The organism is Bradyrhizobium sp. T-1 (genome assembly GCF_053592855.1).
Genome location: NZ_CM132115.1, coordinates 7,872,767 through 7,928,595, shown reverse-complemented (window position 1 = coordinate 7,928,595; position 55,829 = coordinate 7,872,767). Strand labels below are relative to the sequence as shown.

Annotated in this window: 54 protein-coding genes (2 of these 54 running past the window's edge); 33 read left to right on the top strand and 21 right to left on the bottom strand. The window is 64.8% G+C overall.

The features are described 5' to 3' along the window. A protein-coding gene (locus ACWAT4_RS37880; RefSeq protein ID WP_212426000.1) for a ligase-associated DNA damage response exonuclease crosses the window boundary here: on the bottom strand, nt 1–120 show its start. 918 nt of this gene lie to the left of the window's left edge; 120 of the gene's 1,038 nt are visible here — the first part of the coding sequence; the start codon lies at nt 118–120; its stop codon lies beyond the left edge, outside the window. Between the two features lie 64 nt (nt 121–184). On the opposite strand from ACWAT4_RS37880, the gene ACWAT4_RS37875 reads away from it, so the two are divergent. The 4 genes from ACWAT4_RS37875 (at nt 185) to pdeM (ending at nt 5,838) form a co-directional block, all read left to right on the top strand. Beyond that, nucleotides 185–1,111, top strand: a complete 927-nt coding sequence (locus tag ACWAT4_RS37875) for a class I SAM-dependent DNA methyltransferase (protein ID WP_449729450.1) — start codon at nt 185–187, stop codon at nt 1,109–1,111. A gap of 117 nt (nt 1,112–1,228) precedes the next feature. After that, nucleotides 1,229–2,458 (top strand): ABC transporter substrate-binding protein, encoded by a 1,230-nt coding sequence (locus tag ACWAT4_RS37870; RefSeq protein WP_449729449.1) that lies wholly within the window; start codon nt 1,229–1,231, stop codon nt 2,456–2,458. A gap of 90 nt (nt 2,459–2,548) precedes the next feature. Further along, nucleotides 2,549–5,113: a ligase-associated DNA damage response DEXH box helicase gene (locus ACWAT4_RS37865; RefSeq protein ID WP_449729448.1), complete on the top strand. Its 2,565-nt coding sequence runs from the start codon at nt 2,549–2,551 to the stop codon at nt 5,111–5,113. 53 nt (nt 5,114–5,166) lie between these two features. Beyond that, entirely contained in the window at nt 5,167–5,838 is a 672-nt protein-coding gene (pdeM, locus tag ACWAT4_RS37860) for a ligase-associated DNA damage response endonuclease PdeM (protein WP_212302780.1), read from the top strand. Between the two features lie 69 nt (nt 5,839–5,907). Here pdeM and ACWAT4_RS37855 read toward each other — a convergent pair whose 3' ends face one another. Continuing rightward, on the bottom strand, nt 5,908–6,768 hold the full coding sequence (locus ACWAT4_RS37855; RefSeq protein ID WP_212302779.1) for a LysR family transcriptional regulator: 861 nt from the start codon (nt 6,766–6,768) through the stop codon (nt 5,908–5,910). A gap of 98 nt (nt 6,769–6,866) precedes the next feature. On the opposite strand from ACWAT4_RS37855, the gene ACWAT4_RS37850 reads away from it, so the two are divergent. Both ACWAT4_RS37850 and ACWAT4_RS37845 read left to right on the top strand, forming a co-directional pair. After that, complete coding sequence (locus tag ACWAT4_RS37850) at nt 6,867–7,775, top strand: DMT family transporter (RefSeq protein ID WP_449729447.1); 909 nt, start codon at nt 6,867–6,869, stop codon at nt 7,773–7,775. Nucleotides 7,776–7,789: 14 nt separating this feature from the next. Beyond that, complete coding sequence (locus ACWAT4_RS37845) at nt 7,790–8,563, top strand: MBL fold metallo-hydrolase (protein ID WP_449729446.1); 774 nt, start codon at nt 7,790–7,792, stop codon at nt 8,561–8,563. 139 nt (nt 8,564–8,702) lie between these two features. Here ACWAT4_RS37845 and ACWAT4_RS37840 read toward each other — a convergent pair whose 3' ends face one another. The 4 genes from ACWAT4_RS37840 to ACWAT4_RS37825 form a co-directional block, all read right to left on the bottom strand. After that, the gene (locus tag ACWAT4_RS37840) at nt 8,703–9,473 is read right to left on the bottom strand and encodes a TIGR02186 family protein (RefSeq protein WP_212302773.1); all 771 of its coding nucleotides are present in this window, start codon (nt 9,471–9,473) and stop codon (nt 8,703–8,705) included. Then, on the bottom strand, nt 9,470–10,387 hold the full coding sequence (locus ACWAT4_RS37835) for a sulfite exporter TauE/SafE family protein (RefSeq protein WP_212302772.1): 918 nt from the start codon (nt 10,385–10,387) through the stop codon (nt 9,470–9,472). Before ACWAT4_RS37835 ends, ACWAT4_RS37840 begins: the two co-directional genes overlap by 4 nt. Before the next feature lie 340 nt (nt 10,388–10,727). Next, nucleotides 10,728–14,243: a tetratricopeptide repeat protein gene (locus ACWAT4_RS37830; protein WP_449729445.1), complete on the bottom strand. Its 3,516-nt coding sequence runs from the start codon at nt 14,241–14,243 to the stop codon at nt 10,728–10,730. Between the two features lie 360 nt (nt 14,244–14,603). After that, a complete protein-coding gene (locus ACWAT4_RS37825; protein WP_212302769.1) occupies nt 14,604–15,191 on the bottom strand; it encodes a PadR family transcriptional regulator in 588 nt (195 codons plus the stop codon). A 200-nt stretch (nt 15,192–15,391) separates the two neighbouring features. On the opposite strand from ACWAT4_RS37825, the gene ACWAT4_RS37820 reads away from it, so the two are divergent. From ACWAT4_RS37820 to ACWAT4_RS37805, 4 genes are read left to right on the top strand one after another with little or no spacing between them, the layout of a single operon-like run. Further along, nucleotides 15,392–15,787 carry a nuclear transport factor 2 family protein gene (locus ACWAT4_RS37820; protein ID WP_212302768.1) on the top strand — a complete coding sequence of 132 codons (396 nt, stop codon included), beginning with the start codon at nt 15,392–15,394 and terminating at the stop codon, nt 15,785–15,787. Between the two features lie 39 nt (nt 15,788–15,826). Continuing rightward, a complete protein-coding gene (locus ACWAT4_RS37815) occupies nt 15,827–17,617 on the top strand; it encodes an acyl-CoA dehydrogenase C-terminal domain-containing protein (RefSeq protein ID WP_449729444.1) in 1,791 nt (596 codons plus the stop codon). A gap of 48 nt (nt 17,618–17,665) precedes the next feature. Beyond that, a complete protein-coding gene (locus tag ACWAT4_RS37810) occupies nt 17,666–18,874 on the top strand; it encodes an acetyl-CoA C-acetyltransferase (RefSeq protein ID WP_449729443.1) in 1,209 nt (402 codons plus the stop codon). Between the two features lie 19 nt (nt 18,875–18,893). Then, a complete protein-coding gene (locus ACWAT4_RS37805; RefSeq protein WP_449729442.1) occupies nt 18,894–21,104 on the top strand; it encodes an FAD-dependent oxidoreductase in 2,211 nt (736 codons plus the stop codon). 106 nt (nt 21,105–21,210) lie between these two features. On the opposite strand, the gene gstA is transcribed toward ACWAT4_RS37805, so the two are convergent. Next, on the bottom strand, nt 21,211–21,825 hold the full coding sequence (gene gstA, locus ACWAT4_RS37800; protein WP_212426012.1) for a glutathione transferase GstA: 615 nt from the start codon (nt 21,823–21,825) through the stop codon (nt 21,211–21,213). Between the two features lie 126 nt (nt 21,826–21,951). Here gstA and ACWAT4_RS37795 point away from each other — a divergent pair, with 126 nt between their 5' ends. From ACWAT4_RS37795 to ACWAT4_RS37785, 3 genes are all read left to right on the top strand, one after another. Then, nucleotides 21,952–22,449 carry a MarR family winged helix-turn-helix transcriptional regulator gene (locus tag ACWAT4_RS37795; protein ID WP_212302761.1) on the top strand — a complete coding sequence of 166 codons (498 nt, stop codon included), beginning with the start codon at nt 21,952–21,954 and terminating at the stop codon, nt 22,447–22,449. Between the two features lie 99 nt (nt 22,450–22,548). Beyond that, entirely contained in the window at nt 22,549–23,919 is a 1,371-nt protein-coding gene (locus ACWAT4_RS37790; RefSeq protein WP_212426013.1) for a glutamate--cysteine ligase, read from the top strand. A 149-nt stretch (nt 23,920–24,068) separates the two neighbouring features. Next, complete coding sequence (locus tag ACWAT4_RS37785) at nt 24,069–24,671, top strand: PAN domain-containing protein (protein WP_212302758.1); 603 nt, start codon at nt 24,069–24,071, stop codon at nt 24,669–24,671. 135 nt (nt 24,672–24,806) lie between these two features. On the opposite strand, the gene ACWAT4_RS37780 is transcribed toward ACWAT4_RS37785, so the two are convergent. The 5 genes from ACWAT4_RS37780 to ACWAT4_RS37760 form a co-directional block, all read right to left on the bottom strand. Beyond that, complete coding sequence (locus tag ACWAT4_RS37780; protein ID WP_449729441.1) at nt 24,807–25,373, bottom strand: nucleotidyltransferase family protein; 567 nt, start codon at nt 25,371–25,373, stop codon at nt 24,807–24,809. Nucleotides 25,374–25,381: 8 nt separating this feature from the next. Further along, complete coding sequence (locus tag ACWAT4_RS37775) at nt 25,382–25,729, bottom strand: MmcQ/YjbR family DNA-binding protein (protein ID WP_212302755.1); 348 nt, start codon at nt 25,727–25,729, stop codon at nt 25,382–25,384. Between the two features lie 23 nt (nt 25,730–25,752). After that, nucleotides 25,753–26,529: a signal peptidase I gene (lepB, locus tag ACWAT4_RS37770; protein WP_212302754.1), complete on the bottom strand. Its 777-nt coding sequence runs from the start codon at nt 26,527–26,529 to the stop codon at nt 25,753–25,755. Next, the gene (gene tldD / locus ACWAT4_RS37765; protein WP_449729440.1) at nt 26,526–27,953 is read right to left on the bottom strand and encodes a metalloprotease TldD; all 1,428 of its coding nucleotides are present in this window, start codon (nt 27,951–27,953) and stop codon (nt 26,526–26,528) included. Before tldD ends, lepB begins: the two co-directional genes overlap by 4 nt. Nucleotides 27,954–28,049: 96 nt before the next feature. Further along, complete coding sequence (locus tag ACWAT4_RS37760; RefSeq protein ID WP_212426016.1) at nt 28,050–28,595, bottom strand: invasion associated locus B family protein; 546 nt, start codon at nt 28,593–28,595, stop codon at nt 28,050–28,052. Between the two features lie 447 nt (nt 28,596–29,042). Between ACWAT4_RS37760 and coxB the strand changes: the two genes are divergently transcribed. From coxB to ACWAT4_RS37715, 9 genes are all read left to right on the top strand, one after another. Further along, complete coding sequence (coxB, locus tag ACWAT4_RS37755) at nt 29,043–29,897, top strand: cytochrome c oxidase subunit II (RefSeq protein ID WP_212302750.1); 855 nt, start codon at nt 29,043–29,045, stop codon at nt 29,895–29,897. A gap of 88 nt (nt 29,898–29,985) precedes the next feature. Then, the gene (gene ctaD / locus ACWAT4_RS37750; protein WP_212302749.1) at nt 29,986–31,614 is read left to right on the top strand and encodes a cytochrome c oxidase subunit I; all 1,629 of its coding nucleotides are present in this window, start codon (nt 29,986–29,988) and stop codon (nt 31,612–31,614) included. Between the two features lie 60 nt (nt 31,615–31,674). Beyond that, nucleotides 31,675–32,619 (top strand): heme o synthase, encoded by a 945-nt coding sequence (locus ACWAT4_RS37745; RefSeq protein WP_212302748.1) that lies wholly within the window; start codon nt 31,675–31,677, stop codon nt 32,617–32,619. A gap of 7 nt (nt 32,620–32,626) precedes the next feature. After that, on the top strand, nt 32,627–32,791 hold the full coding sequence (locus tag ACWAT4_RS37740; protein ID WP_212302747.1) for a CoxF protein: 165 nt from the start codon (nt 32,627–32,629) through the stop codon (nt 32,789–32,791). Nucleotides 32,792–32,796: 5 nt separating this feature from the next. Beyond that, nucleotides 32,797–33,453, top strand: coding sequence for a cytochrome c oxidase assembly protein (locus ACWAT4_RS37735; protein WP_212302746.1), 657 nt, complete (start codon nt 32,797–32,799; stop codon nt 33,451–33,453). A gap of 64 nt (nt 33,454–33,517) precedes the next feature. Beyond that, nucleotides 33,518–34,414 (top strand): cytochrome c oxidase subunit 3, encoded by an 897-nt coding sequence (locus tag ACWAT4_RS37730; protein ID WP_212302745.1) that lies wholly within the window; start codon nt 33,518–33,520, stop codon nt 34,412–34,414. A 108-nt stretch (nt 34,415–34,522) separates the two neighbouring features. Then, nucleotides 34,523–34,924: a DUF983 domain-containing protein gene (locus tag ACWAT4_RS37725; RefSeq protein ID WP_212426017.1), complete on the top strand. Its 402-nt coding sequence runs from the start codon at nt 34,523–34,525 to the stop codon at nt 34,922–34,924. Next, nucleotides 34,921–35,685, top strand: a complete 765-nt coding sequence (locus tag ACWAT4_RS37720) for an SURF1 family protein (protein WP_212447033.1) — start codon at nt 34,921–34,923, stop codon at nt 35,683–35,685. The genes ACWAT4_RS37725 and ACWAT4_RS37720 overlap by 4 nt, the downstream gene beginning before the upstream one ends. A gap of 108 nt (nt 35,686–35,793) precedes the next feature. Beyond that, nucleotides 35,794–36,159, top strand: a complete 366-nt coding sequence (locus ACWAT4_RS37715; RefSeq protein ID WP_212302742.1) for a nuclear transport factor 2 family protein — start codon at nt 35,794–35,796, stop codon at nt 36,157–36,159. Between the two features lie 85 nt (nt 36,160–36,244). Here the strand turns inward: ACWAT4_RS37715 and ACWAT4_RS37710 are convergent, their stop codons facing one another. Further along, entirely contained in the window at nt 36,245–37,582 is a 1,338-nt protein-coding gene (locus ACWAT4_RS37710; protein ID WP_449731314.1) for a histidine kinase, read from the bottom strand. An 85-nt stretch (nt 37,583–37,667) separates the two neighbouring features. On the opposite strand from ACWAT4_RS37710, the gene ACWAT4_RS37705 reads away from it, so the two are divergent. The 6 genes from ACWAT4_RS37705 (at nt 37,668) to ACWAT4_RS37680 (ending at nt 43,109) form a co-directional block, all read left to right on the top strand. Beyond that, nucleotides 37,668–38,312, top strand: a complete 645-nt coding sequence (locus ACWAT4_RS37705) for a response regulator transcription factor (RefSeq protein ID WP_212302740.1) — start codon at nt 37,668–37,670, stop codon at nt 38,310–38,312. Between the two features lie 525 nt (nt 38,313–38,837). Further along, the gene (gene thrC / locus ACWAT4_RS37700) at nt 38,838–40,256 is read left to right on the top strand and encodes a threonine synthase (RefSeq protein WP_212302739.1); all 1,419 of its coding nucleotides are present in this window, start codon (nt 38,838–38,840) and stop codon (nt 40,254–40,256) included. Next, entirely contained in the window at nt 40,253–41,542 is a 1,290-nt protein-coding gene (locus tag ACWAT4_RS37695; RefSeq protein WP_212302738.1) for a M16 family metallopeptidase, read from the top strand. Before thrC ends, ACWAT4_RS37695 begins: the two co-directional genes overlap by 4 nt. A gap of 36 nt (nt 41,543–41,578) precedes the next feature. After that, entirely contained in the window at nt 41,579–42,166 is a 588-nt protein-coding gene (locus ACWAT4_RS37690; RefSeq protein WP_094973334.1) for a GNAT family N-acetyltransferase, read from the top strand. A gap of 135 nt (nt 42,167–42,301) precedes the next feature. Continuing rightward, nucleotides 42,302–42,952: a hypothetical protein gene (locus ACWAT4_RS37685; RefSeq protein ID WP_212302737.1), complete on the top strand. Its 651-nt coding sequence runs from the start codon at nt 42,302–42,304 to the stop codon at nt 42,950–42,952. 22 nt (nt 42,953–42,974) lie between these two features. Next, nucleotides 42,975–43,109: a hypothetical protein gene (locus ACWAT4_RS37680; RefSeq protein ID WP_283815637.1), complete on the top strand. Its 135-nt coding sequence runs from the start codon at nt 42,975–42,977 to the stop codon at nt 43,107–43,109. Nucleotides 43,110–43,127: 18 nt separating this feature from the next. On the opposite strand, the gene ACWAT4_RS37675 is transcribed toward ACWAT4_RS37680, so the two are convergent. The 5 genes from ACWAT4_RS37675 to ACWAT4_RS37655 all read right to left on the bottom strand — a co-directional run bounded on the left by ACWAT4_RS37675 (nt 43,128) and on the right by ACWAT4_RS37655 (nt 45,763). Further along, the gene (locus ACWAT4_RS37675; RefSeq protein ID WP_212302736.1) at nt 43,128–43,613 is read right to left on the bottom strand and encodes a F0F1 ATP synthase subunit B family protein; all 486 of its coding nucleotides are present in this window, start codon (nt 43,611–43,613) and stop codon (nt 43,128–43,130) included. 5 nt (nt 43,614–43,618) lie between these two features. Continuing rightward, nucleotides 43,619–44,182, bottom strand: a complete 564-nt coding sequence (locus ACWAT4_RS37670; protein ID WP_212302735.1) for a F0F1 ATP synthase subunit B — start codon at nt 44,180–44,182, stop codon at nt 43,619–43,621. A gap of 60 nt (nt 44,183–44,242) precedes the next feature. After that, complete coding sequence (locus tag ACWAT4_RS37665) at nt 44,243–44,473, bottom strand: F0F1 ATP synthase subunit C (RefSeq protein WP_007599451.1); 231 nt, start codon at nt 44,471–44,473, stop codon at nt 44,243–44,245. A 53-nt stretch (nt 44,474–44,526) separates the two neighbouring features. Next, nucleotides 44,527–45,276 (bottom strand): F0F1 ATP synthase subunit A, encoded by a 750-nt coding sequence (locus ACWAT4_RS37660; protein ID WP_212302734.1) that lies wholly within the window; start codon nt 45,274–45,276, stop codon nt 44,527–44,529. A gap of 112 nt (nt 45,277–45,388) precedes the next feature. Next, a complete protein-coding gene (locus ACWAT4_RS37655; protein WP_212302733.1) occupies nt 45,389–45,763 on the bottom strand; it encodes an AtpZ/AtpI family protein in 375 nt (124 codons plus the stop codon). A gap of 385 nt (nt 45,764–46,148) precedes the next feature. Here ACWAT4_RS37655 and ACWAT4_RS37650 point away from each other — a divergent pair, with 385 nt between their 5' ends. Both ACWAT4_RS37650 and ACWAT4_RS37645 read left to right on the top strand, forming a co-directional pair. Beyond that, complete coding sequence (locus tag ACWAT4_RS37650) at nt 46,149–46,682, top strand: hypothetical protein (protein ID WP_212302732.1); 534 nt, start codon at nt 46,149–46,151, stop codon at nt 46,680–46,682. 49 nt (nt 46,683–46,731) lie between these two features. Continuing rightward, nucleotides 46,732–47,205 carry a secondary thiamine-phosphate synthase enzyme YjbQ gene (locus ACWAT4_RS37645; RefSeq protein ID WP_212302731.1) on the top strand — a complete coding sequence of 158 codons (474 nt, stop codon included), beginning with the start codon at nt 46,732–46,734 and terminating at the stop codon, nt 47,203–47,205. A gap of 72 nt (nt 47,206–47,277) precedes the next feature. Here ACWAT4_RS37645 and ACWAT4_RS37640 read toward each other — a convergent pair whose 3' ends face one another. Further along, entirely contained in the window at nt 47,278–48,942 is a 1,665-nt protein-coding gene (locus tag ACWAT4_RS37640; protein ID WP_212302897.1) for an MFS transporter, read from the bottom strand. A gap of 345 nt (nt 48,943–49,287) precedes the next feature. On the opposite strand from ACWAT4_RS37640, the gene ACWAT4_RS37635 reads away from it, so the two are divergent. The 3 genes from ACWAT4_RS37635 to ACWAT4_RS37625 all read left to right on the top strand — a co-directional run bounded on the left by ACWAT4_RS37635 (nt 49,288) and on the right by ACWAT4_RS37625 (nt 51,846). Continuing rightward, entirely contained in the window at nt 49,288–49,959 is a 672-nt protein-coding gene (locus ACWAT4_RS37635; protein ID WP_212302730.1) for a response regulator, read from the top strand. 136 nt (nt 49,960–50,095) lie between these two features. Further along, on the top strand, nt 50,096–50,395 hold the full coding sequence (locus tag ACWAT4_RS37630; protein ID WP_212302895.1) for a chorismate mutase: 300 nt from the start codon (nt 50,096–50,098) through the stop codon (nt 50,393–50,395). Between the two features lie 419 nt (nt 50,396–50,814). After that, on the top strand, nt 50,815–51,846 hold the full coding sequence (locus tag ACWAT4_RS37625; protein ID WP_212302729.1) for an alpha/beta fold hydrolase: 1,032 nt from the start codon (nt 50,815–50,817) through the stop codon (nt 51,844–51,846). Nucleotides 51,847–51,849: 3 nt separating this feature from the next. Here the strand turns inward: ACWAT4_RS37625 and ACWAT4_RS37620 are convergent, their stop codons facing one another. Next, nucleotides 51,850–55,359, bottom strand: a complete 3,510-nt coding sequence (locus tag ACWAT4_RS37620) for a PAS domain-containing hybrid sensor histidine kinase/response regulator (protein ID WP_212302728.1) — start codon at nt 55,357–55,359, stop codon at nt 51,850–51,852. Nucleotides 55,360–55,624: 265 nt separating this feature from the next. Next, a protein-coding gene (gene hemA, locus ACWAT4_RS37615; protein ID WP_212447116.1) for a 5-aminolevulinate synthase crosses the window boundary here: on the bottom strand, nt 55,625–55,829 show its 3' portion. It continues 1,025 nt past the right edge of the window; only the last 205 of its 1,230 coding nucleotides appear in the window; its start codon lies off the right edge, out of view; its stop codon occupies nt 55,625–55,627.

Genomic DNA, 55,829 nt, shown 5'->3' with positions numbered 1-55,829 from the left:
GTCGGAATGGCCGTGGGTGATCACGGCCCGCTCGACCGGGCGGACGGGGTCGATATGGAAGCCGCCGAGCTTGCAGCACAGGCCGTCAGCAGTTGGCAGCAGGATGTCTTGCGGGCGCATGCCTGATATATAGGTCGCATCACCGCATCTTCGAGTCACCATCCGCTTTGCTCCCTGGTTCCCAATGCCGCTCCGCCTGTTTCTGACCTCCGGCGATCTCATGGCCGACCGCCGTTTCGAGTTCGCGCGCGACCTCCAGCTCAAGGGCGACCTGCCCGCCGCCGCCGATCTGATCGAGCAGGCAATCGAGCTCGCGCCAGACTTCACCTCGGCCTGGTTCACGCTCGGCGAAATCCGCCAGCAGCTCGGCGAGCGCGACAAGGCCATCGCGGCCTTCCGCAAGGCGCGCGAGTCCGATCCCGGGGATCAGCACGGCGCAGGGCTGCATCTGATGCGCCTCGGCGACACTGAGATGGCGGAGATGCCGAAGGCTTATGTGCAGGCGCTGTTCGACCAATACGCGCCACGCTTCGAGCATGCGCTGATCAACGATCTCGGCTATCGCGCCCCCGCGCTGATCTTCAAGGCGGTGCTGGCCGCGCGCGTCGCGGCGAAGAAGCCGGCATTTTTCAAGCGCACCATCGATCTCGGCTGCGGCACCGGGCTTGCGGCGGCCGCCTTTGCCAAGCAGGTCGATCATTTCATCGGCATCGATCTGTCGCCCGGCATGATCAGGGAGGCGCGCGCCACCGAGCTTTATGCCGAGCTCGAAGTCGCCGACATGATCGAGGGTCTGCGCACCAAGGCTGACGCCAGCGCGAACCTCGTCGTCGCCGCGGATGCGTTCGTCTATCTCTCCGATCTCGCGCCGGTGCTCAGTGAAGCCAAACGCGTGCTCGTATCCGGCGGCGTGCTCGCCTTCACGCTGGAGACGCATGACGGCGATGGCATCGTGCTCGGCGAAGGCCTGCGCTATGCCCACTCGGCGGAATATGTCCGCGGCGCGCTTGCCAAGGCCGGACTCAAGCTGCTGACGCTCGAGCCGGCATCGCCGCGTATCGAGAACAACGAGCCGGTGCGCGGTCTCGTCGTCGTTGCGGAGAAAACTTGAGTCTAGGCGCTAAGCACTCTGCAATTTGAGCGTCATTGCGTCGCGAAGCTGCGACTTCCCACTTGCGAGCGGTGCTGCGTTCCCAGCACAATGCGCGCACCAGGGAGAGAAACAACAATGACAAAGAATCCATCGCGGCGCGACATCAGCGCCGGCGCGCTCGCCACCCTTGCTGCATCCGTTCTGCCCGCGCCGTATGTCTGGGCGGCGGAGAAGAAATACGATTCCGGCGCCAGCGACACCGAGATCAAGATCGGACAGACCGTGCCGCATTCCGGTCCCGGCTCGCTCTACGGCGTGCTCGGGCGCATTGGCGAAGCCTATTTCCAGATGCTGAACGAGAAGGGCGGCATCAACGGGCGCAAGATCAAGTTTCTCACCATGGACGACGCCTACAGCGCGCCGAAATGCGTCGAGGCGACGCGGCGCCTCGTCGAGCAGGAAGAAGTGCTCGCGCTCTACGGCTCGCTCGGCACCGCGCCGCAGACGGCCGTGCACAAATATCTGAACGCCAAGGGCGTGCCGCAGCTCCTCCTCAACACCGGCGCGTCGAAATGGAATAACCCGAAAGAGTTCAAGTGGACGATGGCGGGCCTGCCGCTCTATCCGACCGAGGCGCGCATCCTGGCACGCCACGTCGTGAGCGTGAAGCCGAACGCCAAGATCGGCATTCTCTACCAGAACGACGATTTCGGCCGCGACTTCCTGGGGCCGTTCAAGAAAGTGTTAGCTGATGCCGGCGGCACCGCGCAGGTGATCATGGAGCAGACCTACGATCTCACCGATCCCACGATCGATTCCCAGCTGATCAACCTCTCGAAATCGGGCGCGGATGTCTTCTACAACATCTCCACCGGCAAGGCATCGTCGCAGTCAATCCGGAAAGCGGCCGAGCTCGGCTGGAAGCCGCTGCAGTTGTTGTCGGCCGGTTCGACCGGCAAATCCATCCTCGGCGCCGCGGGCTTTGAAAATGCCAAGGACATCGTCGCAATCAGCTATTCGAAGGATGCAGGGCCTGGCCGTTGGGAGAAGGATCCAGGCCCGACGGCATTTGAGGAGCTGCGCAAGAACTATTTGCCGAACGTCGCGCCCGATAACACGATTGCCTATGCCGGCTACGGCCAGGCGGTCACCATGGGCGAGATTCTACGCCGCTGCGGCGATGACCTGACCCGCGCGAACGTGCTGAAGCAGGCCTCGACCCTCAACGGCTTCCACTCGCCGTTCTTCCTCGATGGCGTCAGTTACAGCTACACCCCTGATGACTACACGCCGATGAAGACGCTGTTCATCCAGGCCTTCAACGGCAAGGACTGGGACGTCTCGGATAAGCCTGTGGTTGAATAGGCCGGCTCCGCAAGGGTGGGCACGGCTTGCCCACCCTCCGAGACCTTCGCCCCCTCGACGAACCCGCCGGCACGGCTTACCTGTGAAGTCGTGCCGCCCCGTATCCTCAAAATATCGGCCGAGCCGGCCGCACGTCTGCCCGACCGCTTCCAGCAATGGTTTTCGGCTCGCGGCTGGTCGCCGCGCGAGCATCAGCTGGCGCTGCTGGAGAAGGCGCGCGAGGACCGCTCAGCCCTGCTGATCGCGCCGACCGGCGCCGGCAAGACGCTGGCGGGCTTTTTGCCGACGCTGGTGGAGCTGAGTGCCGCGCCGGCCTCTCCCGCTAAGTCTGTCGTCTCCACCGGCCGTTCCGTGCAGCGCAGCGCCGGGCTGCACACGCTCTACATCTCGCCACTGAAGGCGCTCGCCGTCGACATCGCGCGCAACCTTGAGCGTCCGATCGCCGAGATGGGCCTGCCGATCAAGGTCGAGACCCGAACCGGCGACACGCCGGTGTCGCGGCGCCAGCGCCAGCGGCGCTATCCGCCCGACATTCTGCTGACGACGCCGGAGCAGCTTGCGCTGCTGCTTTCCTCCGACGACGCGCCGTTCCTGTTCTCCTCCTTGAAGCGCGTCGTGCTCGACGAGCTGCACGCGCTGGTGACGTCGAAGCGCGGCGACCTGCTCTCGCTGGGGCTGGCGCGGCTGTGGCGGCTGGCGCCGCAGATGCGCACGATCGGCTTGTCGGCGACCGTGGCCGAGCCCGATCAGCTCGCGCGTTTCCTGGTGCCGCAGCCGGAGGGCAAGGAGCTAGCTGCCGACATCGTCATCGCCGGCGGCGCAGCGCCGCCGGAAGTCGAGATGCTCGATACGCGCGAGCGATTGCCTTGGGCCGGCCACAGCGCGCGCCATGCGCTCCCCGAGATCTACGAGCTGATCAAGGCCAACAAGACCACGCTGGTGTTCGTCAACACCCGCAGCCAAGCCGAGATGCTGTTCCAGAATCTCTGGAGCATGAACGACGACAACCTTGCGATCGCCCTGCATCACGGCTCGCTCGATGTCGCACAGCGCCGCAAGGTCGAGGACGCCATGTCGGCCGGCAGATTGCGCGGCGTGGTCTGCACCTCCTCGCTCGATCTCGGCGTCGACTGGGGTGACGTCGATCTCGTCGTCAATATCGGCGCACCCAAGGGTTCGTCGCGCCTGATGCAGCGCATCGGCCGTGCCAACCACCGCCTCGATGAAGCCTCGCGTGCGGTGCTGGTGCCGGCCAACCGCTTCGAGGTGCTGGAATGCCGCGTCGCCATCGACGCCATCGCCGAGAATGCGCAGGACACGCCGCCGCTCCGGACCGGCGCGCTCGACGTGCTGGCCCAGCACGTGCTCGGCTGCGCCTGCGGCGAGCCGTTTCTCTCCGATGAACTCTATGCCGAGGTCCGCACCGCCGCCCCTTACGCGAACCTGTCGCGGCAGGATTTCGACGACGTCGTCGATTTCGTCGCCTCCGGCGGCTACGCCTTGAAAACCTATGAGCGCTTCGCCCGCATCAAGCAGGACAAAGAGGGACGCTGGCGTGTCGCGAACCCGAAAGTGCGGCAGAGCTACCGAATGAACGTCGGCACAATCGTCGAGGACGACATGCTGAAGGTGCGGCTGGTGCGCTCGCGCGGCGGCGGAGCCGGATCGACCGGCGTGATCGCGCGCGGCGGCAGGCTGCTCGGCGAGATCGAGGAGGCCTTCATCGAGGGCCTCTCGCCCGGCGACACCTTCGTGTTCAGCGGCGAGGTGGTGCGCTACGAAACCCTGGTCGAGGACCAGGTCTATGTCTCGCGCGCGCATGACAAGGACCCGAAGGTGCCGTCCTATATGGGCGGCAAGTTTCCGCTCTCGACCTATCTCGCCGAGCGCGTGCGCCGGCTGCTCGATGATTTCAGCGCGTGGAAGGGCCTGCCGGAGCAGGTGCGCGACTGGCTGTCGCTGCAAAAAGACGTCTCGCGCGTGCCCGCGGTGCGCGAGCTCCTGGTCGAGAGCTTTCCGCGCGCCAACAAGCATTATATCGTCTGCTATCCCTTCGAAGGCCGCCTCGCGCATCAGACCCTCGGCATGCTGCTGACGCGCCGGCTGGAGCGCGCCCGCGCCCGGCCACTCGGTTTCGTCGCCAATGAATATGCAGTGGCGATCTGGGCGCTCGGAGATCTCTCCTTCATGATCCGTGATGGTCGGATCGATCTCAACGCGCTGTTCGATCCCGATATGCTCGGCGACGATCTCGAAGCCTGGCTTGCCGAGTCCGCATTGATGAAGCGCACCTTCCGCAATTGCGCGATCATCTCCGGCCTGATCGCGCGCCGCCACACCGGCGAAGAGAAGAGCCGCCGCCAGGTGCTGTTCTCGACCGACCTCGTCTACGACGTGCTGCGCAAACACCAGGCCGATCACGTCTTGCTGCGCGCCGCGCGTGCGGATGCTGCCACCGGCCTGCTCGATCTGCGCCGGCTCAGTGACATGCTGATACGCATCCAGCGCCGCATCACCCATCGGGAACTCGACCATGTCTCCCCGCTCGCCGTCCCCGTCATGCTGGAAATCGGCCGCGAGTCAGTTTATGGCGAAGCTGGCGACGAGCTGCTGGCGGAGGCCGCCGACGAGCTGGTCAAAGAGGCGATGGGATAGAAGCAGGTTTTGACGTGACGTTGGGCGCGCTGGTTTCAGAGGATGTCGAGGACATGCGCGTTTCCAGGGTCAGCATCAGCGATGTGACTTTTGCGGCCGATCTCTCCGGCGCGCTGGTCTGGGAAGAGCAGCGCCTGCTCGTGGTCTCCGACCTGCATCTCGAAAAAGGTTCCAGCTTCGCCACGCGCGGCGTGCTGCTGCCGCCCTACGACACGCTGGCAACGCTCGGCCGGCTCGCTGCTGTCATCTCCCGCCATAATCCCAAAATAGTCATCGCGCTCGGCGACAGTTTTCACGATCGCGCCGCGCATGAGCGCCTCTCGGCCGATGACCGCGATACCGTCGCCGCACTGCAGACCGGCCGCGACTGGATCTGGATCTCGGGCAATCACGATCCGATGCTGCCGCGTGATCTCGGCGGCACCGTCGCCGACGAAATCGCGATCGGCCAAATCACCTTCCGCCACGAGCCGACCGGCGCGCATGGCGAGATCGCCGGCCATCTCCATCCCAAGGCCCGCGTCTCCGCGCGCGGCCGTTCGATGGAGCGGCGCTGTTTCGCCAGCGATGGCATGCGCGCCGTGATGCCCGCCTTCGGCGCCTATGCCGGCGGCCTCAGCATCCGCGATGCGGCGTTTGCCAAGATCTTTCCGAAGACCAGCTTTGTCGCGCATCTGCTCGGCGATCGCCGCGTGCACGCGATCGCAGCGTCGCGGTGTTATTGAAGGCCGGGCTACGCGGCTACTCGCACGACTGCTCTCCCTCTCCCGCAGGCGGGAGAGGCGGCAAGCCCGTCATGCCGCCTTCGCCTGCACGTCCTCGCAAAATTCCGCGAGCCGGTCCGCCAGCCGCAGCGTTGCGGAGCTGGCATTCGGCGCCGCCATCAGCGCCACTTCGGTGCGGTTGATCGGCGCAAAGCCGTCCTTGGCCGTCAGCACGCGATGGTCCGCCTGGATCGACATCTCCGACAGAATGCTCAGGCCCATGCCGGCGGCGACCGCGGCCTGGATGCCGGCGAGGCTCGATGACGAATACGACATGTGCCAGGCGCGGCCGGCGCTTTCCAGCGCATGGATCGCGCCGGCGCGGTAGAGGCAGCCGAGCGGAAAGCCGATCAGCGGCACCGACGAGGCGTTGACGTCGACCGGGTGGCTCTTGCTGGTGACCCAGTGCACCTCCTCCGGCCACACCGCAATCGCCCCCTTGGCGCCGGCCTCGCGCTTGAACAGTGCAAGGTCGAGTTCGCCGCGTTCGAGGTCGCGACTGAGGTTCTTGCTCTGGTCGGCGCGGACATCGAGCCGCAGGTTCGGATGCGAGCGTGAGAACGCGCCGAGCAGCTTTGCCAGCCGATAGGCGGCAAAATCCTCGGGGATGCCGAGCCGGATCGCGCCCTCGCCTTCGTCGCGCAGCACGTCGCGCGCCTCTTCCGCAAGTGTCAGCAGCCGCCGCGCATAGGACAGCAGCCGCTCGCCGGCCTCGGTCGGGCGCACGTCCTTGCCGTCACGGTGCAGCAGCACCTGGCCGACATCCTCCTCCAGCCGCTTGATCTGCTGGCTGACGGTCGATTGCGTGCGATGGACGCGCTCGCTCGCGCGGGTGAAGCCGCCGGCCTCGACCACCGAGACGAAGCTGCGCAAAAGCTCCAGGTCGAGCATCGGGGCCTCCATTCGAAAATCCACTGATTGCGAGTTAATCATTTAATTTCCAAATAGCAAGCCGGCTCCCTAGATCGAGGGTTCAGGAGAATGCCCCCATGTCCCTCGCTTCCTCGATTTCGGTCCCCCGCAGCCGCTTCAACACGTTGCCGCTCGCCATCGGCGTGTTCTGCCTGCTCTGGAGCTATGCCTTCGTCGCCGGCAAGATCGGCGTCACCCATTGTCCGCCGCTGATCCTGCTCGCCGCGCGCTTCTCGCTCGCCGGCATTCTCATCCTCGGCGCCACGGCTATCCGCGGCGACTGGTCGTTGTCTTGGCGCGACGCCTTGATCTTCGCCGTGCTCGGCATTGCCAACAACGCGCTCTATCTCGGGCTCGGCTACACCGGCCTGCAATCGGTCTCCGCCGGCCTCGGCGGGCTGATCGTCTCGGCCAATCCGGTGTTCACGGCCGCGCTCGCGGCGCTGCTGCTCGGCGAGGGCATGACCTGGCGCAAGGCCAGCGGCCTGCTGCTCGGCATCATCGGCGTCACGCTGATCGTCTGGCATCGCCTCACGGTCGGCACCGACAGCCTGCACGGCATCATCTTCACGCTGGCCTCGCTCGCCTCCATCGTCGCCGGCACCATCCTGTTCAAGCTGCTGGCGCCGAAGGGATCGTTGTGGATCGGCAACGGCGTGCAGAATCTCGCCGCCGGCATCGTGCTGACGCCGGTTGCGCTGACCTTCGCCGACGTGCACGCGATCGACCTTACACCAAGCCTGATCGGCGCCTTTGCGTTCCTCGTGCTGGGCGGCTCGATCCTCGCCTACTGGCTCTGGTTTCATCTCCTCAAAGTGTGTGGCGCGACCGCGGCCAGCGCCTACCATTTCCTGATGCCGCCACTCGGCATGCTGTTCGCGTATCTCGTGCTCGGCGAACATGTCGAGGCGCGTGACCTGCTCGGGATCATTCCGGTGGCGCTCGGCATTTACCTGGTGACACGCCCCGCCAAGCCCATCGTGTAAGAGGAGTTCCCCTCATGCCTGTGTCCATCACCCTGATCGGCGGCCCCACCGCGCTGATCGAGATCGACGGCTTTCGCCTGCTCACCGATCCCACCTTCGATGCGCCCGGTGCCTACCAGCTTCCGCATGTGAAGCTGGAGAAGACCAGCGGTCCCGCCGTGAAGGCCGATGCGATCGGCCCGATCGATGCCGTGCTGCTCAGCCACGACCAGCACTCCGACAATCTCGACAAATCCGGCCGCGACTATCTGCTCAAGGCGCCGCGGGCGTTGACGACGGAGGCCGGCGCCAAACGTCTCGGCGGCCATGTCGAGGGCCTCGCGCCCTGGGCAGCCGCGCACCTGAAGGACGACGACGGCAACACGCTGACCATCACCGCGACGCCGGCGCGTCACGGCCCGGCCGGCATCGAGCCGCTGTCGGGTGACGTCATCGGCTTCGTGGTGCAGTCGAGCCGCAAGGACACAAGCGCAGTCTATATCAGCGGCGACACCACCTGGTTCGACGGTGTCGCCGAGGTCGCGCGCCGCTTCAAATGCGGCGTGGTGCTGCCCTTCGCGGGGGCCGCGCAGACACGCGGGCCTTTCCATCTCACCATGGACACCAACGACACCATCGAGACCGCGCGCGCCTTCCCCGATGCGATGATCGTGCCCGTGCACACCGAAGGCTGGGCGCATTTCCGCCAGAACAGCGAGGATCTGCGCAAGACGTTCGACGTGCTCGGTTTCGGACCGCGGCTGCGGCTGCTGGAGCCGGGCGTGCCGACGGTGATCGAGGCGCCGTGAGGTTAAGCGGCGGCGCACCATCTCTCCTCGTCGTGGCCGGGCTTGACCCGGCCATCCACGACTTCGTCGCCGCACCAAGAACGTGGATGCCCGGGACAAGCCCGGGCACGACGGCGAGTGAGCAGCTCCCGCTGCTAGCTCAATCCTTCTTGAACACAATCGACGCCATCCACCCCGTCATCAGCGCCATGGCCGCCGTGACGAGGCCATAGACCAGCCCGTTCTGCCGCGCGGTCGTTGCCACGAACTGCTCGAACCCGACCTTGACGATCTCGAACGCGGTCTCGGTCTTGCCGACGAGGGCGCCGTTCGCGAACAGCTTGATCTCGACCTCATAGGTGCCGATCGGCACCTCCGCCGGCAGCGGGATGCCGGTGCGGAACAGCGTCGGCGTCAAAAAGGTCACCGCGCTCGCATCCTCGCGATACAGGCCGCGCTGGGTGCGCAGGCGGATGAAGGCGGAGCGGAACGCGTCGTTCGGCACCACGTCGGCGTAATCGCCGCCGACGCGCTGGGTCAGCAGCACGTTGTTGAGTCCGATCTGCTGCCGCCGCGCGATCTCCGGCGAGGTGATGACGTCGAACGGGCGATTGGCGAACAGCGCCAGATAGCTCGGCACCTGCAGGAACTGCCGGTAGTCGGTGTTGATCCAGATGCCGAATTCGCGCTCCTTGCGCCGCGTCACCATGTCGGCGCGCGGGCCCATCACGGTGACCACGAGGTCGTAGGCGCTGCGGTCGGCGGGCGTGGTGGCATCCTTCTCGACCGAGCCGAACAGCACCAGCTCCTCGCCGGAATAATTCGGCGTCACGGTGACGCGATGGTTGGAAACGGACACGATCAGCCGCTCGGCCTGCGCCGACGCGCCGAGCAGCAGAATGAGCAGACCTGCGAGAACCGCGCGCATCATCCGCTCACCCCCAATTCGCGGATGGTGAAGAGGTCCTCGGGGCGGATCACCAGCTCGACCGCGAAGCGGACGCCGACCGAGAGGATCAACAGGCCCAGCAGCAACCGCAACTGCTCGCCGCGGATCTTCTGGCCGGCGCGGGCGCCGAACTGCGCGCCGGTGACGCCACCGACCATCAAAATCAGCGCCAGCACGGCGTCGACGAGATGATTGGTCACCGCATGCAGCATGGTCGCGAACAGCATGGTGACCAGCGTCAGCACCATCGAGGTCCCGATCACCGTCGAGGTCGGCACCCGCAACAGATAGATCATGACCGGCACCAGGATGAAGCCGCCGCCGATGCCCATGATCGCGCCGATGAAGCCGATCACGATGCCGATGACGACCACCGGGATGACCGACAGATAGATCTTCGATCGCTTGAACCGCATCTTCAGCGGCAGGCCGTGGATCCAGTTATGCGTGCGCCGAGGCGGCACGGCGCCGCGCCGGGTCCGCATCAGGGCGCGCAGGCCTTCGGAGAACATCAGGCTGCCGACCGTGGTGAGCAGCACCACGTAAGAGAGCGCGATCATCAGATCGAGCTGGCCGAGCGCGCGCAGCTGCGTGAACGTCCACACGCCCAGCGCGGTGCCGGTGACGCCGCCGCACAACAAGACGCTGGCCAGTGCCGGATCGATCGCGCGCCGCCGCCAATAGGTCAGCGCCCCGGAAAACGACGAGGCCGCGATGTGGCTCGCAACCGAGGCGACTGCGACCGCCGGCGTGATGCCGATGAAGATCAAGAGCGGCGTCATCAGGAAGCCGCCGCCGATCCCGAACATGCCGGAGACGAAGCCGACGGCCGCGCCCATCGCCAAAACCAGGAACACGTTGACCGGAAGATCGGCGATCGGAAGGTAGAGCTGCATCGGACCCACGCTCCGGCGAGACGGATCGATTTCGCGGAGCGCTCGCAGGAAGGGCATGCCGCGCCCCTCAATAGCGGAATTTGCTGCGGGACGGGACCCGGAAATTTGTGCGTGGTGAATGGGGGAGAGGAGAGCCTGAGCGAGGCTCGATCGTTGCGACGACGGAGGTGCGCTCCCTCCGCCGCTTGCGGGGGAGGGGTGGGGAGAGGGTGTCTCCGCAACGGGACAGTCCCCTAGAGGATAGAACCCTCACCCGGCACTACGTGCCGACCTCTCCCGCAAGCGGGAGAGGTGCACCGAGCGCGCGGCTCGACTGAGTCTACCTAATGCTGTTTCGCCCTCAATGCGCCGCCGACGCCGAGCGCTTCACGGCGGCCGGCTTCGGCGCCGGCTTGGCGGCAGCCGCCGGGGCGCTATCCCAGCCGCCGGCGGGCGTCTGGACGTTGACGGCGTCGTCGGGCTGCGGCTCGGCGCTGAAGGTCTGGATCGCAAGCTTGGCGGCGGCGAGCGATTGCGGGTCGAGGCGCTTGGCGACGTCGTCGCGCTTGGTGGCCGCATCCGCATCGCCCTGTCCAGCCGCGAGGGTGAACCATTTGTAGGACTCGGCGAGGTTCTGCTCGACGCCGATGCCGCGGGCATAGAGGATGCCGAGGTTGAACTGGCTGTCGGCGACGCCGCGATCGGCCGCTTTCCGGAACCACTGCGCTGCGCTCTTGTAGTTGGCGCCGCGGCCACCGCCGTCGGCGTCGAGCACTGCGAGATTATGCATCGCCTTGGCATTGCCGCGCTCGGCGGCCTGCGTGTAGTAGCGGCGGGCGATGTCGGCGTCCTTCTTCACGCCGAGGCCCTTTTCGTAGAGCGTGCCGAGGCGGAAGGTCGCGGGCACGACGCCGGCCTGCGCCGCGCGGTCGTACCACTTCACCGCTTCCTCGTAATTCGAGGCCACACCCTTGCCTTCGGCAAAGCGCACGCCGATCTCGTAAGCCGCCGTCGCATCGCCCTTCATCGCGGCGGTGCGCAGGCTAGGTCCGCCGATGCCGTCAGGCAGTTTCTCGCTCGGCGGCACCTGGACGACGCCAAGCCGCGCACGGCTCGTGCCCGACAGCGCGCCGGTGACGTCGCTGTTCGCCGCGGGCGAGGCCGGCGCTGCGGCGGGCGCGGGCGGAATGTCAACAGAAGCCGCGTTGCCGGCGTTCGTCGCCGGTGCGGCATTGTTCTGGGACTGCTTCCCGATCGGCGTCGGCGAGGTCATCGACGGCGTGACCTGCTCGGGCGCAGCCGGCTTGGTCTCGAGCGGCGGCGCCTGTGGCGCGGGTTGGCTGGTATTTTCCATAGCCTGCGGCGCCGGCGGCGCGCTGGCGCCTTCGAGCAGGTTCATCGCCATCTTGAACGTGCCGAGCACGATCACGACCACGCTCGCGCCAACCAGCAGCGAGCGGATTTTCGACGTGATGGTCGAGCCGCCTTCTTGAGCCGCGGCTGTTCCTTTCCCTTGGCTCTTGTCCTTGGTGCGCGCTGCGATCGCGGCCTTGACGCCGCGAGCGGGCTTCTCCGGCGGCTGCGCGGCGGCAGCCTGCGCGGCGCGGCGCGCGGCGGCGATGAAGCTCGACGACGACACTGGCTCCTTCGGTGCGGTCGGGATTTCGGCGATCGCGCTTTCGGACGCGGCAATGCGCTCGGACGGCGTGGCGGGGCGGCCGCTCGGACGCGTGCCGGGTTCGAGCGGATGATCCGGCGGCAGCTCGGGCGCGATCGCGGCGCGAGCGGGCGCCGTATGCGGCTCCAGGATCTCGCTGATCGCGCGCGGCGGCATCGGCGGCGGCGCTGCGGGCGCGGCGGCATGGAATTCACGCGGCGCGGCGACGAAGGCCGAGTGTGCCGGCTGCTGCGCGGCGGCGGGATTCGGCAGCTCGGGCTTCGGATCGTAATTTGGTTGCGGCGGCTGCGGCGACCGTTGCTCGCGCGCCATAGGCGGCGGCTCGACCGGAGCGGCCATTGGCATGGGCGCAGCCGCGGGCATGGGCGCAGCCGTCGGCATTGGCGCAGGGGCCGGCGGTGCGGTGCGCACCGCGCGCAGATCGCCCTCGATCATGGTAAGGCGATCGACGACATGGCCGAGCGTATTGTGCACGGCCTCCAGCGAATCCTGCGTGCTGCGGTTGGTCTCGGCCTGGCTGAAGCGGATGTCGGACAGCTCGCGCTTGACGAGGTCGACCATGCCGGAATCGGGAGTGGGCGCCGAATTGCGGCTCTCGGCCAGCGCGGAATAGGTCGCCTGCTGGCGCTCCAGGTGCCGCAGGATGTCGTGCAGCCCATCCTCGACACGGCTGAAATTGCCGCCGCGCGAATCCGAGGCGGCCTCTAACCGCTCCAGCAGATAGGAGACGCGCTGCTCGAGATGCGCGAAGGTCGAGGCCGAGTCGTTGCCGACCTGCATGCGGTCGAAACGATCGGACAGCGCGCGGATTGCGGCTTCCAGATGCTCGGTGCTCTCTGCGGGCTGCGGCCGTTCGCGCGTTTCCAGCACAGCGGTGAGCGCGGCGATGCGCTGCTCCAGCACGGCAAAGCTGTCGCTGTGGCCGGACGAACGGGTGATCTGGTCGACCTTGGACGACAGCAGCTGCACGTCCTCGGAGAGACGTGCGAGGGCTTCGTTGGAGGCGACGTTCGAGACGATGCCGCGCAACGCCGAGATCGCGCCCTCGAGCTGGCGCACCGTCGAGGGATCGTCATTGGCGCGCAGGATCAGGTCGAGCTTGGCGCCGAGATTGCGGATCGCCTCGTCATAGCCGGCGAGCTGCTCGGCCGGCGTCAGCGTGCGCAGCACCTGCTTGATGTCGGACAGGGCGCGTTCGATGCCGGACAGGACCTGGCCGTCGGTGCCGTTGGAGCGGGTCTCGTCGATGCGCCGGTGCAGCGAGCGGATCTCGTTCTCGATCGATTCGATCGCGCGGCGCGGCATCGCCTCGGTGATGGCGTTGCGGATCTCGGCGAGCTCGGCACGGAAGCCATTGATCGCCTGCTCGGTATGGTCGGGGCGCTGCAGCGACTCAATCTGGCTCGTGATCTTGAGCAGATGGCGTTCGAGCGACGAGAAGTCCGGCCCCGGCTGCGGTGGCGGCGGAGCATAGGCAGGCGCAGGCGGCGCCATCGGCGGCGCATAGGGAGCGGCAGAAGGCGCGATCGACGGCGCAGCGCGCGGCGGCACCTGCCGCGGTGCGAATCCATCGAGCTCGCTCTGGCGTGCGGTGATCTCGGCGACCGCGACGTCGAACGACGCGGGGCTCAGGGGAGGTGAGCTGCGATACACCTGTGCGGCTGCGCGCTCGACCGCGTCGGCCTGACGCTGGCGCGGTTCGACGGGGGCCGGTGCCGGTCGCGGCGGCTGCGGCTGCTGCGCCTGAGGCTGCTGGGACCGCGAGATCTGCGACAGGCGGGCATCGAGCCGCGAGATCGCGTCGTTGAGCTGGCGGGCGACGCCCTGCTCGCGCGACACGTCTCTTTCACGAGAAGTGTCTTGTTCGCGAGAAGAGTCTCGGCGCGGCGCTGCGGGCTTGGAAATTCGTTCGATCTGCTGGGTGATCGCGTCGAGCCGCTGATGGATGTCGGCGACTTCGCGGCTTTCCTGACTGGTTCCCTGACTGGTTCCTTGGCTCGGCATCGGCGCCGAGCGCGGATCGGGACGCTGCTCCTGACGCTGATCGTAGGGCTCGCGGAAGTTCGGCGCGGCAGTCTCGCCGAGCGTGGAGTTCAGCCAATCGTTGAGGGACATGCCTGCGCGGCGCGCAGCAGCTTCGGCCCGCTCCCGGACGGATGGATCGATGCCGTCAACACTCCACGATACGCGCGAATTCATGACTCTGTCCGGTTCCGACTCCGGCGCCCCACCCGGCGCCTCCAGTCTCCCCACGCGTGCCGGTTGCAAAGACAATCGGATTTGGCGCGGGTCGTCTGCCTCGAAAACCGACTTTTTCCTGTTACGGTAAATAACGGGTTAAGGAACGCGTCGCCGGTGTCTTAAAGTTGGGCGGCGGGGGCCGTTGGGTGGAGGCTTGCTTCGCCAAATGGGCAGTGCGCTCCCTCCCCGCTTGCGGGGGAGGGTTGGGGAGAGGGTGCTTCCGCAATCGAGGACCCCCAAGAGGAGAAAGCCCTCACCCGCGCCTTCGGCGCGACCTCTCCCGCAAGCGGGAGAGGCTATCGACACCGCCTACGTCGCTCAGCCCTTCTCCCGCTTGCCATCCTCCAGCGGGACCACCGTTCCCTTGCCGCTCATCGCCGACAGAGCCTCGAGCGCTTCCTCGCAGAAGTCGGCGACCAACCGCTCGTGCCGGGCGCCGAGCTGGAGCAGCAGCAGATTGCCGAGGTCGAGCACGTCAGACGCGGTCCCTTCGGGAAAACGTTTCTTCAGGATCCGCTCGTAGTTTTCGTGCCGGTCGCGATGGTGCTCCAGGCGGTCCATCAGGTCGGTGCGGATCGGTTCGATGTCGATGCTGTCGAGCGCATGCAGCCGGACCAGGAGGTCGTCCTTGATCGAAGGCGGGGTGCTCGGCCGCGCGGCCCAGTGCCGCAGCGCTGTTCGGCCTTCGGGAGTCAGCGTATAAATGAGCTTGTTGGGCTTGCCTGATTGCACGACCTCGCGGCCCTGGATGTAGCCGCGGTCGCGCAGCTTGGAGAGCTCGCGATAGATCTGCTGGTGGTCGGCTTTCCAGAAGAAGCCGATCGAGGAATCGAATGTCTTGGCGAGCTCGTAGCCCGTCATCGGACGTTCCGTCAGGCATGCGAGGATCGCGTCGCCGAGCGCCATGGCACCAGCTCCCTTGAGAAGTTCCGAGCAATTGGCTTGACTTTATGCGTATCGGTGCATATGCGTCAATGTGCATATGAGGCGAGATTGAGGTCGGGCCACGGACCCGACCCGAAAACCCAGCGGAATCAATCTTCTTGCTACTGTGCATGGGGTTGTTTTCGCGCTTTTGACCTGGGCCTTTAGGGAGGCAACTGAGAATGAGCGGCCTCGACTCCTGGTACGCCTACATGAAGTCCCATGACCGCGCTGAAGCCAGCAAAGCGCTGTGGGACCTGCTGCATCCTGATGCCGTGTTCGAAAGCCCCGTGGTGCATTCGCCCCAGCGCGGCCGCGACATCACCTTCAAATATCTCGCCAGCGCCGAGAAGGTGCTGGGCGGTCCCGGCTTCACCTATGTCGGCGAGTGGACAAGCGCTGACGGCGCCGTGCTTGAATTCAAGACGATCATCGACGGCATCGAGATCAACGGTGTCGACATCATCACCTTCGATGCCGAGGGACGCATCACCCGCTTCAAGGTGATGGTGCGCCCGCTCAAGGCCATCAACATGCTGCACCGCCTGATGGCGGAGCAGCTCGCGGCCCAATCCTAGAGAATTCCATCACTTCCAAGCTCATGCCGGGAGACCGCAATGCCGATCTATAAAGCCCCCGTCGAAGACGTGAACTTCCTGCTCAACGACGTCTTCCAGATCGACCGCTACGACAATCTGGCCGGCTTCTCCGATGCGTCGAGCGACGTGCGCGAGGCCATTCTCGGCGAAGCCGCCAAGCTCGCCGAAGAGGTGCTGCAGCCGCTCAATCGCGTCGGCGACCTCGAAGGCTGCAAGCGCGCCGATGACGGCAGCGTCACCACGCCGAAGGGTTTCAAGGACGCCTTCAGGCAGGTTGCCGAAGGCGGCTGGCTCGGCCTTTCCGCGCCGCAGGAGTTCGGCGGCCAGGGCCTGCCGGTGACGCTCTCGCAGGCCGTCAACGAATTCCAGATCTCCGCCAACATGGCGTTCTCGATGTATGGCGGCCTCACCATGGGCGCGACCGCGGCACTGATCGTCCATGGCTCGCCGGAGCAGAAGCAGACCTACGTGCCGAAGATGGTGGCCGGCGAATGGACCGGCACCATGAACCTCACCGAGCCGCATTGCGGCACCGATCTCGGGATGCTCCGCACCAAGGCGGTGCGCCAGGCCGACGGCAGCTTCAAGATCACGGGCACCAAGATCTTCATCTCGGCCGGCGAACATGACCTCGCGCCCAACATCATCCACCTCGTGCTCGCCCGCATCGAGGGCGCACCCGCCGGCATCAAGGGCGTGTCGCTGTTCGTGGTGCCGAAATTCCTGGTCAATGCCGATGGTTCGGTCGGCGCACGCAATGGCGTCGTCTGCGGCTCGATCGAGCACAAGATGGGCATCCACGGCAATTCGACCTGCGTGATGAACTACGACAATGCCACCGGCTGGCTGATCGGCGAAGAGAACAAGGGCATGCAGGGCATGTTCGTGATGATGAACGAGGCCCGCCTCGGCGTCGCCGTTCAGGGTCTCGCGCAGTCCGAGGTCGCCTATCAGAACGCGGTCGCCTATGCCCGCGAGCGCATCCAGGGCCGCGCGCTGACCGGAGCCAAGGCGCCGGACAAGGCGGCCGACCCCATCATCGTGCATCCCGACGTGCGCCGCACGCTGCTGTCGATCCGCGCCTTCAACGAGGCCGCGCGCGCCTTCGTGATGTGGACCGCACTGAAGAGCGACGTCGCCCATCGCTCCGAGGATCCGAAGGACCGTCAGGCCGCCGACGACCACATGGGCCTGATGACGCCGGTGCTGAAGGGCTTCCTCACCGACTACGGCTTCGCCAATGCGGTGCAGGCGCAGCAGATGTATGGCGGCCACGGCTACATCGCCGAGCAAGGCATGGAGCAGTTCGTGCGCGATGCGCGCATCGCGATGATCTATGAAGGCGCCAACGGCATCCAGGCGCTCGACCTCGTCGGCCGCAAGCTGCCGCGCGACGGCGGCCGCGCCATCATGGCCTTCTTCGGCGAGGTCATGGCCTTCGCCAAGGAGAACGGCGGCGACGAGGCGCTCAAACCCTTCATCACCCCGCTGTCGACCTCGCTCGGGCATCTCCAGCAGGCCACGACGTGGCTGATGCAGAATGCGATGGCCAAGCCGGACAATGCCGGCGCCGCCGCGACCGATTACCTGCATCTCTTCGGCTTCGTTGCGCTCGGCTACATGTGGGCGAAGATGGCGAAGGTGACGCAGGCCAAGATTGCCGCGGGCGGTACCACGCCCTATCTCTCGACCAAGCTGGTGACCGGCCGCTTCTTCATGGAGCGGATGCTGCCGGAGACCGCGGCCAATCTCGCGCGCATCCAGTCCGGCTGCGCCACCATCATGGAATTGCCGGCGGAAGCGTTCTGAGCTTGCTTCCGCACCATCGAAATTCGAACACCAGATCAGGAGGGCGTCATGCCTGAGGCATTCATCTACGACCACGTTCGCACCCCCCGCGGCCGCGGCAAGGCGGACGGCGCGCTGCACGAAGTCACCGCGCTCGCACTCGCGACCGTGCCGCTGAAGGCGCTGAAGGACCGCAACAATTTGCCGGAAGATTCCGTCGACGACGTCGTGCTCGGCGTGGTCGATCCGGTCGGCGAAGCCGGCTCCGACATCGCGCGCTTTGCCGCGCTGAAGGCGGGTCTCGGCGAAGCCGTCCCCGGCGTGCAGATCAGTCGCTTCTGTGCCTCCGGCCTCGATGCCGTGAACTTTGCCGCCGCGCAGGTGATGAGCGGCCAGCATGACCTCGTGATCGGCGGCGGCGCCGAATCCATGAGCCGCGTCGGCATCGGCGCCTCCGGCGGCGCCTGGCCGATGGATCCCTCGATGGCGGTGCCGGCTTATTTCATGCCGCAGGGCGTCTCGGCCGATCTGATCGCCACCAAATACGGCTTCTCGCGCGACGACGTCGATGCCTACGCCGTGCAGAGCCAGCAGCGCGCGGCGAAGTCCTGGGATGAAGGCCGCTTCGACAAGTCGATCGTGCCGGTGAAGGACATCAACGGCCTCACCATCCTCGCCAAGGACGAGCACATGCGTCCCTCGACGACGATGCAGTCGCTGGCGCAGCTGCAGCCGTCATTCACGATGATGGCGCAGATGGGCGGCTTTGATGGCGTCGCGCTGCAGTCGCATCCGGAGATCGAGCGCGTCAATTACGTGCATCACGCCGGCAACTCCTCCGGTATCGTCGACGGCGCCGGTGCCGTCCTGCTCGGCAGCAAGGAAGCAGGCAGCAAGTACGGGCTGAAGCCGCGCGCAAAAATCCGCGCGTTCGCCAATGTCGGCTCCGAACCGGCGATGATGCTGACCGGTCCGGTCGACGTCACCGAAAAGCTGTTCGCCCGTTCCGGCATGAAGAAGTCGGACATCGACCTGTTCGAGCTCAACGAGGCCTTTGCCTCGGTCGTGCTGCGCTACATCCAGGCCTTCGACATCGATAACGCCAAGATCAACGTCAATGGCGGCGCCATCGCGCTCGGCCATCCCCTTGGCGCAACCGGCGCGATGATCTTGGGCACCGTGCTCGACGAGCTCGAGCGCACCAACAAGTCCACCGCCCTGGTCACGCTGTGCATCGGCGGCGGCATGGGCACCGCGACCATCATCGAGCGCGTCTAAGGGTAGGGGAGCAACCAACATGGCTTACAAGAACTTCAAGGTTGAGACCGATTCCGACGGCATCGCGCTCGTCACCTGGGACATCCCGGGCCGTTCGATGAACGTGCTCGACGAGACCTCGACCAGCGAGCTCGACGCGATCGTCAAGGAAACCACGGCCGACGCCGCGGTGAAGGGCGTCGTCATCACCTCCGCCAAGGAAGCCTTCTGCGCCGGCGCTGACCTCTCCATGCTCGAAGGCATGAACCAGGCCTACGCGAAGGTGTTCAAGGAGCAGGGTGAGACCGCCGCGAACCAGATGCTGTTCGACCAGAGCCGGCGCTTCTCGCAGGTGCTGCGCTCGATCGAAACCTCGGGCAAGCCGTGGGCGGCCGCGATCAACGGCCTCGCGCTCGGCGGCGGCTTCGAGATCACGCTGTGCTGCCACTATCGCGTGGCCGCCGAGAATCCCAAGACGCGCCTCGGCCTGCCCGAGGTCAAGGTCGGCCTGTTCCCGGGCGCCGGCGGCACGCAGCGCGTGCCGCGCCTGGTGCCGCCGCAGGATGCGATGACGATCCTGCTCAAGGGCGATCCGGTCACCATCGAGAAGGCCAAGGCGCTGAATCTGATCCACGCCATCGTCCCGGCTGCCGATCTGATCAAGGCAGCGAAGGACTGGATCAAGGGTGGCGGCAAGGCTGTCGCGCCTTGGGACGAAAAGGGGTTCAAGCTCCCGGGCGGCCCGGTGTTTTCCAAGGCCGGCATGATGATGTTCCCGGCGGGCAACGCAATCTATCGCCGCGAGACCTACGACAACTATCCGGCCGCGCGCGCGATCATGAGCTGCGTCTATGAAGGCCTGCAGTTGCCGATCGACGCCGCATTACGCGTCGAGTCGCGCTACTTCACGTCTGTGTTGCGCTCGAAGGAAGCGGCGGCGATGATCCGCAGCCTGTTCCTGTCGATGCAGGAGCTGAACAAAGGCGCGCGCCGTCCGAAGGACGTGCCGCCGACCAAGGTGAAGAAGATCGCCGTGATCGGTGCCGGCTTCATGGGTGCCAGCGTCGGTTACGTCTCGGCCCGCGCCGGCCTCGACGTGGTCCTGATCGACCGTGACCAGGAAAGCGCCGACAAGGGCAAGGCGCACGCGCAGAAGGTGATCGAGGACCAGATCAAGAAGGGTCGCGCCAAACCTGATGATGCCGAGAAGCTGCTCGCACGCATTACGCCGACCGCAGACTATGCCGCGTTGAAGGACGTCGACCTCGTCATCGAGGCCGTGTTCGAGGACCGCAAGGTCAAGGCGGACACTTTTGCCACGGCGCAGGAATATCTGAAGCCGGACGTCATCTTCGCGTCGAACACCTCGACGCTGCCGATCACCTCGCTGGCCGAAGGCTTCAAGGATCAGGGCAAGTTCGTCGGCATCCACTTCTTCTCGCCAGTCGAGAAGATGATGCTGGTCGAGATCATCCTCGGCAAGAACACCGGCGATGTCGCACTTGCGACCGCGCTGGATTATGTCCGGCAGATCGGCAAGACGCCGATCGTCGTCAACGACTCCAGAGGGTTCTTCGCCAACCGCTGCGTCGGCCGCTATGTTGCCGAAGGCAACGAGATGTTCCTCGAAGGCGTGCCTCCGGCGATGATTGAGAACTGCGCCAAGATGGCCGGCATGCCGGTCGGCCCGCTCTCGCTGTCGGACGAAGTCGCGCTCGACCTCGGCCTCAAGATCATGAAGGCGACGGAAGCCGATCTCGGCCCCAACGCCATCAACCCCGATCAGAAGAAGCTGATGGTCGAGATGGTCGAGAAGCAGGGCCGCCTTGGCCGCAAGAACAAGAAGGGCTTCTATGACTATCCTGAGGGCAAGGGCCAGAAGAGCCTGTGGCCGGGTCTCTCGGCGCTGCAGCCGAAGCAGCTCGACCCCGACACGCTCGATATCGAGGAACTGAAGCAGCGCTTCCTGGTGGTGCAGGCGGTGGAAGCCGCGCGCACGGTCGAGGATCACGTCATCACCGATCCGCGCGAAGCGGATGTCGGCTCGATCCTCGGGTTTGGCTTCGCGCCGTTCACCGGCGGCACGCTGTCCTATATCGACTTCATGGGGACCAAGAAGTTCGTCGAGCTCTGCCACAAGCTCGAGGCGAAGTACGGTTCGCGCTTCACGCCGCCGAAGCTGCTGGAAGAGATGGCCGCCAAGGGCGAAACCTTCTACGGCCGTTTTGCGCCGAAGAAGACGGCGGCCTGATCGTCTTGTAGCCCGGATGGAGCGCAGCGCAATCCGGGCTACGCACTCGAAACAAGAAAGGCCGGATCGTCGATCCGGCCTTTCGCGTGTTGCGTCCTGCGTGGGCTCACTTCGCCTGCGCAAGTCCTTCCTTCTCGAGGGCTTCCTGCACCTTCGGCCGCGCCGCGACGCGGGCCTTGTAGGCGGTCAGGTGTGGCATCGCCGAGAGATCGAACTTCATCCGGTCGCCCCAGGTCAGCATCGTGAAGAGATAGCCGTCGGCCACGGAGAACTGCTTGCCCATGAGGTAGTCCTTGCCAGCGAGCTGGCTGTCGATGTGCTTTAGCTTGCCCATGACGCGGTCCTTGAAGAACGCCTTGGCTTCGTCGTTCAGTGCCGGGGCGAACATCGGGCCAAAGCTCTTGTGGACCTCGGAAGTGAGGAAGTTCAGCCATTCGAGCAGCTTGTAGCGCTCGGAACTGTCGCGCGCGGGCGCCAACGCCTTGGCCGGGGCCTTGTCGGCGATCATCTGGACAATGACCGGGCCTTCCGTCACGATCTCGCCGCTGTCGAGGCCCAACGCGGGGACCTGACCCTTCGGATTGACCTTCAGATAGTCTTCACCGTTCTCGAGCTTCTTGGCCCGGATATCGACCTTGACCAGTTCATAGGGCAGGTCGGCCTCGAGGAGCGCGATATGGGGGGACAGCGAGCAGGCGCCGGGCGAGTAATACAGTTTCATGGAATTTCCTTCTCTTGACGCTTGGGTGGGGCGAAAGAATGCCTACATGCATCTGCATGGAATAGTCAAGATTGATGCAGGTGCATCGAGTGAGGTAAGAAGCGGACGACGAGTTTGAGTGGGACCATGAAACGCAAACCATCGACCGAGGCCACCAGTGCCTGGATCCGCCTGATGCGGGTGCAGAGCCGCGTGCTCGATTGCGTCGAGCAGGATCTGAAGAAGGCGGGGTTCCCGCCGCTGGCATGGTACGACGCGCTGCTCGAATTGTCGCGTGCGCCGTCCGGTGAACTCCGGCCGGTGGAACTCGAGCGGCAAATGCTGATCCCGCAATATTCCACCTCGCGCCTGATCGACCGCCTGGTCGACGAGGGGCTTGCCTCGCGGCGAGAATGTAAGATCGACAAGCGCGGCCAATTCGTGGAGATCACGGAAGCGGGCCGCGAATTGCAAAAGCGGATGTGGGGCGCCTATTCGGCCGCGATTGAAAAATATGTCGGCTCGAAACTGTCCGATGCAGATGCGGTCAAGCTCAGCGGTCTGCTCGATCGCCTGGGTTGCTCGTGCGGCGAGATGAAGCTGCCGCCCGTCGTCCACGCCAACGAAACTACGCCATCGCGATGATCGCGCGGCAAACCAGAACGTCCGCGCGCCCGGTGGGTTCGCGGGCCATCCCGTCACCCGCGCGCATTCGATCGAAGCGCTTTTTGATTAGAGTTTGATATGGCGCGAGACCAGATCGATATGACGCCGCTGCAATCGCGCGACGAACTCGTCGCGTGGTTCGAGGCCGGCTGCAAGGACCCGTCCGAATTCCGCATGGGCACCGAGCACGAGAAGACGCCGTTCACGCTCGAAGGTCATCGGCCGGTGCCTTACGAAGGCGCGCGCGGCATCGGCGCGCTGCTCGAGGGGATGAAGCTCCTGCTCGGCTGGGAGCCGATCATGGAGAAGGGCAACATCATCGGTCTCTATGATGTCACTGGAGGCGGCGCGATCTCGCTCGAACCCGGCGGACAGTTCGAACTGTCAGGCGCGCCGGTCGAGAACGTGCACCAGACTCAGAGCGAGCTGATGGCGCACCTGGCGCAGGTGCGCGAGATCGCGACCCCGCTTGGCATCGGCTTCCTCGGTCTCGGCATGACGCCGTCATGGTCGCGCGCCGACATCCCGGTGATGCCCAAGGGCCGCTACAAGATCATGACCAATTACATGCCGAAGGTCGGCCAATACGGCCTCGACATGATGTACCGGACCTGCACGGTGCAGACCAATCTCGACTTTTCCTCCGAAGCCGACATGGTCAAGAAGCTGCGCGTCTCGCTGGCGCTGCAGCCGGTCGCGACCGCACTGTTCGCCAATTCGCCGTTCACCGAGGGCAAGCCGAACGGCTTCCTGTCCTTCCGCTCCGAGATCTGGCGCGACACCGACAATGCGCGCGCGGGCATGATGCCGTGGGCGTTTGAGGACGGCATGGGCTTTGAGCGCTATGTCGACTATGCGCTCGACGTGCCCATGTATTTCGTCAAGCGCGGCGACGATTATATCGACGTGTCGGGCTCCTCGTTCCGCGCCTTCTTCGATGGCCGCAACAACAATCTGCCTGGCGAGCGTCCCACTTTGTCGGACTGGGCGAACCATCTCTCGACGATCTTCCCGGAAGTGCGGCTGAAGCGCTATCTCGAGATGCGCGGCTCCGACGGTGGCCCCTGGGGCCGTCTGCCGGCGCTGTCGGCGTTCTGGGCCGGGCTGCTCTATGACGACGTGTCGCTCGATGCGGCCTGGGACCTGGTGAAGCACTGGACTGCTGCCGAACGCCAGGCGCTGCGCGACGACGTGCCGCGCTTCGGCTTCAAGGCGCGGATCAAGGACCGCTATCTGTTCGAGATCGCCAAGGAATGCCTCGTTCTGGCACATGCCGGCCTGCGGCGGCGCGGCCGCATCGACGCGATCGGTCGCGACGAAACGCGGTATCTGGAGCCGCTCGATCGCATCATCGATTCCGGCCGGACCCCGGCCGAGGAGATGCTCGAGAAGTTCAATGGCGCCTGGAACGGCTCGGTGGAACCGGCCTACGCGGAATACGCGTTCTAGAGCCATATCCGTTCCGATCGCGTCGGCACGGCTCTAGACAATAGGCCAACGAGTGAGGCTTCAGCCGTTCATCGCCCATACAGGTTTGCGGCGATCAAATGACCGGCTGAAAAAACCTGAGCGTCGTCAATAACTCGAAAGCTGTTCCGATGGGGAAGGGCCGCCTGCCTGGGGCCGTCATGGCAAAGGTCTTGATGGCAAGAGCCTTGGCATGCGTCTTGGCATGCGTGGTGGCCTATGCCGAGCTTTCGCTGGTCCTGGCGAGCGGGCCTGCGCGCGCCCAGACGGCGTTCGACCGGCCCGGCGGCGACTATTTCAACACGCCGGTCACGTCAGGCGATCCCGAGGACTGTGCGCTGCTCTGCGAGCGCGATCGCAAGTGCCGCGCGTGGAGCTTCAGCTATCCCGACATCGACGGTGCCGCGGCGGTGTGCTGGCTCAAGAATACCGTGCCGCCGCGACAGCCCGCCAATTGCTGCATCTCCGGGGTGCGTGGCGCCGGCGTGATCGAGCCGCGCGTCGAGGGCGTCGAGACCTCGATCGACCGCCCCGGCGGTGATTTGCGCAATTTCGACCTCAAGGAGGGCGAAGGCGAAGAGGCCTGCAAGGCCGCCTGTACCGGCGATAACAAGTGCCGCGCCTTTACCTATGCCCGTCCCGGCTACACCGGCCGCGAAGCCCGCTGCTTCCTGAAAAAGGAGATCAAGCCGCCGCGGCGGAAGGCCGGGTTCACGTCGGGCGTGGTGAGGTAGACAAACTGCGACTCGGTCGTCATGCCCGGGCTTGTCCCGGACAAGCCCGGGCATCCACGTGCTTCCTCAATCGCGGCTATACGTGGATTGCCGGGTCAAGCCTGGTCAAGCCCGGCCATGACGCGGAGACAGGGCTCACTCTGCGGCAATCACTGTCAGCTCCGGCCACAACGATTTCCATCTCTGAGCTTTCACCGCGTAATTCGTTGCGGAGAAATTCGAGCCGGGATTAGGGCGTGCAATCAGGCGCGCGACATCATCGAAGCCATGCGGTGCATAGACCTCGTAACCGTCGTGCGTGCGCCTCACGCCCACTTGCGTATTCTGCGTCAGGAAACGGTCGATACCGTCCGTCGAGCACGACAGGGGCGGATAGGGCAGGGCGTGCTTGGCCGGGTACCACAAATGCACGCGCGCCTGGTTGCGGGTCTCGATCCTGACGCCGAGATGGTCGAGCCGCGCTTGCAACTGGCGGATCACGGCGTCCTCCGCGTCCCACGAGGTATCAGGATCGAAGTAGAAGATGTCGTAGTCGGCGATGCCGTGATCGACGGCGCGGCCGGTGAGCACGTTCCACACCGTTTGCACAAGGCAGCCCGAAACCAGCCACGCGTCCGGCAATGCGAGGCGGCGGAGTTCATCGAGAATTGCGGTGTTGACCGGGTTCTTCAGCGCCAGTGCGAGGAAGCGGGGCTCATCCATGGCAACCGTCACGCGCTCACGCGTGCATCATAATCCGCCCGCGCCGCTTTCGAGGCCAGCGCGCGCCAACGCCGTCGCAGCAGCGGCTCCACGATCACGCGCTTCGCCTTGGACAGGCGGATCAGCACGATCGGATAGTCAGCATAGTGATCGGAGACGTAAAAGATTTTCGGTTGGCTCTCGACCAGCATCGCGCGCTCGTCGATCGGGACGTCCGGCATCACCAGACTGTCGCCGTCCTCTTTCAGGCGCACCAGCATCTTCTTGCGCACTTTGAGCGCTGGCGTGCCGTAGGAGGTGCCGTCCTCGACCTCCGGCCACGTCAGCGTAAGTTTTCTGACGTCGTCGAAGGTCATTTGATCAAGACCTTGAGATCGACTCAGTGCACGGCGGTAAAGAACCGAGCGAGGCGGAAACCGGAGAGCCAGGTCCACACCGGCTGGCCGCGCATGCCGAGATCCCAGGAGCCGAGCACGGCATCCGCGCGGCCGACCAGATTGTCGACCGGCAGCAGGCCGACGCCGCCGGAGCGCAGCGGCACGCGGCTGTCGGCCGAGTTGTCACGGTTGTCGCCGAGCACGAACAGATGGCCGGCCGGCACCGTCACTTCCTGCGTGTTGTCGAGCGGACCGTTGTCGCGCATCTTGAAGATCAGGTGCTTGACGCCGTTCGGCAGCGTCTCGACGTAGCGGTAAGCGGGCTCGCTGCCGCCATTGTCGTCCTCGGCGGCGCCAAGACCATCCGGCTTCAATTCGGCGGGGCGGTCGTTGATGAAGAGCTGACCCTGACGCATCTGGATGCGGTCACCGGGCAGACCCACGACACGCTTGACCCAGGCCTGCGAGCGGTCGCCGGGCCAGCGGAATACGACGACGTCGCCCTGCTTCGGCGTCTCCGCGAACACGCGGCCGGTCTCAGGCAGGTTGATCTGGATCGGCAGCGACGAGGTGCCGTAGCCATAGGGGAATTTCGAGGCGAGCAGTGCGTCGCCGATCAACAGCGTCGGCTCCATCGAGCCCGACGGCACGTAGAACGGTTCGGCCAGCGCGCCCTTGGCGATGAACACCGCCGCAACGATGCCGGCGAGCTGTGTGAGCTGTGCGGCCCAGCCGCTGCTCTTCCGCTTCGGCGCGGCAGTTACTTTCTCAACGCTCATGCGCCCGTTCCACCCACCGTAATGCGTTCCATCAGAAGCGACGGCTGGCCGACGCCAACCGGCACGCCCTGGCCGTTCTTGCCGCAGGTGCCGATGCCGGTATCGAGCGCGAGATCGTTGCCGATCATGCGGATGCGATGCAGGTCGGTCGGCCCGTTGCCGATCAGCATGGCGCCCTTCAGCGGCGCGCCGATCTTGCCGTTCTCGATCTTGTAGGCCTCGGTGCACTGGAACACGTATTTGCCCGAGGTGATGTCGACCTGTCCGCCGCCGAAATTCGCGGCAAACACACCGTTCTTCACGGACGCGAGAATCTCGGCCGAGTCGCGGTCGCCTGCAAGCATGTAGGTGTTGGTCATGCGCGGCATCGGCACATGGGCATAGCCTTGGCGGCGGCCGTTGCCGGTCGGCTTCATGTTCATCAGCCGCGCGTTCTGGCGATCCTGCATGTAGCCGACCAGGATGCCGTCCTCGATCAGCACGGTGCGATTGGTCGGCGTGCCCTCGTCGTCGATCGACAGCGAGCCACGCCGCGAAGCCATGGTGCCGTCGTCAACCACGGTGACGCCCTTGGCTGCGACCTGCTGGCCCATCAGGCCGGCAAACGCGGACGTCTTCTTGCGGTTGAAGTCGCCTTCGAGGCCGTGGCCAACCGCTTCATGCAACATCACGCCGGGCCAACCGGCGCCCAGCACGACGTCCATCTCGCCGGCGGGGGCGGGAATCGATTCCAGATTGACCAGCGCCTCGCGCAGCGCGCCGTCGGCGGCATCGCGCCAGTTCTTGCTCTCGATGAATTCCGCATAGCCGGCGCGGCCGCCATAGCCCTTGCTGCCGCTCTCCTGGCGGTCGCCCTGGCCGGCGACGACGGAAATGTTGACGCGCACGAGCGGGCGGATGTCGCGATAGCTCTCGCCGTCGGGACGCAGGATCTCGACCACCTGCCAGGTCGCCCCTAAGCTGACGCTGACCTGCCGGACCCGCGGATCCTTGTCGCGCAAATACGCGTCGATCTCGGCGAGCAGCTTGACCTTGGTCTCGAAGCCTGGGGCATCCAGCGGATTGTCGTCGCCGTAGAGCCGCACATTGGTATGTGCCGGCGGGGCGGCAAAGTTGCCGGAATAGCCGCCGCGCACGGCTGCGACCGCGTCGGCGGCGCGAATCAGCGCCGGCAGCGACACGTCGGAGGAGTGGGCGTAGCCGACCGCGTCGTCCTTGACGGCGCGCAGGCCAAAGCCCTGCGAGGTGTCGTAGGTCGCCTGCTTCAGCCGTCCATTGTCGAACATCAGCGCTTCGGTCTGGCTGTATTCCAGGAACAATTCGCCGTCGTCGGCACCGGCAAGGCCGCGTGCGACCTCGTGGCGAACCTGATCGCGGTCGAGATTGGCGCGGTCGAGCAGGGAAGTTGTGGCAGGGTTGGTCATGCGTCCGTCCATTATCGGGGGATGTGCGGCAAGATAATGGTTTCGGAACGGTTCCGCGAGGGCGCGAGGCCTCACATTACGGAAACAATAGGGTTCCTACGGCAGCTTGTCGTAGCCCTCGCCGAGCCCGTTCAGGCTGAGCGGGAAGCCGATGCCTTCCTCGGGTGTTTCGAAGATGATGAAGGTCGCAGTCTTGGCGCTGCGGAGCTGGCCGAGCAGCTTGTCGTCCATAACGACCTCGGCGACGCAGCCATTGGGCAGGCAGCGGACGAAGCCGGCGCGGCCGACGTCCTGGTTGTCGAGCTTCAACCCGAGACCGGACGGCAGCAGGACGCCGAGCGGGGCGACCACGCGCATCAGGCGGCTCTTCTGGTCGGCGGTCTTGAGCACGATCACCGTGAGGCCGGCGTTGGAGCGGTCTTCGGCCACCACGCTCTGGATCAGGGCGCATTGCTCCGCCTGGGCGCCGGGCGGGGTGTCGCAGCGGATCTGCCAGTCGCCATGGACCGAGCGCACCGCGCCTTGCGCATGGGCAAGGCCAGGCAAGGCAAGCAAAATGGCGACAGCCAGGACGCCGATCAGAGCCGTGAGGCCATCAGCCGGCCATATGGCCGATCTTGCCATGCATCTCGAAAGCCCCATCGGGGTCGGTCCCTCTGCTCGCTCGGATCGCTCGCGCTGGTGGACTGATACGGGAATGACGGCGTCTTGAAGGCAATTCACAAGCAAATTCCGCGCCGCCTCGGCCGCCATCGGCGCCACGAATCAGCTTTCTGCGCGGCCCGGTCTCAGTGCCTACCGCGGGCAATTCCGCTGTCAAGCGGCGGCATCCCGGGAAACGGTATTTTTGTCTGATCTTGCTGGGAAATATCTTGCCGGTGATGGCTGACAGAGTGGGCTCAAGACTGCATTGCGATAGATCAAGAATTATGGTTTGAGAGGCTTGATTTCGGCGTTCTAGCGATCTGGCCCCAATTCCTCTTAGAGGTATTCTTGAGCGGCGGTTTGTCAGACGGGCGGATCGAATAAGCGTTCCCCAAAAATAGGGGGATGCACTTGGGGTGATTTCGTAAGGGGAGCGCGAACGGCATGAGGATGTCGATGAGTCGGGTGGGCCGGCAGTTGCTGGGAATGGCGACCATCGCCTTGATGGCCGCTGGCATCACGCTGGTGACGGGCGGCGCGGCATTTGCCGAGCTTGGACAGCCCGAGCCGTGGGAATGGCACCTGCAGGGCTCCGGCTCCCCGGTGATGGACAACATCGTCTGGTTCCATAACTTCTTGTCCGTGCTGATCATCGTCATCACGCTGTTCGTGCTGGCGCTGCTGGTGATCGTGGTGATGAAGTTCAACGCGAAGGCCAATCCGGTGCCGTCGCGGACCACCCACAACACGCTGATCGAGGTGGTGTGGACCCTGGTGCCGGTGCTGATCCTGGTCGGCATCGCGGTGCCGTCGTTCCGCCTGCTGTTCCTCGAGCTCGACGTGCCGAAAGCGGACCTGACCGTCAAGGCGACCGGCAAGCAGTGGTATTGGTCCTATGCTTATCCTGACAACGGCAAGTTCGAGTTCGACTCGCTGATGGCCCAGGACAAGCAGCCCCGTCTGCTCGGTGTCGACAACGAGATGGTGGTGCCGGTCAACAAGGTGATTCGTGTCCAGGTTACCGGTGCCGACGTCATCCACGCGTTCGCGCTGCCGGCTTTCGGCGTCAAGATCGACGCCATTCCGGGGCGGCTGAACGAGACCTGGTTCAAGGCCACCAAGACCGGCATGTTCTACGGCCAGTGCTCGGAGCTCTGCGGCAAGGATCACGCCTTCATGCCGATCGCCATTCGCGTGGTGAACGATCAGGAGTTCGCCTCCTGGGTTGAATCGGCGAAGAAGAAATATGCGAGCGGCGGCACCAGCACTTTCGCCTCCGCAGCCGGCCCGACGCAGTAGGCGCCGGGTGACGGCTCGAGGGGACTGAAAGCGACATAAAGGGCGGGACCTCATAAGGTCCGAACGGGACGCAAGGCAGGATTTGAAAATGGCAACCAGCGCAGCGGCACACGGCGATCACGCGCAAGACCACGGACATGACCACGAGCACGCCCATCCGACCGGATGGCGGCGCTACGTCTATTCGACCAACCACAAGGACATCGGCACGATGTACCTGATCTTCGCGGTCATCGCCGGCATCATCGGTGCCGCGATGTCGGTCGCGATCCGTGCTGAGTTGATGTACCCGGGCGTGCAGATATTCCACGAGACGCACACTTATAACGTGTTCGTGACCTCGCACGGACTGATCATGATCTTCTTCATGGTCATGCCCGCGATGATCGGCGGCTTCGGCAACTGGTTCGTGCCGCTGATGATCGGTGCGCCCGACATGGCGTTCCCGCGCATGAACAACATCTCGTTCTGGCTGCTGCCGGCCTCCTTCGGGTTGCTGCTGATGTCAACCTTCGTCGAGGGCGAGCCGGGCGCGAACGGCGTCGGTGCCGGCTGGACCATGTATGTGCCGCTGTCGAGCACCGGTCACCCCGGTCCGGCCGTCGACTTCGCGATCCTGTCGCTCCATCTGGCGGGCGCCTCGTCGATCCTCGGCGCCATCAACTTCATCACCACGATCTTCAACATGCGCGCGCCGGGCATGACCCTGCACAAGATGCCGCTGTTCGTGTGGTCGATCCTGGTGACCGTGTTCCTGCTGCTGCTGTCGCTGCCGGTGCTTGCCGGCGCCATCACCATGCTGCTTACCGACCGCAATTTCGGCACGACCTTCTTCGCGCCCGACGGCGGCGGCGATCCCGTGCTGTTCCAGCACCTGTTCTGGTTCTTCGGTCACCCCGAGGTGTACATCCTGATCTTGCCCGGCTTCGGCATGATCAGCCAGATCGTCTCCACCTTCTCGCGCAAGCCCGTGTTCGGCTATCTCGGCATGGCCTACGCCATGGTCGCGATCGGCGGCATCGGCTTCGTGGTGTGGGCGCATCACATGTACACGGTCGGCATGTCGTCGGCGACGCAGGCCTATTTCGTCGCCGCCACGATGGTCATCGCGGTTCCGACCGGCGTGAAGATCTTCTCCTGGATCGCCACGATGTGGGGCGGCTCGATCGAGTTCCGCGCGCCGATGATCTGGGCGGTGGGCTTCATCTTCCTGTTCACGGTCGGCGGCGTCACCGGTGTCGTGCTGGCGAATGCCGGCGTCGATCGCGTGCTGCAAGAGACTTACTACGTCGTTGCGCACTTCCACTACGTGCTGTCGCTCGGCGCGGTGTTCGCGATCTTCGCGGGCTGGTACTACTGGTTCCCGAAGATGACGGGCTACATGTACAACGAGTCGATCGCCAAGACACACTTCTGGGTCACCTTCATCGGCGTCAACCTGGTGTTCTTCCCGCAGCATTTCCTCGGCCTGTCGGGCATGCCGCGCCGCTATGTCGACTATCCGGACGCGTTCGCCGGCTGGAACCTGATCTCGTCGATCGGCTCCTACATCTCCGGCTTCGGCGTGCTGATCTTCCTCTACTGCGTGCTCGACGCCTTCATGAAGAAGGTTCCGGCGGGCGACAATCCCTGGGGTGCGGGCGCCACCACGCTGGAGTGGACGCTGTCCTCGCCGCCGCCCTTCCACCAGTTCGAAGTGCTGCCCCGCGTGCAGTAAGCCAATTTCCGCGGCGCCCGAGACGGGCGCCGCGGCTCTGTAACGAAGCGAGTTGAATTCGTGTCCGTCCTCGACCAGAACGCTATCGACATCAATCCCCGCATCTCCGAGGCGGAGGTTGGCGACTATCTCGCGCTGCTGAAGCCGCGGGTGATGTCGCTCGTGATCTTCACTGCGCTGGTCGGGATGGCGATGGCGCCGGGACACTTCCACTGGGTGCTGGCGATCACCTCGCTGCTCTGCATCGCCGTCGGCGCGGGCGCGTCGGGCGCGCTCAACATGGCGCTCGAAGGCGACATCGACGCCAAGATGTCGCGCACCGCCAACCGCCCGATCCCGCGCGGCCGCATCACCCGGCCCGAGGCGATGGCGTTCGGCATGACGCTCGCCTTTTTCTCGGTGATGACGCTCGGCATCCTCGTCAATTGGATCGCGGGTGCGCTGCTCGCCTTCACCATCTTCTTCTACGTCGTGATCTACACGATGGGCCTGAAGCGCTGGACTGCGCAGAACATCGTGATCGGCGGCGCCGCCGGTGCGCTGCCGCCGGTGGTGGCCTGGGCCGCGGTGACCGGCAAGGTCGACGTCGAGCCGCTGCTGCTGTTCGCCATCATCTTCTTCTGGACGCCGCCGCACTTCTGGGCGCTGGCGCTGTTCCGCTCGGACGACTACGCCCGCGCCGGCATTCCGATGCTGCCCAATGTCGCCGGTCCCGATGCGACCCGTCTCCAGATCCTGCTCTACACCATCGTGCTGATCGCGGTGGCCGCGGCGCCCTGGGCGCTCGGCTATTTCGACGCCATCTACGGCATCACCTCGCTGGTGCTCGGCGCCGGCATGCTGGTGTTCGCGATCAACGTCTATATGCGCCGCGAGCGCAGCCAGTCGCTGCGCGCGACGCGAAAACTGTTTGCATTCTCGATCCTGTATCTGTTCGCGCTGTTCGCGACCTTGCTGGCCGAGGTCGTGGTCCGGGCGCTTGCTCCGATGGTTGGGGGCGCATGAGGCAGGAATGGCTGACAAACCCGAGCCAGATGGAATCGTCCTCACCGAGGCGCAGAAGAAGAGCCGTCGCCAGCGCTCGATTGCGATCGCGCTCGCGCTCGGCGTGCTCGTTGTCTTGTTTTTCGCCGTCACCATGGTCAAGGGACCGGGGGTCTTAGTTCGGCCGATATGACAGAGATGGATCAGAAGCCGACCATATCGCGGGATCAGAGCCGAACGGCCAGCAAAGGCCGTTCAGGGGGCTTGGGCCGCGATGTGCTGGTCGCTTCGATCTGCGGCGGCGTGGTCGCGCTGATGGTCGGTGCGTCCTACGCCGCGGTGCCGTTCTACAACTGGTTCTGCCGCGCCACCGGCTTCAACGGCACGACCCAGGTCGCGACCTCGGCGCCCACCACCGGCCCGATCGCGCGCAAGATCGCGGTGCGGTTCGATTCCAATGTCGCGCCCGGCCTGCCCTGGAAGTTCGAGCCGGAGCAGACCGAGGTCGAGGTCAATATCGGCCAGGTCACCACGATCTATTACACCGTGACCAACCAGGCTGCGCGAACCACCTCAGGGCAGGCTGCCTACAACGTCGCGCCGCTGACAGTCGGGTCCTACTTCCAGAAGATCAACTGCTTCTGCTTCACCGAGCAGACCATGGCGCCCGGCGAGAAGCGCGAGATGCCTGTGGTGTTCTACGTCGATCCGTCGATCGTCGACGATCATGACAATGACGGGCTGGGCACGATCACGCTGTCCTACACGTTCTATCCGGTGAAGGATCCGGTGGTGAAGCCGCTCGCATCCGGTGATGACGACAAACGCAAGGGAAATCTCCAGCCGCCGGGTTGACGCTCAGGGGTTGGACTAAGGGGATAAGTGCCGGACAGGCACGGGATTGAGGAGACAGACCGCAATGGCTACCGCGCAAGGCAAGCATCACGACTACCATCTGGTCGATCCCTCTCCGTGGCCGGCGGTCGGCTCCGTCTCGGCCTTCATCATGGCGGTCGGCGCGATCTCCTGGATGCACCACATGTTCTCGGCCGCTCCGATCGTGTTCGGCGTCGGCACGGTGGGCGTGCTCTACACCATGGCGAGTTGGTGGGGCGACGTGATCAAGGAAGCCCAGTACAAGGGCGACCACACCCGGGTCGTGCAGCTGCACCACCGCTACGGCATGATCCTGTTCATCGCTTCCGAGGTGATGTTCTTCGTCGCCTGGTTCTGGGCCTATTTCAACGCGGCGCTGTTCCCGGCCGACGCTGTCCACGCCACCCGCGACGCCGTGTTCGGTTGCGGACTCGGCACTGCCGCCGGCGCCTGCTCGGTGCCGGGCACCTGGCCGCCGCATGGCATCGAGACCTTCGATCCCTGGCATCTGCCGCTGCTCAACACGCTGATCCTGCTCACATCAGGCACCACGGTCACCTGGGCGCATCACGCGCTGCTCGAGAACGATCGTCAGGGCCTGAAGTACGGCCTGATCCTCACCGTGCTGCTGGGCGCGACCTTCACTTGTGTGCAGGCCTATGAGTACAGCCACGCGGCATTCTCCTTCGGCGGCAACGTCTATGGCGCCACCTTCTTCATGGCGACCGGTTTCCACGGTTTCCACGTGCTGGTCGGTACCATCTTCCTGATCGTGTGCCTGGCGCGCGCCTATGCCGGCCACTTCACGCCGACCCAGCATCTCGGCTTCGAGTTCGCCGCATGGTACTGGCACTTCGTCGACGTGGTCTGGCTGTTCCTGTTCCTGTGCATCTATGTCTGGGGACACGGCGCCGAGACCATGGCCCACGGCGCGCACTGAACCGCGACAGATCGATTGAGAAAGGGCGGCCGCAGGGTCGCCCTTTCGCTTTCCATTAGCCAATTCCAGTAGCCAAGGCCTCCGCTGAAACTGTGATAGACTTGCGCCATGAATGAAACCGCCGGCACGCCTGAAGCCCAGCCCACCGTCCTGCAAAGCGCGCTGCGTGGGCTCGCCTGCAAATGTCCGCGCTGCGGCGATGGCAAGCTCTATGCGGGCTTCCTGACGCTCGCGCCGTCCTGCAACCGCTGCGGCCTGGACTACGCCTTCATCGACGCCGGCGATGGTCCGGCGATCTTCATCATCATGCTGGCCGGCGCGATCGTGGTCGGCTGCGCGCTCGTGGTCGAGGTCAAGTACCAGCCGCCGTTCTGGCTGCATGCCGTGCTGTGGTTTCCGCTGATCCTCGCAACCACGCTTCTGCCGTTACGCTCCATGAAATCACTGCTGATCGCATTGCAATTCCACCACAAGGCGGCGCCGGGCCGGCTGATCGACCGCACGAAATGAACGAAACGGCGCGTAAGCCCCGCGTGGCCGGCTTCATGCTGTTCACGCTCCTGCTGACGGCAGCCTTCGTCGCGCTCGGACTCTGGCAATTGCAGCGTCGCGCCGCCAAGCATGAACTGATCGCAGCCCTCACCGAACGTCTTGCGACAGCACCTGTCGCACTGCCGCCGCCTGCGCAATGGGCCGTGCTGACGCCTGCGCGCGACGAATTTCGCCGTGTCAGCTTCACCGCAACCTATGCCGCCTTGCCGGATGCGATGGTCTATTCGTCCGGTTCTGCGGTGCGCAAGGATGCCTCCGGCCCCGGCACCTGGGCCTTCCTGCCGGCACGGCTGGCGGGCGGTGAGATCGTCGTGATCGACGCGGGCTTCGTCGAGAACACCATGCAGGATCGCGGCGTCGAGGACCGCGCGGTGAAGAAGCTCGTCACCGGCGCGCCCGTCGCGCTCACGGGCTATCTGCGCTTTCCGGAAGCGCCAGGCTGGCTCACGCCGGCCGAGAACCGCGACAAGCGGCTGTGGTTCGTGCGCGATCATCAGGCGATCGCAAGCACGCTTCGTTGGGGCGCGGTCGCCCCGTTCTATGTCGATCTCGAGCAGCCGGCGCCCGAGAACGGCATTCCGCGTCCGGGGGCGCTCGACGTGCATTTGAAGGATGACCATCTGCAATACGCCATCACCTGGTTCGCGCTTGCCGGCGCCGTGCTGATCGCCTTTGCCGTCTGGGTGAGGACACGCCGCCAGAGCGGCGCGGCTCCGTAGGTTCCCGGTGCGAACCCGGTATCGTCCGGGCTTTATTATTCAGCGCATATTCACGAGGGTGATCCTAAGCCGCCTCTGAATTTTTCCGCGGCAAACAGGATTGCTGGCGTGCGCGATTTCGATCAAATGGGACTTGTCGTCGATTGGGTGGATGCCTGCCGCAAGGGCGACCTCGCGACGTTGCTCGACCTCTATGCCGATGACGGCGAGGTGGAATGTACGTGCAACGGCACGCAGCTCTATCGCGGCCGGCGCGAGCTCGAAACCTATTGGGGACCCAAACTCAGCGCCTTCTCCTTGGCTGGCTTCGGCCTGGAGGAAATCCAGCCTGCGCAACACGGCATCGATCTCGAATATTCCGTCGCAGGCGCGCTGCGCATCCGCGCATTCTTTCGCTTCAGCGCGGAAGGCAAGATCTACAGCACGCTGTGCGAACCGGCGCAGCAGGGCTCGCACGACGGCTGCGCCTGCTAGAGCATAATCAGGAAAAGCGTGCAGCGGTTTTCCCTCGCGACAAACGCGAAACGCGTTTGCGCGGAGATCCCGCCTCGGCAATAACCTAAAGCGGCGTCCCGTCTCGCACGATTCCTACCGGCAGGCGACAGCGCACATAGGTTCGTTCATTCGCGCGCAGCAGTGACAACGATCCGCTGAGCGCACGCACCCGTTCATGCATGCCGGTCAAGCCGCGGCCGAAGACATTGTCGGCGGGAAAGCCGCCGCCGTCGTCGGAGACCTCGACCGCGAGCGCATCGCCGGCGATCGCCGCCTCCACATGGGCATTGCGTGCCCCGGCGTGGCGCAGCACGTTGGTCAAGGCCTCCTGGATCACGCGGTAGACGGTCTGGGCCAGCGGCCCGTCGACGCCGTTGAGATCAGGATCGATCGTCGCGGAGAGGCCAATATGCGGCGCCTGTCTGCGAAAATTTCGGAGCAGCGTCTGCACGCTGGCCTCGAGCCCCAATTCCTCGATGTAGAGCGGCCGCAGCCGGTCGAGGATGCGGCGGTTGGTTTGCTGGAGCGCTTCGACCGATCGCATCACCTCTTGCGCGGAGTTGCCGAGGTGTCCCGTCTGCGGCGAGGCGTCGCTCAATGCGATCGTGCCGGCGCGGATGCTGAACAGCAGCGGGCCAAGCTCGTCATGCAGCTCGCGGGCGAGGTCGCGCCGCTCATTGTCCTGGAGCGACACCAATCGATGCAAGAGATCGCGATTGTCCTGGCTCAATTGCGCGAGCGTCGCAGCGAGGGCATTGGCTTCCGCGCAGCTCTGCCGGATTTCCGGCGATCCTGCGACCGGGATCGGCGTCGCATAATCGCCGCGCCGGATGCGAGTCAGGCCCGCGCCGAGATCTTGCAAGGACCGCAATGCGGATCCTGCGAAGACATAGGTGGTCGTTCCGGTCAGCACCATCAGCACCGCAATGACGCCCATCAATGCGAGAAAGCCGATCCATTTCTCGAACAGATCGGCCGACAGGTCGGGCATAAACAAGATGTCGCCGACGTGCCTGCTGTCGATCATGACAGGAGAGGCCGCGTTCATGTCCGGGATGGCGATCAGGCCCACGAACCATTGCGGCACGCCATGCACGCCCTGCAGGCTGTCCTTCGCAGAGGGCACAGAACCGGCTTCCACGGGCCGGAATTGAATATCTGAGGAGGGATCCAGGGAATGGACGAAGGCGTCGAGCACCTTCCGTGGATTATCCGAGGCGCCGAGAGCGCTGTTGAGCGCGACAGCGATCGTCTGTGCCGAGCGCCGTCCCGGCTCGCTCTCGTCGGCCAGCTGACCTGTCGCAAATGTCTGGAGCAGGACGCCGCCCATGGCCAGCGCGGCGAGAAAGCTCAAGCCGAGCGGAAGAAATAGTTGGGTTCTGAACGAGAGCCGCTGCCACATTAGGTCAATTCTAACGCGCATTGGCGGGATTTTCTCTTTCCATTTGTTCCCGTCGGTCTATGAGTCAAAAAACAGAGAGCGCGCGATGCAAGATACCGCCAAGCCGGCGACCAAAGTCCTGATCGTCGACGACCATCCCGTGGTGCTATCAGGGTGTCGCACCCTGTTTGCGTCCGACCAGTCGATCCGCATCGACGAGGCGAGCGACGCCAAATCCGGGCACCGGGCCTATATCAGCAAGCGTCCCGATGTGACGGTGATCGACATCAGCCTGCCCGACGTCTCCGGCTTCGAGTTGATGCGCCGGATCCGCAAGGACGATCCGGACGCCAAGATCATCATGTTCAGCATGAACGACGATCCGGCCTTCGTGGTCCGCGCGGTGGAGCTCGGGGCGCAGGGCTATGTCTCCAAGGGCGACGATCCCCGGATCCTGCTCAAGGCTGTGCGCAAGGTGGTTGCAGGCGATAATTTCATCTCCCCCCAACTGGCCGAGGCCGTGACGTTCTCGGGCGCTGCGATCAAGGCCAACCCGGCCTCGCAGATGACGCCGCGGGAGCTCGAGATTCTCCGCCTGCTCGGACGCGGCAACAAGATCGTCGAGGTCGCCGGGGCGCTCGGCATCTCCTACAAGACGGTCGCCAACACCACCTCGCTGCTCAAGCAGAAGTTAGGGGCCAAGAACCACTCCGATCTGATCCGGATCGCGGTGGAAATCGGGATGAATTGACCGTCAAGGACCGAACCGGCTGCTCCAGGATGTGCAGCCGGTCCGGCCGACGAACCGGCCCCGCCGCGCCTCCGGGCAATGCGTGGAAGACGGCGGATCCGATCCGCCGTCACAATGGGCCGCCGACGCGTTCGTTCCTGGCTCGATGCAGCAGCTTGGGAAAATGCGGCATTGAGGCCGCGCGGCGGGCAGTTTGACGGTCGGGACGCTGGGGCATGCCGGGAAAAACAGGAACATTTGGCGCCAGCGGACCGTTTTGATCTTGACGATCTCGTGACAGGTGACGATAGCTCGACCCACGATCTTCGGGGGAAGGCGCCCCAACGCGGAAAACCGGGTCTGCACACATCAACGACAGACCTTCCAAGAGAGGGCTGCGGCATCGCCGCAGCCCTTTTTCGTTGGGCATGGTGCCGCCCCGCAAAACACTCTATGGTGCCGGAGGCCTCTGGCCGCGGACTAGGAACATCGTGAAATCAAAGGCTTAAGGCGCCGATTTGGCTGAGCCGGCCTTTGGAGGGCAGTTTGACTCGTTATATTTCGACCCGGGGCGAGGCCCCTGAGCTTGGCTTCTGCGACGTGATGCTGACTGGGCTTGCCCGCGACGGCGGCCTGTATGTGCCGGTGACCTGGCCGCAGCTCTCGGCCGAGACCATCGCCGGCTTCTTTGGTCGCCCCTATTGGGAAGTCGCAGTCGAAATCATCCGGCCCTTCGTCGGCGGCGAGATCTCGGACGCCGAGCTCGGCCGCATGGCGAACGAGGCCTATGCCACCTTCCGCCATCCGGCGGTGGTGCCGCTGCGCCAGATGTCACCGCATCAATTCGTGCTGGAGCTGTTCCACGGCCCGACGCTCGCGTTCAAGGACGTGGCGATGCAGCTGATCTCGCGGCTGATGGACCATGTGCTCGCCAAGCGCGGCCAGCGCACCACCATCGTGGTCGCAACGTCTGGCGACACCGGCGGCGCCGCGGTCGAAGCCTTCGCGGGTCTGGAGAATGTCGACCTCATCGTGCTGTTTCCGCACAAGCGCATCTCCGAGGTGCAGCAGCGCATGATGACGACGACGGGGGCCGCCAACGTCCACGCGCTCGCCATCGAGGGCAATTTCGACGACTGCCAGGCGCTCGTGAAAGGGATGTTCAACAACCATCGCTTCCGCGATGCGACGTCGCTGTCCGGCGTCAATTCCATCAACTGGGCGCGCATCGTCGCGCAGGTGGTCTATTATTTCACCTCGGCGGTTGCCGCCGGCGCGCCGGCGCGCGCGGTGGATTTCATCGTGCCGACCGGCAATTTCGGCGATATTTTTGCCGGCTACGTCGCCAAGCGCATGGGGCTTCCGGTGCGGACCCTGCGCATTGCCGCCAACGTCAATGACATCCTCGCACGCACGCTCAAGACCGGCATCTACGAAGTGCGCGAGGTGCATGCCACCGCCTCGCCCTCGATGGATATCCAGATCTCGTCGAATTTCGAGCGGCTGCTGTTCGAGGCAAGCAAGCGCGATGCGGCGAGCGTGCGCCGGCTGATGGATTCTCTGAAACAGTCGGGGCGCTTCGTCCTGCCCGACGCCGCGCTCGCTGCGATCCGCGAGGAATTCGACGCCGGTCGCGCCGATGAGACCGAAACCGCGGCTGCGATCCGCGCCGCCTGGCGCGAGGCCGGCGAGCTCGTCGATCCGCATACGGCCGTCGCCCTCGCGGTCGCCGATCGCGACACCACGGACACGACCGTGCCCAACATCGTGCTCTCCACCGCGCACCCCGCCAAATTCCCCGATGCCGTGGCGGCCGCCTGCGGCCAGCGGCCGCAACTGCCGGCCTGGCTCGACGGCCTCATGACCAAATCCGAACATATGAAGGTGATGAAGAACGATCAGAGCGAGGTGGAGCGGTTTGTACTGTCGGTCAGCCGCGCCGCAAGACAGGGAGTTGCCGGATGAGCGTCGAGATCTCCAAGCTTGCCTCCGGCCTGACCGTCGTTACGGACAACATGCCCCAGCTGGAGACCGCCGCGCTCGGCGTCTGGGCCGGCGTCGGCGGCCGCGATGAGAAGCCGAACGAGCATGGCATCTCGCACCTGCTCGAGCATATGGCGTTCAAAGGCACGACCGGGCGCTCCTCGCGCGAGATCGTGGAGGAGATCGAGGCGGTCGGCGGCGACCTCAATGCCGGCACCTCGACCGAGACGACATCCTATTATGCCCGAGTGATGAAGGCCGACGTGCCGCTGGCGCTCGACGTGCTCGCCGATATCCTGGCCAATCCCGCCTTCGAGCCCGACGAGCTCGAGCGCGAGAAGAACGTCATCGTGCAGGAGATCGGCGCGGCCCAGGACACGCCCGACGACGTCGTGTTCGAGCATCTCAATGAGCTCTGCTATCCCGACCAGCCGATGGGGCGCTCGCTGCTCGGCACCGCCAAGACCTTGCGCGCCTTCAACCGCGACTCGCTGCGCGACTATCTCTCGACGCACTACCGCGGCCCCGACATGGTGGTGGCGGCGGCCGGCGCCGTCGATCACAGCCAAGTCGTAGCCGAGGTCGAGAAGCGTTTTGCAAGTTTTGATGCGACGCCGGGGCCGAAACCGCAGGTTGCCCAGTTCGGCAAGGGCGGCGCCAAGGTCGTGCATCGCGAGCTCGAGCAGGCCCATCTGACGCTGGCGCTGGAAGGCGTGCCGCAGACCGATTTGTCGCTGTTCTCGCTCCAGGTCTTCACCAACATCCTCGGCGGCGGAATGTCGTCGCGGCTGTTCCAGGAGGTGCGCGAGAAGCGCGGCCTCTGCTACTCCATCTACTCCTTCCACGCACCCTATACCGACACCGGTTTCTTCGGCCTCTACACCGGTACCGATCCGGCCGACGCGCCGGAAATGATGGAAGTCGTGGTCGACATCATGAATGATTCGGTCGAGACCCTGACCGAGGCAGAGATCGCTCGCGCCAAGGCGCAGATGAAGGCGGGCCTGTTGATGGCGCTTGAGAGCTGCTCGTCGCGCGCGGAACAGCTCGCCCGGCACGTCCTGGCCTATGGACGGCCGCAGACGGTGCAGGAGCTGGTGGCCCGGATCGACGCCGTCAGCGTCGAATCCACGCGCGATGCGGCGCGTGCGCTGCTTTCGCGTAGCCGCCCTGCAGTTGTCGCATTGGGCAGCGGCAGGGGTCTGGACACGGCGGTGTCTTTTGCGGAAGGATTAACCCGGGCGCGTGCCAAGGCGCGGCTGCACTAGGAGCCGCGCAACGGACGCCCCCCGGGAAGCATCACCATGGCCCTCTTTCGCCTGCCATCCAGTGGACCTGCTGCTCTCGCCCCTCGCGGCAACGGCCTGTTGCTGCGCGCGCCGCAGATGTCGGACTTCTTGCAGTGGGCGCACTTGCGCGAGACCAGCCGCGACTACCTGACACCGTGGGAGCCGATCTGGCCGTCGGACGACCTGACCCGGTCCGGCTTTCGCCGCCGCCTGCGCCGCTATTCTGAGGACATTGCCGCGGACCGTTCCTATCCGTTTCTGGTCTTCCGCGAACTCGATGGCGCCATGGTCGGCGGCATCACGCTCGCGAATGTCCGGCGCGGCATCGTCCAGGCCGGCACCATCGGATACTGGGTCGGCCAGCCCCACGCCCATCGCGGTTACATGACGGCCGCGCTGCGGGTGCTGCTGCCGACACTGTTCGGCGAGCTCAATTTGCACCGCGTCGAGGCGGCCTGCATCCCCACCAATGCGCCGTCGATCCGGGTGCTGGAGAAGTGCGGCTTCTCCCGCGAAGGGCTGGCGCGCCGTTATCTCTGCATCAACGGGGTCTGGCAGGACCATCTGCTGTTCGGCCTGCTGCACGAGGATTTCCGCGGCTGAGCCGGGTCTCCGAGCTCCTGGAGGTCAGCCTTTTTTCCTGCCTGGTTTTCTCGCCTTGGGATCGCCGATTTTGGCGATATAACCCGCGCAAGCCGGCCGATCGGCCGGGGTGTTTGTCATGGAGTATTGCCGTTCATGAGGGAGCTTCGATCATTGCGGAAGGCGCTGCGGCGGGGTCCGGTGATCGCGCTGGCGCTGTCGGTGTCGTTCGCCTCCGTCTCGCCGGTTGCGGCGCAGTCGCTGACCGACCGCTTCAAGAGCCTGTTCGGCGGCAAATCCGACGAACCCGCCGAGTCCAAGCCGGCGCCTGCGCCGGGGCAGCCTGCGGCCGATGACGAGATCGATTGCCCGCAAGTCACGGTGCGCGCCGGAGCGTCGACCTATGGTGTCGGGGCGACGGGCAAGCCGGCCGTCGGCAACGACGTGCGCTTCCAGGCCTCGATCACCAAGATGGCGCGTGAGTGTGTCCGCAACGGTGGCGAGATCACCGCGCGTATCGGCATCCAGGGCCGCGTGATCGCGGGGCCCGCCGGTGCACCGGCGACCGTGGAGGTGCCGATCCGCGTCGCCGTCGTGCAGGGCGGCGTCGGCGAGAAGGTGATCGCCTCGAAAGCCTACCGGACCACCGTCGGGATGTCGGAGGGCGGCAGCGCGCCCTTCACCTTCGTCGCCGAGGACTTGTCCTATCCGGTGCCGTCGGCCGCGGTTGCCGATTCCTACATCTTCTATGTCGGCTTTGACCCGCAGGCGCTCGCGCCGGAACCGAGAGCGCGGAAGAAGAAGTAGCGCATTGAGGAATTCAGCCGTCATGGCCGGGCTTGTCCCGGCCATCCACGCTCTTTTTGGCGGCCAAGACGTGGATGCCCCGAACAAGCCAGGGCATGACGATGAGAAAATATCCAGCCAAACAAAAAAGCCGGCGCTCACCGCGCCGGCTTTTTGATCGGTGAGGCGTCTGTCCTCAGTTCAGCTTCTGGCGAACCTCGGTGATGCCCTTGGCGAGCAGATCGTCGGCAACCTGGCCCTTGACCGACTGCGACAGGATCGTGGAGGCGGCCTGGACGGCGGCTTCCGCGGCTGCCGCACGGACGTCGGCGAGCGCCTGGGCCTCGGCGAGCGCGATCTTGCTCTCCGCGGTCTTGGTACGCCGGGCGACGAAGTCTTCCACCTTCGCCTTGGCCTCGGTCGCGATGCGCTCTGCTTCGGACTTGGCGTTGGCGATGATGTCGGCAGCCTCGCGCTCGGCCGTGGCGGTGCGCGCCTTGTAGTCGGCAAGCACCTTGGCGGCTTCCTGCTTGAGGCGCGTCGCGTCGTCGAGCTCGGCCTTGATGCGGTCGGCGCGATGGTCGAGCGCAACCATCGCCTTCTTGAAGACCCCGAGATAGCCGAACACCACCATCAGGATCACGAAGGCTATGGCGACCCAGGTTTCAGGATCGAAGAACATATCGACTAACCCTTCAAGGACGCATCAACGGCGGCATTGACCGACGCCGCGTCCGGAACCACGCCGGTGAGCTGCTGCACGATGGTGCCTGCCGCATCGGCCGCGATGCCGCGGACGTTGCCCATGGCGGTCGCGCGGGTCGAGGCGATAGTCTTCTCCGCCTCGGCGAGCTTGGCCGCCAGTTGCTCTTCCAGCGCCTTGCGCTCGGCTTCCGCCTGCGCATTTGCCTTGTCTCGGGATTCGTTGCCGATCGCCTGCGCCCGCGAACGCGCCGAAGCGAGCTCGCCTTCATAGGCCTTCAGCGCCGCCTCGGACTGATCCTTCAGCTTCTGCGCCTCGGCGAGGTCACCCTCGATCTTGTTCTGACGCGCCTCGATCGCACCGCCGACCTTCGGCAGAGCAAGCTTGGACACGATCACGTAAAGCGCGACGAAGAAGATCGCGAGCCACACCAGCTGCGAAGCATAGGTGCTGCTCTCGAACGGCGGAAAACCGCCACCGTGACCGCCTTCGGTCTCGGTGTGGGCGCCCGCCGCCGGACTTTTCGCCCCGCCATGACTCTCAGCCATGGATTACTCCTGTTGCCGTCCTGCGCGCCGCTTCGGTTGAAGCGGCGCGAAAATTCGTCCTCAGAGCGGAACGAACAGCAGCAGCAGTGCGATCAGCAGCGAGAAAATGCCGAGCGCTTCGGTCACGGCGAAGCCGAAGATCAGGTTGCCGAACTGGCCCTGAGCAGCCGACGGATTGCGGACGGCTGCGGCGAGGTAGTTGCCGAAGATCACGCCCACGCCGACGCCTGCGCCGCCCATGCCGATGCATGCGATGCCCGCGCCGATAAGTTTTGCTGCTGCCGGATCCATTTTAGACTCCTTGGAAGAAAGATTGGGTTTTGGGTGGAAATTCCCCGGACCGCTTAGTGTCCCGGATGAATGGCGTCGTTGAGGTAGATGCAGGTCAGGATCGCAAACACATAGGCTTGCAGGAACGCGACCAGGATCTCGAGGGCGTACAGGGCGATCGTGAGCGCGAGCGGCAGCACGCCGCCGACCCAGCCCAGCGCGCCGAGCGAGAAGCCGAGCATGGCGACGAAGCCCGCGAACACCTTCAGCGCGATGTGGCCGGCCAGCATGTTGGCGAACAGACGGACGCTGTGGGAGACCGGCCGCAGGAAGAACGACAGGATCTCGATGAACATCACCAGCGGCAGGATGTAGCCGGGGACGCCGTGCGGCACGAAGATCGAGAAGAATTTCAGGCCGTTCTTGGCGACGCCGTAGATCAGGACGGTGAAGAACACCAAAAGCGCGAGCGCCGCGGTCACGATCAGGTGGCTCGAGATCGTGAAGGTATAGGGGATGATGCCGACCAGGTTCGAGACACAGATGAACATGAACAGCGAGAAGATCAGCGGGAAGAACTTCATGCCTTCCGAGCCGGCCGTCGAGCGGATGGTCGAGGCGACGAACTCGTAGGAGATTTCGGCGACCGACTGCAGGCGCCCGGGAACCAGCTGGGTGCCGCTGGCAAGCATCAGGATCGAGATGATCGCGACGGCCACCAGCATGTAGAGCGATGAATTGGTGAAGGCGATCGTGTGATTGCCGATATGGCCGATCGTGAAGAGAGGCTCGATGTTGAACTGGTGGATCGGATCGATTTTCATCGGCGCGGCATCTCTTGGTCTGCCGGGCTAGCCGGCGTGTCTCGGTCTGCCGGTGCGGGCCGGCCCGCACCGGCGAAGCCGGCGCGACAATTCCTCTCCTGGTCGGATCGGCTTAAGAACCACCGCGCCTGTTTTGACCCGCGCCCGCCGTTCTCACCACGTTCACCACGCCGGCCACGAAGCCCAGCAGCGTGAACACGATAAATCCGAAAGGCGACGTCGACAGCAAGCGGTCGAACCCCCAGCCAATCCCCGCTCCGACAACGACCCCGGCGATCAACTCGGAGGATAACCGAAAACCAAGCGCCATCGCCGAGGCTCTGGCCGCTCCGTCTTCACCGTCACCTGCGGGTTGCTCGGTCTTGACGTGGCGGTCGCGAAATTCGGACAACCGCTGATCAAGATTACCGAGCCGTTCGGAAAGCGCAGCTTCCTCGGGCGATCTATCGCGATCTCCATTCTCGCTGTGTCCCGTGTCTTGAGCCATGCCACGAAGACCCGAAACGCTGCGGTTGAATGGAAATTACGCCCGCCACCCTCAAAAGCCGCGCGGACCATACTGACCGCACATAATCAAGTCAAGCCAAGTCACGATCGCGTCGTGTTCGATTATGTATCTGATTTGATTGGAGATATTGTCTTGCACGTCAGCGCTGCACACAGCGTGACGCCGCACCGCAGCAGCTCTCCGCGCGATCCGCCGATATGGCCGACATTTTGCTCTGCTGGCGGGATCAAACAGACTGCGGCTACCGTTGATTTCGCAGGCTCATTTTTGGTGGCGGATTCAAGCGGACCGGCGATGCGCCGCCGACCGCCGGGGTGTAGAATTCTGAGCATGTGCCAGCCTGCGCGGCGTGGCGGAGAGCGCGATGAGACCGGCGAAATCATCCACAACATCATGGCTTGCGGCGGCGATCCTCGCTGTGACGACGCTTGCTGTGACGACTTTTGGCGGCGGTCTGGTTGCCGCGCAATCGGCGCCCGACGGCGACAACGGGCGCTACAGCATGACGCCAATCCCCGAGGGCGTGCTGCGGCTCGACAGCCGCACCGGCACGGTCTCGACCTGCACCAAGAACGACGCCGGCTGGGCCTGCTACGCCGTGCCCGACGAGCGCTCCGCGCTTGATGCCGAGATCGGCCGGCTCCAGGCCGAGGTCGAGAAGCTCAAGGGGCAGCTCGCCGCCGGGCCGACCGTCTCCGGCAAGATCGACGAGGCGCTGCCGAAATCCGATCCCCTGAAGAAGGCCGAACCGAAGGTCGCCGAGGGCGATCGCAAGCTCGAGATCCCGCTGCCGAGCGACCAGGACATGGACCGTATGATGTCGTTCCTCGAAAAGGCCTGGCGCCGGCTGATCGACATGGCCAACCGCGTGCAGAAGGACGTGTCGGGGAAGATTTGAGTTGTCGTCCTCTGGCTTTCGCCAGGACGACGGCTACGAGAGACATCTGATGACATCAGCCAAATCCGTCACGCGTTCCGCGCCATCGTCCGTGCAAGCCACCACGATCGTCTCGTCGCTGCTGACCGTGCAGACGAACGGTCGCAGCTTCACCGATCTCACCAGCGAGATTGCGAAATTTGTCGCTGAGGCGCGCGCGGGTGATGGCGCGTTGACACTGTTCATCCGCCACACCTCGGCCTCGCTGACGATCCAGGAGAATGCCGACCCTTCCGTCCTCGTCGATCTCACCACCGCACTCGCGCGTCTTGCGCCTGAAAACGTGCCCTGGACTCATGATACCGAGGGCCCCGACGACATGCCCGCGCACATCAAGACCATGCTGACGCAGACATCGCTGCATGTGCCGGTGCTTAGCGGCAGGCTCGCGCTCGGCACCTGGCAGGCGATCTATCTGATCGAGCATCGCGCCCGTCCGCACCGGCGCGAAATCGTGCTGCAATTCATTGGCAGCAACAAGTAGCGCTGCTGGAAAAGCAAACCGGCCGCGGATCGCTCCGCGGCCGGCTGTTTTGTCTGCGTCGTGCGATGCGACTTACATCTTGGTGATGTCGACGTCCTTCGTCTCAGGCACGAAGAGGAAGCCGACAACAGCCGTAATCAACGCGAAGCCGACCGGGTACCACAGGCCGGAGTAGATATCGCCGGTCGATGCGGTGATCGCGAAGGCGGTCGCTGGCAGGAGGCCGCCGAACCAGCCGTTGCCGATGTGATAAGGCAGCGACATCGAGGTGTAGCGGATGCGGGTCGGGAACAGTTCGACCAGCATCGCCGCGATTGGGCCGTACACCATGGTGACGTAGATCACGAGGATGAACAGCAGTCCGATGAGGGCCGCCACCTGCGGACGGAAGATGTCGAGCGGGTTCGACATCTTGACGATGCCGGCGTCACCCGCCTTCGGATAGCCCGCCGCCAGCACCGCCGCCGTGATCGCGGGGTTTGACGTCTTGGCATCCGTGTAGGGCACCTCCTTGTCGTTGACGACGACCTTCACCGCGCCGGCAGGTCCCGGAACGGTCGAGTATTTCACCGACGACTGGGCGAGGAAGGCACGTGCCGTGTCGCAAGGTGCGGTGAAGACGCGGGTGCCGACCGGGTTGAAGAGATCGCCGCAGCCTGCGGGATCCGCGACGACCTGCACCTTGACCGTCTCGTAGGCCTTTTCCAGCGCCGGATTGGCGTTGCTCGAGATCATCTTGAAGATCGGGAACAGGGTCAGTGCGCCGATCAGGCAGCCCGCCAGGATGATCGGCTTGCGGCCGATCCGGTCGGACAGCGCGCCGAACACCAGGAAGAAGCCGGTGCCGAGCAACAGCGACCAGGCGATCAGCAGGTTGGCGGTGTAGCCGTCGACCTTCAGGATCGATTGCAGGAAGAACAGCGCGTAGAACTGTCCCGTGTACCAGATCACCGCCTGGCCCATGGTCAGGCCGAGCAGCGCCAGGATCACGATCTTGGCGTTGGCCCAGTTCGCGAAGGCTTCCGTCAGCGGCGCCTTGGACGTCTTGCCTTCCTCCTTCATCCGCTGGAACACCGGCGATTCGTTCAGGCGCAGACGGATCCAGACCGAGATGCCGAGCAGCGCGACCGACACCAGGAACGGAATACGCCAACCGCCCCAATAGGCGCCGGGTGCACCGGCAAAGGCGGCCTCGCCGGTTGCGGTGCGGGTGAACAGGATCACCAGCAGCGACAGGAACAGGCCAAGCGTTGCCGTGGTCTGGATGAATGAGGTGTAGTAGCCGCGCTTGCCTTGCGGCGCATGCTCGGCGACATAGGTTGCCGCACCGCCATACTCACCGCCGAGCGCGAGGCCTTGCAACAGGCGCAGGCCGATCAGGGTGATCGGCGCCGCAATGCCGATCTGCGCGGCACCCGGCAACAGGCCGACGATGAAGGTCGACAGACCCATGATCAGGATGGTGACGAGGAAGGTGTATTTGCGGCCGACGATGTCGCCGACACGGCCGAACACGATGGCGCCGAACGGGCGGACCAGGAAGCCTGCCGCGAAGGCCAGCAGCGCAAAGATGTCGCGCGTGGCCTGGTCGAACATCGGCTTGCCGTCGGCGCCCGCGATGGTGAAGAACTGCGTGCCGATGATGCCGGCCAGCGACCCGTAGAGATAGAAGTCGTACCACTCGAAGACGGTGCCGAGCGACGATGCGAGGATGACGAACCGCTCATCCTTCGTCATGCCGGTCGATCGTGCCGACGTTGCAGCCATTGTGGACATCGTGAATGCGCTCCCCGAATTTCGTTTCCTCGCATCCCGGCTGTTCCGGGCATGCCGGATCAACCTGGGTCTTGCCCCCAAGGTAACATCGGCGTGAAACCCGCCCCAATACGACTTTCGGCCTTTCGCACTGACGCGCAACTGACGGTGCGGACCTATTGTGCGGCATCACGGCGTAGGTATGCGGATTAACCCCTTTCCGGCAAAGGAAGAATGTGCCCTTGCATGCCACGGCCGGTCGGGGAAGAATTGACCATTGCGCCGGTCCGGACTACTGGCCGGGTGACGAACGACAGCAAGAGATCGATGAACGCTCCTTCCACCCATCTCGTCATCGCCGATGACCATCCGCTGTTCCGCGATGCGCTGCGGCAAGCGGTGGCGGGCGTCCTGAGCACGGCGAAGATCGACGAGGCCGGCTCATTCGAGGATTTGACCAAATTGCTGGAACAGACCTCGGACGTCGACCTGGTCCTGCTCGACCTCTCGATGCCCGGCATCTCCGGCTTCTCCGGCCTGATCTACCTCCGTGCGCAATATCCGGCCATCCCGGTGGTGATCGTCTCGGCCTCCGACGACAGCGCCACGATCCGCCGCTCGCTCGATTTCGGCGCCTCCGGCTTCATTCCGAAGCGGTTCGGCGTCGAGACGCTGCGCGATGCCATTCTCAAGGTGATGGAGGGGGACGTCTGGGTTCCCGCCGACACCGACCTGTCGGCCGCCGCCGACCCCGACATGACCCGCTTGCGCGACCGCCTGGTGACGCTGACGCCGCAGCAGGTGCGGGTCTTGATGATGCTGTCGGAGGGACTGCTCAACAAGCAGATCGCCTACGAGCTCGGCGTCTCCGAGGCAACCATCAAGGCCCACGTTTCGGCGATCCTGCAAAAGCTCGGCGTCGAGAGCCGCACCCAGGCGGTGATCGCAGCCGCAAAGATTGCCGGCGGCCAGTGGAAGCAGGGCGCGCCTACGGGGTAGGGGCACTTACTCGTTAACTCGCGGATGTCCGATACGAGTCCGACCTGGCAGGTCACCCATTTGCCCTTTGCGTTTTAGACGTGCCTAAATCTGGGTTAGCCTGGAAGAGCCGCATGTGACCGCCGGAACCGCGATAATGGAAACTCAGCCAGAACTGCAAGCTCTTCGCGATAGCATCGACAACCTGGATGCAGCTTTAGTCCACATCCTCGCTGAACGATTTAGGTGCACCCAACAGGTAGGGGAATTGAAAGCTCGCCTTCGGCTGCCGTCCTCTGACCCGGCTCGCGAGAGACAGCAGGTAGAGAGACTTCGTTCACTTGCACGGGCCGCCAACCTTGATCCGGACTTCGCCGAAAAGTTCCTAGCCTTCATCATCAAGGAAGTGATCCGCCACCACGAGACGACGCGCGTCAGAGTCGCCTCCAGCAGCTGATCCGTTCAGCGGAGACGTCTGCGCAGCCCACCTCGTCCAAGAAACCTTCGTAAAATTCGCGAAGTCGTGAGAACGCTGCGCCGCCAATTTGCGCCCCGTAGCGTTCAACTTGTCTGCGCGGAAAGACTCTGGATTGCTTCGCAGCGCTCGCAATGACGAGTTCTTGACCGCAACAGCCCGGCGATCTCACAGGAGAGTGCGTCGACGCGGGTTCCCCGAGGACGTAAGCAAGTCATGCTTGCAGATCCCCGCGACCGGGTTCCCTGCCGGCCTCACAACTTCTCACAACTCCAAACGGGCCCTCCGCCGCTGGCGCTGATAGGCAGTTGCGCGACGGCAAGAAGAGCCTGAGCCACGCGGACAACGGCGCCCCCACGCATTGCCTCGCCGCCGGTAACCATCAACAAGGTAGCCAGATCATGAAACGGATCATCGACCAGCATCGCCGCCAGTTCCTCGGCATTGCCGCGGGGAGCGTCGCCGTCGGCCTCGGCATGATCGACCTTGCGCGCGCCGAAACCGAGACGCCACGATCTTCCGCGACCAACACGTCCTTCGGCCCGATCAAGCAGATCAATGCCGGTGTCCTCAACGTCGGCTATGCCGAAGCCGGTCCCGCGACCGGCCCGGTGGCGATCCTGCTCCACGGCTGGCCCTACGACATTCACAGCTTCGTCGATGTTGCGCCGATCCTGGCGCGGGCCGGCTATCGCGTCATCATCCCTTATCTGCGCGGCTACGGTTCGACGAACTTCCTCTCCAGCGAGACGCTGCGCAACGGCGAGCCGGCCGCGCTCGCCGTCGACATCATTGCGTTGATGGATGCGCTCGACATCAAGAAGGCCGTTATCGCCGGCTTCGACTGGGGCGCGCGCACCGCCGATATCATCGCGGCGCTGTGGCCGGAGCGCTGCCGCGCGCTGGTGTCGGTCAGCGGCTATCTGATCTCCAGCCAGGCGGCGGGCAGCGCGCCGCTGCCGCCGTCCGCCGAGCTGCAATGGTGGTACCAGTTCTATTTCGCGACCGAGCGCGGCCGCGCCGGCTACGAGAAGTACACGCATGACTTCGCGAAGCTGATCTGGAAGCTGGCCTCGCCGCAGTGGAAGTTCGACGACGCCACTTTCGATCGCAGTGCGAAGGCTTTCGAGAACAAGGATCATGTCGCGATTACGATCCACAATTACCGTTGGCGGCTTGGGCTTGTTAAGGGCGAAGCGAAGTACGACGAGATCGAGAAGAAGCTCGCGGCAGCTCCGGTCATCGACGTGCCTGCGATCACGATGGAAGGCGATGCCAACGGCGCGCCGCACCCCGATCCAAGCGCCTACGCCAAGAAGTTCTCCGGCCGCTACGACTATCGCCTGATCACCGGCGGCATCGGCCACAATCTGCCGCAGGAAGCCCCGCAGGCCTTTGCCAAGGCCGTCATCGATGCCGACGGCGGCGCTTGAGCTCTATTCCGCCGCCACCATCTGCTGCGTCCGCCACTGCCCGAGCAAAGCGCGCAGCGAAGCCGGCTTCACCGGCTTGTTCAGCACGGCGATTTTCTCATCGCGGGCCGCCATCTGCACGGCGGGGCTGCGATCCGCGGTAATCAGGATCGCGGGAATAGTGTCGCCGAAGCGGCGGCGGATGTCGCGGATGGCGGCGATGCCGTTGCCGCGGTCGAGGTGATAGTCGACGAGCAGTCCGGTGACGCGCCGGCCGGCGGCCTCGATCGCGGTGATCGCGCCTTCGGGATCGGCGACCGCGATCACCTCGGCGTCCCAGGTCTTCAGCAGCGTCCGCATGCCGTCGAGGATCGCGGCGTCGTTCTCGATACAGACGATCAGTGCCCCGGAGATCGAGGTGCGCGCCAGCGGTGTTGCGCTGGTCACCGCCGCGGTCAGCGTCACGGCCTTCGCGGTAGGCACCGTCACGGAGAACAGCGAGCCGCCGCCGGCATTGGCGTCGATGGTGATGGTGTGGCCCAGCACGCGCGCGAGCCGCTCGACGATCGAGAGTCCCAGACCTAGCCCGCGCGCGATCCGCGCGCCCTGCTCGAGGCGGTGGAATTCCTTGAAGATCTCGCCGCGTTTGACCGCGGGAATGCCGACGCCGGTGTCGTAGACGCAGATCTTGAGCGAGGCGCCGTGGCGGCGGCAACCGACCAGCACGCGTCCCCGCGGCGTATATTTGATCGCGTTCGAGATCAGGTTCTGCAACAACCGCCGCAACAACAAGCGGTCCGACTCGATCGGCAGCGAGCAGGGCACGAAGCTGAGCTCGAGGCCCTTGGCGCGCGCGATCGGAGCGAACTCGATCTCCAGCGAGCGCATCAGATCGGCCATCTTGAAGCTCGAGATCGAAGTTGTCATCGCGCCGGCATCGAGCCTGGAGATGTCGAGCAGCGCGCCCAGGATTTCCTCGATGGCCTGCAGCGATTCGTCGATGTTCTCGACCAGCCGCGTCTCCTCGCCATTGTGCTGGCGCTCGACCAGGCTCGTGACATAGAGCCGCGCCGCGTTCAGCGGCTGGAGAATGTCGTGGCTGGCGGCCGCGAGGAAGCGCGTCTTGGAGATGCTGGCGTCCTCCGCGGTGCTCTTGGCCAGAGCCAGCTCGGAGTTCAGCCGCGTCAACTCCTCGGTACGATCGCGCACGCGCTTTTCCAGCGTGGCGTTGGCGCGCTCCAGCGCCTCCGCCGCCTCGAAGGTCGGCGTGACGTCGGTGAAGGTGATGACGAAGCCGCCGCCGGGCATGCGGTTGGTGAGCACCTCGATCACCATGTGCCGTTCCGGCAGGCGCTCGAGGTAGGGCTCGCTGTCGGTGGTGTAGGCTATAAGCCGCTGTTCGATCATCGCCTCGCGATCACCCTCACCGGCCGGATCGCTCACGCCCATGAATTCGAGGATTTCGCGCAAGGGTGTGCCGAACTGGATGAAATGCGGGGGAACGTTGAGGAGGTCGCCGAACTGCCGGTTGGAGCAGATCAGCTGGAGGTCGCCGTCGAACACCGCGATGCCCTGGCGCACATGGTTCAGCGCGGTCTGGAGAATCTCGCGGTTGAAGTGCAATGCCGCATGGGAATCGTCGAGCAGCTTCAGTGCGGCCTTCGCGGACACGGTTCGCTTGCGGAGCAGCAGCGACATCACGAGGCGCGAGGATGCGGCCCCGATCGACGAGGCGATCAGGTGCTCGGCGTGCTGCAGCAGCTCGAAATCGGCGGGCGCTCCAGATTCCAGCCGTATATTGCGCCGTGCCGAGAACGCTTCGAACGACTGCCGGGCGCGATCGGGCCCGAGATATTGCGCGACCGTGGTCTGGATGTCCTGCACCGTGATGGTGGTGCGCCAGCGGCGGAAGTTCGGGGCGATTGGGGCGAGGGTGTTGGGCACGAACAGATCGGCCTGCACCAGCTCGATGGACGAGGGCTGCCGCGCCAGCGACAGCAGCACGTAGGTGAGAATGTTGAGCGAGAGCGACCAGACCACGCCATGCATCAGCGGCGGCAGGTCGGCGCCGAACAGCGCCTGCGGCCGCAGCGCCTCGATCCCGAACGGGCCATGCTGCAGCAGCAGGATGCCTGATGTCGAGGAATCCATGAAGCTTGGGATGAACAGGGTGTAGAGCCACACCGCGAAGCCTACCAGCATGCCGCCGATGGCGCCGCGCGCGGTCGCGCGCCGCCACAACAGGCCGCCGAAGAAGCTGGGCGCGAGCTGTGCGATGGCGGCAAAGGACAAGAGGCCGATCGCCGCAAGCTGAGTGTTGCCGAGTGCGCGATAATAGAAATAGGCCATCACCATGATGGCGAAGATGGCAAGCCGCCGCGAGCGCAGCAGGAAGTCGCCGAAATCACTTCCCCCCGCGCGCCCCTCGGGCCGTCGTTGCAGCACCAGCGGCACCACGAGGTCGTTCGAGACCATGATGGAGAGCGCGACGCATTCGACGATCACCATGGCCGTGGCCGCCGACAGGCCGCCGACGAAGACGGCGACGCTGAGCAGTCCCGCGCCGCCCTCCATCGGCAGGGCCAGCACATACATGTCGGGATCGACCGCGCCGAACGGAAAGGTGACGAGGCCGGCGAGCGCGATCGGGATCACGAACACATTGATGGCGACGAGATAGAGCGGGAACAGCCAGCGCGCGCGGCTGACCTCGGCGTCCGAGGAATTCTCCACCACGCTGACGTGGAATTGCCGCGGCAGCAGCATGATCGCGCACAGCGACAGCAGCGTCATGGTCAGGAAGTTGCCGATCGACGGCGAATAGTCGATGGCGCGCACCGCTTCCGGCGTCTTCATCGCGCGCTCGATCAATTCGTGTGGCGAGAACATCCAGAAGGTGACGAAGATGCCGGCGGTGAGGAAAGCAGTCAGCTTGATGATGGACTCGGTCGCGACCGCGAGCATCAGGCCGTGCTGATGCTCGGTGGCGTCGGTCTGCCGCGTGCCGAACAGCACCGCGAAGGCTGCCATCGCCAACGTCACCATCAGCGCAATGTCGCCGAGGATCGGAATGTGGGAGAACGCCTGGTCCTCGCTCAGGATGACTTCGAGGGAGGAGGCCACCGCCTTGAGCTGGAGTGCGATGTAGGGCACCGAGCCGATGATCGCGATCAGCGCCACGGTTGCGGCCACCGCCTGGCTCTTGCCGTAGCGCGCACCGATGAAGTCGGCGATCGATGTGATGTTGTGCGCTTTCGCAAGCTGGATCACGCGGCGCAGCACGCCGGCGCCGAGGCCGATCATCAGGATCGGGCCGACATAGATCGCAAGGAAGTCGGTCGCGGTGCGGGTGGCAAAGCCGACTGAGCCGAAGAAGGTCCAGGAGGTGCAGTAGATCGCCAGCGATAGCGGATAGATCAGCCCGGACGCGCGGCCGGGCTTGGCGGACGAGCGGCGATCGCCATGGCTCGCCACCAGGAACAGGAAGCCGATATAGCCGAAGGCGGCGGCGATCACGCCCCAGTCGTGCAGCATGGCGAGCGTGGCTCTCCCTGGGCGCGGTAGCGCCCGATCTCATTTTCGCTTGCAAATCTAGCGCGTTGGGAGGGGCGAGGCGACAGCGAAATGGCTGGCTGGGGTGGGAACTGGGGTTGTCGTTAAGGTGTCGACCCCAACGTCGTCCTGGCGAAAGCCAGGACCCATAACCACAAGACGTGGTTTATGAGCGCACCGGCAGCTCCGGCGGCCTTTAACGATTGATAGTCGGGGTAATGGGTCCTGGCTTTCGCCAGGACGACCATCATTCCGCCGCGAGCGACTTCTCGCGCAGCGGCAGACCCAGACGGTCCCACACCTGCAGCAGCGCTTCGGCGAGCTGATCGATCAGGCCGTCGTCGTGATAGGGCGAGGGCGTGATGCGCAGGCGTTCGCTGCCCTTGGCGACGGTCGGATAGTTGATCGGCTGGATGTAAATGCCGTGCTCCTCGAGCAGCAGGTCGGAGGCC

Bases quoted from the DNA above. Each gene is read 5' to 3' on its own strand.
- ACWAT4_RS37810 (WP_449729443.1), top strand. From the start codon at position 17,666: ATGCCTGAGGCATTCATCTACGACCACGTTCGCACCCCCCGCGGCCGC.
- gstA (WP_212426012.1), bottom strand. From the start codon at position 21,825: ATGAAACTGTATTACTCGCCCGGCGCCTGCTCGCTGTCCCCCCATATC.
- ACWAT4_RS37795 (WP_212302761.1), top strand. From the start codon at position 21,952: ATGAAACGCAAACCATCGACCGAGGCCACCAGTGCCTGGATCCGCCTG.
- ACWAT4_RS37780 (WP_449729441.1), bottom strand. From the start codon at position 25,373: ATGGATGAGCCCCGCTTCCTCGCACTGGCGCTGAAGAACCCGGTCAAC.
- ACWAT4_RS37805 (WP_449729442.1), top strand. From the start codon at position 18,894: ATGGCTTACAAGAACTTCAAGGTTGAGACCGATTCCGACGGCATCGCG.
- ACWAT4_RS37620 (WP_212302728.1), bottom strand. From the start codon at position 55,359: ATGCTGCACGACTGGGGCGTGATCGCCGCCGCCTTCGGCTATATCGGC.
- ACWAT4_RS37840 (WP_212302773.1), bottom strand. From the start codon at position 9,473: ATGATGCGCGCGGTTCTCGCAGGTCTGCTCATTCTGCTGCTCGGCGCG.
- ACWAT4_RS37815 (WP_449729444.1), top strand. From the start codon at position 15,827: ATGCCGATCTATAAAGCCCCCGTCGAAGACGTGAACTTCCTGCTCAAC.
- ACWAT4_RS37655 (WP_212302733.1), bottom strand. From the start codon at position 45,763: ATGGCTCAAGACACGGGACACAGCGAGAATGGAGATCGCGATAGATCG.
- ACWAT4_RS37690 (WP_094973334.1), top strand. From the start codon at position 41,579: ATGGCCCTCTTTCGCCTGCCATCCAGTGGACCTGCTGCTCTCGCCCCT.
- ACWAT4_RS37850 (WP_449729447.1), top strand. From the start codon at position 6,867: ATGTCCCTCGCTTCCTCGATTTCGGTCCCCCGCAGCCGCTTCAACACG.
- ACWAT4_RS37650 (WP_212302732.1), top strand. From the start codon at position 46,149: ATGAGACCGGCGAAATCATCCACAACATCATGGCTTGCGGCGGCGATC.
- tldD (WP_449729440.1), bottom strand. From the start codon at position 27,953: ATGACCAACCCTGCCACAACTTCCCTGCTCGACCGCGCCAATCTCGAC.
- ACWAT4_RS37635 (WP_212302730.1), top strand. From the start codon at position 49,288: ATGAACGCTCCTTCCACCCATCTCGTCATCGCCGATGACCATCCGCTG.
- ACWAT4_RS37830 (WP_449729445.1), bottom strand. From the start codon at position 14,243: ATGAATTCGCGCGTATCGTGGAGTGTTGACGGCATCGATCCATCCGTC.
- ACWAT4_RS37790 (WP_212426013.1), top strand. From the start codon at position 22,549: ATGGCGCGAGACCAGATCGATATGACGCCGCTGCAATCGCGCGACGAA.
- ACWAT4_RS37710 (WP_449731314.1), bottom strand. From the start codon at position 37,582: ATGTGGCAGCGGCTCTCGTTCAGAACCCAACTATTTCTTCCGCTCGGC.
- ACWAT4_RS37760 (WP_212426016.1), bottom strand. From the start codon at position 28,595: ATGGGGCTTTCGAGATGCATGGCAAGATCGGCCATATGGCCGGCTGAT.
- ACWAT4_RS37735 (WP_212302746.1), top strand. From the start codon at position 32,797: ATGGATCAGAAGCCGACCATATCGCGGGATCAGAGCCGAACGGCCAGC.
- ACWAT4_RS37625 (WP_212302729.1), top strand. From the start codon at position 50,815: ATGAAACGGATCATCGACCAGCATCGCCGCCAGTTCCTCGGCATTGCC.
- ACWAT4_RS37845 (WP_449729446.1), top strand. From the start codon at position 7,790: ATGCCTGTGTCCATCACCCTGATCGGCGGCCCCACCGCGCTGATCGAG.
- ACWAT4_RS37695 (WP_212302738.1), top strand. From the start codon at position 40,253: ATGAGCGTCGAGATCTCCAAGCTTGCCTCCGGCCTGACCGTCGTTACG.
- pdeM (WP_212302780.1), top strand. From the start codon at position 5,167: ATGCGCGTTTCCAGGGTCAGCATCAGCGATGTGACTTTTGCGGCCGAT.
- ACWAT4_RS37775 (WP_212302755.1), bottom strand. From the start codon at position 25,729: ATGACCTTCGACGACGTCAGAAAACTTACGCTGACGTGGCCGGAGGTC.
- coxB (WP_212302750.1), top strand. From the start codon at position 29,043: ATGAGGATGTCGATGAGTCGGGTGGGCCGGCAGTTGCTGGGAATGGCG.
- ACWAT4_RS37820 (WP_212302768.1), top strand. From the start codon at position 15,392: ATGAGCGGCCTCGACTCCTGGTACGCCTACATGAAGTCCCATGACCGC.
- ACWAT4_RS37660 (WP_212302734.1), bottom strand. From the start codon at position 45,276: ATGAAAATCGATCCGATCCACCAGTTCAACATCGAGCCTCTCTTCACG.
- ACWAT4_RS37675 (WP_212302736.1), bottom strand. From the start codon at position 43,613: ATGTTCTTCGATCCTGAAACCTGGGTCGCCATAGCCTTCGTGATCCTG.
- lepB (WP_212302754.1), bottom strand. From the start codon at position 26,529: ATGAGCGTTGAGAAAGTAACTGCCGCGCCGAAGCGGAAGAGCAGCGGC.
- ACWAT4_RS37855 (WP_212302779.1), bottom strand. From the start codon at position 6,768: ATGCTCGACCTGGAGCTTTTGCGCAGCTTCGTCTCGGTGGTCGAGGCC.
- ACWAT4_RS37670 (WP_212302735.1), bottom strand. From the start codon at position 44,182: ATGGCTGAGAGTCATGGCGGGGCGAAAAGTCCGGCGGCGGGCGCCCAC.
- ACWAT4_RS37835 (WP_212302772.1), bottom strand. From the start codon at position 10,387: ATGCAGCTCTACCTTCCGATCGCCGATCTTCCGGTCAACGTGTTCCTG.
- ACWAT4_RS37705 (WP_212302740.1), top strand. From the start codon at position 37,668: ATGCAAGATACCGCCAAGCCGGCGACCAAAGTCCTGATCGTCGACGAC.
- ACWAT4_RS37665 (WP_007599451.1), bottom strand. From the start codon at position 44,473: ATGGATCCGGCAGCAGCAAAACTTATCGGCGCGGGCATCGCATGCATC.
- ACWAT4_RS37640 (WP_212302897.1), bottom strand. From the start codon at position 48,942: ATGACGAAGGATGAGCGGTTCGTCATCCTCGCATCGTCGCTCGGCACC.
- ACWAT4_RS37685 (WP_212302737.1), top strand. From the start codon at position 42,302: ATGAGGGAGCTTCGATCATTGCGGAAGGCGCTGCGGCGGGGTCCGGTG.
- ACWAT4_RS37630 (WP_212302895.1), top strand. From the start codon at position 50,096: ATGGAAACTCAGCCAGAACTGCAAGCTCTTCGCGATAGCATCGACAAC.
- ACWAT4_RS37740 (WP_212302747.1), top strand. From the start codon at position 32,627: ATGGCTGACAAACCCGAGCCAGATGGAATCGTCCTCACCGAGGCGCAG.
- ACWAT4_RS37730 (WP_212302745.1), top strand. From the start codon at position 33,518: ATGGCTACCGCGCAAGGCAAGCATCACGACTACCATCTGGTCGATCCC.
- ACWAT4_RS37825 (WP_212302769.1), bottom strand. From the start codon at position 15,191: ATGGCGCTCGGCGACGCGATCCTCGCATGCCTGACGGAACGTCCGATG.
- ctaD (WP_212302749.1), top strand. From the start codon at position 29,986: ATGGCAACCAGCGCAGCGGCACACGGCGATCACGCGCAAGACCACGGA.
- ACWAT4_RS37645 (WP_212302731.1), top strand. From the start codon at position 46,732: ATGACATCAGCCAAATCCGTCACGCGTTCCGCGCCATCGTCCGTGCAA.
- ACWAT4_RS37870 (WP_449729449.1), top strand. From the start codon at position 1,229: ATGACAAAGAATCCATCGCGGCGCGACATCAGCGCCGGCGCGCTCGCC.
- ACWAT4_RS37725 (WP_212426017.1), top strand. From the start codon at position 34,523: ATGAATGAAACCGCCGGCACGCCTGAAGCCCAGCCCACCGTCCTGCAA.
- ACWAT4_RS37680 (WP_283815637.1), top strand. From the start codon at position 42,975: ATGGCCGGGCTTGTCCCGGCCATCCACGCTCTTTTTGGCGGCCAAGAC.
- ACWAT4_RS37875 (WP_449729450.1), top strand. From the start codon at position 185: ATGCCGCTCCGCCTGTTTCTGACCTCCGGCGATCTCATGGCCGACCGC.
- ACWAT4_RS37720 (WP_212447033.1), top strand. From the start codon at position 34,921: ATGAACGAAACGGCGCGTAAGCCCCGCGTGGCCGGCTTCATGCTGTTC.
- ACWAT4_RS37785 (WP_212302758.1), top strand. From the start codon at position 24,069: ATGGGGAAGGGCCGCCTGCCTGGGGCCGTCATGGCAAAGGTCTTGATG.